The sequence below is a fragment of the Actinomyces oris genome (assembly GCF_001929375.1).
GTDB lineage: Bacteria > Actinomycetota > Actinomycetes > Actinomycetales > Actinomycetaceae > Actinomyces > Actinomyces oris_B.
This window is the reverse complement of record NZ_MSGO01000001.1, coordinates 1-57671: the sequence shown is the minus strand read 5'-3', so window position 1 is coordinate 57671 and position 57671 is coordinate 1. Positions and strand designations below refer to the sequence as shown.

43 protein-coding genes and 3 tRNA genes (1 of these 46 running past the window's edge) are annotated in these 57671 nt (G+C 70.3%); 19 read left to right on the top strand and 27 right to left on the bottom strand.

All coding sequences use genetic code 11. The annotated features are described in order from the left end of the window. Together BKH32_RS00220 and BKH32_RS00215 are read right to left on the bottom strand one after the other, a co-directional pair. Nucleotides 1-850, bottom strand: partial view of an amino acid permease gene (locus BKH32_RS00220; protein ID WP_143222634.1) — the 5' portion only. Its footprint begins 782 nt before the window's first position; the window shows 850 of its 1632 coding nt (coding positions 1-850); its start codon is at nt 848-850; its stop codon lies beyond the left edge, outside the window. Nucleotides 851-976: 126 nt separating this feature from the next. After that, entirely contained in the window at nt 977-2035 is a 1059-nt protein-coding gene (locus tag BKH32_RS00215; protein WP_430383776.1) for a 4-hydroxy-3-methylbut-2-enyl diphosphate reductase, read from the bottom strand. 53 nt (nt 2036-2088) lie between these two features. Here BKH32_RS00215 and xseA point away from each other — a divergent pair, with 53 nt between their 5' ends. From xseA to BKH32_RS00195, 4 genes are all read left to right on the top strand, one after another. Next, nucleotides 2089-3459 (top strand): exodeoxyribonuclease VII large subunit, encoded by a 1371-nt coding sequence (gene xseA, locus BKH32_RS00210; RefSeq protein WP_075248078.1) that lies wholly within the window; start codon nt 2089-2091, stop codon nt 3457-3459. A gap of 196 nt (nt 3460-3655) precedes the next feature. Continuing rightward, nucleotides 3656-3937, top strand: coding sequence for a hypothetical protein (locus BKH32_RS14150; RefSeq protein ID WP_256690141.1), 282 nt, complete (start codon nt 3656-3658; stop codon nt 3935-3937). A 268-nt stretch (nt 3938-4205) separates the two neighbouring features. Further along, on the top strand, nt 4206-4556 hold the full coding sequence (locus tag BKH32_RS00200; protein ID WP_430383775.1) for an exodeoxyribonuclease VII small subunit: 351 nt from the start codon (nt 4206-4208) through the stop codon (nt 4554-4556). 662 nt (nt 4557-5218) lie between these two features. Then, nucleotides 5219-6160 carry a carbohydrate kinase family protein gene (locus tag BKH32_RS00195; RefSeq protein ID WP_075248076.1) on the top strand — a complete coding sequence of 314 codons (942 nt, stop codon included), beginning with the start codon at nt 5219-5221 and terminating at the stop codon, nt 6158-6160. Between the two features lie 140 nt (nt 6161-6300). Here BKH32_RS00195 and BKH32_RS00190 read toward each other — a convergent pair whose 3' ends face one another. From BKH32_RS00190 to BKH32_RS00175, 4 genes are all read right to left on the bottom strand, one after another. After that, complete coding sequence (locus BKH32_RS00190) at nt 6301-7437, bottom strand: AEC family transporter (RefSeq protein WP_075248075.1); 1137 nt, start codon at nt 7435-7437, stop codon at nt 6301-6303. 124 nt (nt 7438-7561) lie between these two features. Next, the gene (locus tag BKH32_RS00185) at nt 7562-8533 is read right to left on the bottom strand and encodes an endonuclease/exonuclease/phosphatase family protein (protein WP_075248074.1); all 972 of its coding nucleotides are present in this window, start codon (nt 8531-8533) and stop codon (nt 7562-7564) included. Further along, nucleotides 8530-9000, bottom strand: a complete 471-nt coding sequence (msrB, locus tag BKH32_RS00180) for a peptide-methionine (R)-S-oxide reductase MsrB (RefSeq protein ID WP_075248073.1) — start codon at nt 8998-9000, stop codon at nt 8530-8532. Before msrB ends, BKH32_RS00185 begins: the two co-directional genes overlap by 4 nt. Nucleotides 9001-9100: 100 nt before the next feature. Beyond that, on the bottom strand, nt 9101-10543 hold the full coding sequence (locus BKH32_RS00175; protein ID WP_075248072.1) for a mechanosensitive ion channel family protein: 1443 nt from the start codon (nt 10541-10543) through the stop codon (nt 9101-9103). Nucleotides 10544-10709: 166 nt separating this feature from the next. Between BKH32_RS00175 and BKH32_RS00170 the strand changes: the two genes are divergently transcribed. After that, entirely contained in the window at nt 10710-11039 is a 330-nt protein-coding gene (locus BKH32_RS00170; protein ID WP_075248071.1) for a PadR family transcriptional regulator, read from the top strand. After that, on the top strand, nt 11039-12097 hold the full coding sequence (locus BKH32_RS00165; RefSeq protein WP_081376627.1) for a permease prefix domain 1-containing protein: 1059 nt from the start codon (nt 11039-11041) through the stop codon (nt 12095-12097). Before BKH32_RS00170 ends, BKH32_RS00165 begins: the two co-directional genes overlap by 1 nt. Nucleotides 12098-12172: 75 nt before the next feature. Here the strand turns inward: BKH32_RS00165 and BKH32_RS00160 are convergent. From BKH32_RS00160 to BKH32_RS00150, 3 genes are all read right to left on the bottom strand, one after another. Next, a tRNA-Phe gene (locus BKH32_RS00160) sits at nt 12173-12245 on the bottom strand. A gap of 47 nt (nt 12246-12292) precedes the next feature. After that, nucleotides 12293-12366: transfer RNA gene (locus tag BKH32_RS00155), tRNA-Asp, on the bottom strand. 38 nt (nt 12367-12404) lie between these two features. Beyond that, nucleotides 12405-12477, bottom strand: a tRNA-Glu gene (locus BKH32_RS00150). A 224-nt stretch (nt 12478-12701) separates the two neighbouring features. Here BKH32_RS00150 and BKH32_RS00145 point away from each other — a divergent pair. After that, on the top strand, nt 12702-13076 hold the full coding sequence (locus tag BKH32_RS00145; protein WP_178384515.1) for a metallopeptidase family protein: 375 nt from the start codon (nt 12702-12704) through the stop codon (nt 13074-13076). A gap of 69 nt (nt 13077-13145) precedes the next feature. Further along, nucleotides 13146-14474, top strand: a complete 1329-nt coding sequence (locus tag BKH32_RS00140) for a glycoside hydrolase family 3 N-terminal domain-containing protein (protein ID WP_075248069.1) — start codon at nt 13146-13148, stop codon at nt 14472-14474. Between the two features lie 84 nt (nt 14475-14558). Here the strand turns inward: BKH32_RS00140 and BKH32_RS00135 are convergent, their stop codons facing one another. Continuing rightward, nucleotides 14559-17558: a hypothetical protein gene (locus BKH32_RS00135; RefSeq protein WP_075248068.1), complete on the bottom strand. Its 3000-nt coding sequence runs from the start codon at nt 17556-17558 to the stop codon at nt 14559-14561. Between the two features lie 292 nt (nt 17559-17850). On the opposite strand from BKH32_RS00135, the gene BKH32_RS00130 reads away from it, so the two are divergent. From BKH32_RS00130 to BKH32_RS00095, 8 genes are all read left to right on the top strand, one after another. Further along, entirely contained in the window at nt 17851-18690 is an 840-nt protein-coding gene (locus BKH32_RS00130; protein ID WP_256690106.1) for an ABC transporter ATP-binding protein, read from the top strand. A gap of 3 nt (nt 18691-18693) precedes the next feature. Continuing rightward, nucleotides 18694-21276 carry an ABC transporter permease gene (locus tag BKH32_RS00125; RefSeq protein ID WP_075248067.1) on the top strand — a complete coding sequence of 861 codons (2583 nt, stop codon included), beginning with the start codon at nt 18694-18696 and terminating at the stop codon, nt 21274-21276. A 401-nt stretch (nt 21277-21677) separates the two neighbouring features. Continuing rightward, nucleotides 21678-23546: an ABC transporter ATP-binding protein gene (locus tag BKH32_RS00120; RefSeq protein ID WP_075248103.1), complete on the top strand. Its 1869-nt coding sequence runs from the start codon at nt 21678-21680 to the stop codon at nt 23544-23546. Beyond that, the gene (locus BKH32_RS00115) at nt 23546-25282 is read left to right on the top strand and encodes an ABC transporter ATP-binding protein (protein ID WP_075248066.1); all 1737 of its coding nucleotides are present in this window, start codon (nt 23546-23548) and stop codon (nt 25280-25282) included. The genes BKH32_RS00120 and BKH32_RS00115 overlap by 1 nt, the downstream gene beginning before the upstream one ends. A 464-nt stretch (nt 25283-25746) precedes the next feature. Next, nucleotides 25747-26232, top strand: coding sequence for a phage holin family protein (locus BKH32_RS00110; RefSeq protein ID WP_075248065.1), 486 nt, complete (start codon nt 25747-25749; stop codon nt 26230-26232). After that, on the top strand, nt 26229-26720 hold the full coding sequence (locus BKH32_RS00105) for a hypothetical protein (RefSeq protein ID WP_075248064.1): 492 nt from the start codon (nt 26229-26231) through the stop codon (nt 26718-26720). Before BKH32_RS00110 ends, BKH32_RS00105 begins: the two co-directional genes overlap by 4 nt. After that, nucleotides 26717-27175, top strand: coding sequence for a DUF3618 domain-containing protein (locus tag BKH32_RS00100; protein ID WP_075248063.1), 459 nt, complete (start codon nt 26717-26719; stop codon nt 27173-27175). The genes BKH32_RS00105 and BKH32_RS00100 overlap by 4 nt, the downstream gene beginning before the upstream one ends. Before the next feature lie 975 nt (nt 27176-28150). Continuing rightward, nucleotides 28151-28354, top strand: a complete 204-nt coding sequence (locus tag BKH32_RS00095) for a DUF3073 domain-containing protein (protein ID WP_075248062.1) — start codon at nt 28151-28153, stop codon at nt 28352-28354. A 269-nt stretch (nt 28355-28623) separates the two neighbouring features. Here the strand turns inward: BKH32_RS00095 and purM are convergent, their stop codons facing one another. From purM to gdhA, 10 genes are all read right to left on the bottom strand, one after another. Next, entirely contained in the window at nt 28624-29766 is a 1143-nt protein-coding gene (gene purM, locus BKH32_RS00090) for a phosphoribosylformylglycinamidine cyclo-ligase (RefSeq protein WP_075248061.1), read from the bottom strand. A gap of 133 nt (nt 29767-29899) precedes the next feature. Beyond that, complete coding sequence (purF, locus tag BKH32_RS00085) at nt 29900-31756, bottom strand: amidophosphoribosyltransferase (RefSeq protein WP_075248060.1); 1857 nt, start codon at nt 31754-31756, stop codon at nt 29900-29902. A gap of 61 nt (nt 31757-31817) precedes the next feature. After that, nucleotides 31818-33464 carry an RNB domain-containing ribonuclease gene (locus BKH32_RS00080; RefSeq protein ID WP_075248059.1) on the bottom strand — a complete coding sequence of 549 codons (1647 nt, stop codon included), beginning with the start codon at nt 33462-33464 and terminating at the stop codon, nt 31818-31820. 371 nt (nt 33465-33835) lie between these two features. Continuing rightward, a complete protein-coding gene (locus BKH32_RS00075; protein WP_075248058.1) occupies nt 33836-34297 on the bottom strand; it encodes a sterol carrier family protein in 462 nt (153 codons plus the stop codon). A 626-nt stretch (nt 34298-34923) separates the two neighbouring features. Then, nucleotides 34924-37065: a PTS fructose transporter subunit IIABC gene (locus tag BKH32_RS00070; protein WP_075248057.1), complete on the bottom strand. Its 2142-nt coding sequence runs from the start codon at nt 37063-37065 to the stop codon at nt 34924-34926. Between the two features lie 224 nt (nt 37066-37289). Continuing rightward, entirely contained in the window at nt 37290-38300 is a 1011-nt protein-coding gene (locus BKH32_RS00065; protein ID WP_075248056.1) for a 1-phosphofructokinase family hexose kinase, read from the bottom strand. Continuing rightward, nucleotides 38297-39061, bottom strand: coding sequence for a DeoR/GlpR family DNA-binding transcription regulator (locus BKH32_RS00060; RefSeq protein ID WP_075248102.1), 765 nt, complete (start codon nt 39059-39061; stop codon nt 38297-38299). Before BKH32_RS00060 ends, BKH32_RS00065 begins: the two co-directional genes overlap by 4 nt. Nucleotides 39062-39542: 481 nt before the next feature. Then, nucleotides 39543-41525, bottom strand: a complete 1983-nt coding sequence (locus tag BKH32_RS00055) for a bifunctional metallophosphatase/5'-nucleotidase (RefSeq protein WP_256690101.1) — start codon at nt 41523-41525, stop codon at nt 39543-39545. Between the two features lie 591 nt (nt 41526-42116). Next, a complete protein-coding gene (locus BKH32_RS00050) occupies nt 42117-44534 on the bottom strand; it encodes a 5'-nucleotidase C-terminal domain-containing protein (RefSeq protein ID WP_256690099.1) in 2418 nt (805 codons plus the stop codon). Between the two features lie 424 nt (nt 44535-44958). Beyond that, nucleotides 44959-46296, bottom strand: a complete 1338-nt coding sequence (gene gdhA / locus BKH32_RS00045; RefSeq protein ID WP_075248053.1) for an NADP-specific glutamate dehydrogenase — start codon at nt 46294-46296, stop codon at nt 44959-44961. Nucleotides 46297-46482: 186 nt separating this feature from the next. On the opposite strand from gdhA, the gene BKH32_RS00040 reads away from it, so the two are divergent. Both BKH32_RS00040 and BKH32_RS00035 read left to right on the top strand, forming a co-directional pair. Next, nucleotides 46483-47316 (top strand): class I SAM-dependent methyltransferase, encoded by an 834-nt coding sequence (locus BKH32_RS00040; protein ID WP_075248052.1) that lies wholly within the window; start codon nt 46483-46485, stop codon nt 47314-47316. 116 nt (nt 47317-47432) lie between these two features. After that, nucleotides 47433-48437: a hypothetical protein gene (locus BKH32_RS00035; protein ID WP_075248051.1), complete on the top strand. Its 1005-nt coding sequence runs from the start codon at nt 47433-47435 to the stop codon at nt 48435-48437. Between the two features lie 5 nt (nt 48438-48442). On the opposite strand, the gene BKH32_RS00030 is transcribed toward BKH32_RS00035, so the two are convergent. Both BKH32_RS00030 and BKH32_RS00025 read right to left on the bottom strand, forming a co-directional pair. Then, entirely contained in the window at nt 48443-49180 is a 738-nt protein-coding gene (locus BKH32_RS00030) for a CDP-alcohol phosphatidyltransferase family protein (RefSeq protein WP_075248050.1), read from the bottom strand. A gap of 195 nt (nt 49181-49375) precedes the next feature. Further along, nucleotides 49376-53260 (bottom strand): eIF2A-related protein, encoded by a 3885-nt coding sequence (locus tag BKH32_RS00025; protein WP_075248049.1) that lies wholly within the window; start codon nt 53258-53260, stop codon nt 49376-49378. Between the two features lie 652 nt (nt 53261-53912). On the opposite strand from BKH32_RS00025, the gene BKH32_RS00020 reads away from it, so the two are divergent. Then, on the top strand, nt 53913-54101 hold the full coding sequence (locus BKH32_RS00020) for a hypothetical protein (protein ID WP_075248048.1): 189 nt from the start codon (nt 53913-53915) through the stop codon (nt 54099-54101). Between the two features lie 144 nt (nt 54102-54245). Here BKH32_RS00020 and BKH32_RS00015 read toward each other — a convergent pair whose 3' ends face one another. The 5 genes from BKH32_RS00015 to BKH32_RS00005 all read right to left on the bottom strand — a co-directional run. Then, nucleotides 54246-54638 carry a VOC family protein gene (locus tag BKH32_RS00015; protein WP_075248047.1) on the bottom strand — a complete coding sequence of 131 codons (393 nt, stop codon included), beginning with the start codon at nt 54636-54638 and terminating at the stop codon, nt 54246-54248. A 540-nt stretch (nt 54639-55178) separates the two neighbouring features. Continuing rightward, complete coding sequence (locus BKH32_RS13835) at nt 55179-55343, bottom strand: hypothetical protein (RefSeq protein ID WP_178384513.1); 165 nt, start codon at nt 55341-55343, stop codon at nt 55179-55181. Nucleotides 55344-55397: 54 nt separating this feature from the next. Next, on the bottom strand, nt 55398-55643 hold the full coding sequence (locus tag BKH32_RS00010) for a hypothetical protein (RefSeq protein ID WP_075248046.1): 246 nt from the start codon (nt 55641-55643) through the stop codon (nt 55398-55400). Between the two features lie 432 nt (nt 55644-56075). Continuing rightward, nucleotides 56076-56384, bottom strand: a complete 309-nt coding sequence (locus tag BKH32_RS13385; RefSeq protein ID WP_143222632.1) for a hypothetical protein — start codon at nt 56382-56384, stop codon at nt 56076-56078. A gap of 276 nt (nt 56385-56660) precedes the next feature. Next, a partial coding sequence (locus BKH32_RS00005) for a C2 family cysteine protease (protein ID WP_143222631.1) occupies nt 56661-57671 on the bottom strand: 1011 nt, incomplete at its 5' end.

Below are 57671 nucleotides of genomic sequence, written 5' to 3'. Positions count from 1 at the left end.
CCTCACCGGCCGCCACGCCCACCAGCTCGGTGCCCTGGAAGGAGAACCCGGCCACCATGAACACCGACACGATCGCCAGCATCCCGCCGTGGAAGGGCGCGTCGTCGACGACCCAGTTGCTGAAGCCCGGGGACCTCCCACCGATGATGCCGACGATCATCGCCAGCCCCGCCACGAGGAAGACGACGACCGTCACCACCTTGATGGCCGACAGCCAGAACTCCCCCTCCCCGAAGGCGTGGGCCGACAGGGCGTTGAGCGTCGTCAACAGGGTCAGGAACAGTGCCGCCCAGATCCACGAGGGCACCCCCGGCAACCAGTAGCCCATGACGATTCCGGCGGCCACCAGCTCGGCCGCCACCGTGATCGCCCAGTTGAACCAGTAGTTCCAGCCCATGGCGAAGCCGAAGGAGGGGCTGACGAACCGGGTGGCGTAGGTCTGGAAGGAGCCGGCCACCGGCATGTGCGCCGTCATCTCACCCAGGGACTGCATGAGCAGCAGCACCATGAGGCCGATGGCCGCATAGGCCACCAGGGCTCCGCCCGGGCCGGCCGTGGAGACCGTGGCGCCCGAGGCCACGAACAGCCCCGTGCCGATGGCGCCGCCGATGGCGATCATCTGCATGTGCCTGCTGGTCAGGCTCCGGTGCAGCCCGCCGTCCTCCTCCAGGGCCTCGTTGGAGACCTGACCGGAGGCGCCGGAGACCACCGCGCCGACAGGATCTGGCGAGGTTACGGGGTCGGAACTGTCAGCACTGTCGGAGCTGCCGGCGCCGTCGGCGGCGGACCGCCCGCCCGACGCGGCAGGGGGAGGGTCACTGGGGGCCGACTCGTCATGGGAGTGTGTCACCCGACCGAGGGTAATGGTCAAACATGCAACCCGACGTTCACCTTCGACCTGTCTCACGCACCCGGGCGTGTGCTGACGCTCACGGCCGGCCCTGCGACTGGCCCCGCAACCGGCGGCGGCGCGCTCTCAGCAGGTGTGGTCGGCGGCCGGCTCACGGCGCGTGTGGGGGGACGCGGCGCCCCGGGCCGCCATGAGGTCGGCGCGCAGGTTCTTGGGCAGGGAGAAGGAGATCTTCTCCGTGGTGGTGCGCACCTCCTCGACGTCGTCGAACCCGAACTCGGCCAGGCGCTCCACCACCTCGCGCACCAGGATCTCCGGCACCGAGGCGCCCGAGGTCAGGCCGACCGTCTCGACGCCGTCGAACCAGGACGGGTCGATCTCGCTGGCGAAGTCCACCCGGTGGGCGGCGCCCGCACCGGCCTCCAGGGCCACCTCCTTGAGGCGCACCGAGTTCGAGGAGTTGCCGGAGCCGACCACGATCATGAGGTCCACCTTCGGGGCGATCTGCTTGACCGCGGCCTGACGGTTCTGGGTGGCGTAGCAGATGTCCTCGCCGGGCGGGTCGATCATCTCCGGGAAGCGCTCGCGCAGCAGGCGCACCGTCTCCAAGGTCTCGTCGACACTCAGGGTGGTCTGGCTGATCCACACCACCTTGGAGGGGTCGCGCACCTCGACCCGGTCCACCTCGTGGGGGCCGTTGACGACCTGGATGTGGTCGGGGGCCTCGCCCTGGGTGCCCTCGACCTCCTCGTGGCCGGTGTGGCCCACGAGGATGATGTCGTAGTCCTTGTCCGCGAAACGCACCGCCTGCTTGTGCACCTTGGTCACCAGCGGGCAGGTCGCGTCAATCGTGTCCAGCCGGCGCTCGGCGGCCTCGGCGTGGACGGCCGGGGAGACGCCGTGGGCGGAAAAGACGACGCGGGCGCCCATCGGCACCTCGTCGGTCTCGGAGACGAAGATGGCGCCGCGCTTGGAGAGGGTCTCCACGACGTACTTGTTGTGGACGATCTCCTTGCGCACGTAGATCGGCGCCCCGTAGTGGGCCAGGGCCTGCTCAACGGCGTCGACGGCGCGGTCCACGCCGGCGCAGTAGCCGCGCGGGGCGGCCATGAGGATCCGCCTGCCACCCTTGGGAGAGGGGGCCGCGGCGTCGGTGTGCTCGCTGGCGAGCTCGATGGTCGTCACGGTCACCACTGTGCCACAGTGGGACCCAGGTCCCCAGTGGCGGACGTGGCACAGTGGTGCATGTGACAGGCCAGAGTCCCTCCCAGCCCAGCCCGCAGCTCTCCCCCGGTACCGGCCGCGCGTCCGGCCCCGACGCGGGCGGCAACCCCGGCGGCCCCCGGGAGCTGGCACCGAGAGCGAACCTCACCACCGCGGAGAACCCGTGGCCGCTGCGGCTGCTGTCCTCCAAGATCGACCAGTACGTCGCCCGCATGAGCCAGGTGTGGGTGGAGGGGCAGGTCATCCAGCTCAACCGCCGCCCCGGCGCCGGCATGGCCTTCCTCACCCTGCGGGACACGGACGCCGACATCTCCATGTCGGTGTCCATCTACGCCCGGGTCCTCGACGCCGTCCTGGCCCGCGCCGGCGCCGCGCTGAGCGAGGGCGCCCGCGTGGTGGTGCGCGCCAAGCCCACCTTCTGGGCCAAGCGGGGCTCGCTCCAGCTGCAGGCCGACGACATCCGGCCCGTCGGCGTCGGCGACCTGCTGGCCCGCATCGAGCAGCTGCGCCGCATCCTGGCCGCCGAGGGCCTGTTCGACGCTGAACGCAAGCGGCCCCTCCCCTTCCTGCCGCGCAAGGTGGGCCTCGTGTGCGGGCGCCAGGCCAGGGCCAAGGACGACGTGCTGGTCAACGCCCGATTGCGCTGGCCCGGCCTGCCCTTCGATGTGCGGGAGGTCGCCGTCCAGGGGACGCGCGCCGTCGGCGAGGTCACCCGGGCGATCCAGGAGCTCGACGCCGATGCGCGGATCGACGTCATCGTCGTGGCCCGCGGCGGCGGCGCCATCGAGGACTTGCTGCCCTTCTCCGATGAGGGGCTCGTGCGCGCCGCGGCCGCCTGCCGCACGCCGCTGGTCTCGGCCATCGGCCACGAGACCGACTGCCCCCTGCTGGACCTGGTGGCCGACTACCGGGCCTCCACCCCCACCGACGCCGCCCGCCGGATCGTCCCCGACCTCGCTCAGGAGACCGTGGGCCTGGACTCGGCCCGCGAGCGCCTGCGCACCGTGCTCTCCTCGCGGCTGGACGCCGAGCAGGCGGCCCTGGACCAGCTGCGGGCCCGGCCGGTCATGGCCGACCCCACCTCAATCGTGCGCGACCGGGTGATCGAGCTGGGTCAGGCCCGCGACAGGATGCGCCGGGCGGTCAGCCACCGCCTGTCGCTGGCGGCCGCGGACCTGCGCGCCGACCACGCCCGGCTGACGGCCCTGTCGCCGCAGGGGGTCCTGGATCGCGGCTACACGATTCTGCGCACCCCCGGCGGCAAGGTCATCACCAGCGCCGAGGACGTCAAGAAGGGCGACCTCATCGAGGGGGTTCTGGCCCGGGGGAGGCTCGTCGCCCAGGTCGTCGGCGCCACCAAGCCCCGACCCGCCGATATCGACTGAAGAGCAACTGCACGCCGCCAATACCTCGGGAACCGTGCCCGCTCGTGGCCTGCTGGAGACCCGAGGACGCACCGTAGGGCGTGCGGACGGGCCCCTGGGGCTCAGTCGTCGAGGCCTATGGTGCGTCCGCGCGCTCCGGGCACCCAGGTCCCCACCGATCCGCTCCAGCGCCACGTTGACGACCGTCGTGTCGAGCATGACGATGAAGAAGCCGAGCAGTGCCGCGAAGAGGGCGCCGCGCCGCCGGTATCCGTTCATGAGCGTCTCCTTGCCCCTCCTAACCCGTCCACCGGCTGCTGGCGGCCCGCTGGGGACCGCACTGACGCAGGCGCTGTTCGATCGCACCTGGATCGCACGCATCGAGCGGACCCGCGCCGTCAAGGTCACGGCGGCCGGCCGCGAGGCACTGGCGCAGGCAGGTTTGGCGGAAGTGCTGACACACCTCGATGAAACGGCCTCCAACGACGCAGCAGGGTAGAAGTGCGGGCTGACGTATCGGTGCACTTCGGCCGGAACCAGCAAAAGTCAGGGAGGCTCTCAGGCCCGGATTTTGTCCATATGGGACGACTTTGGAGCCTTTGCAACCAGTCGGTACCGCACTAAAACGCTCTGACCAGCACAGATGCGAACGCCACTGAGACGGAGCACCATCAAAGTCGTCCCTCTTGGACACTTTTACCCTGCGGACACCGCCTCAGACCGTCCGGCCCGCCCTGCCCCGGACCGGCCCGTGCGAGAATCGGGGCGTGAGCTCCGAGATGAACCCCGGCCCGTACTCCGACCAGTACCCAGACGAGTACTCGCCCCAGAACAGTGCCTATTCGGCGTCCTCAGCATCGTCAGGGTCTTCAGCGTCGTCGGCTCCCTCCGCAGGCGGGGCCTCCGGTGCCAACGAGGATGTCGCCTCGCTCAGCTATGAGCGGGCCCGTGAGGAGCTGGTGGCCGTCGTGCAGCGCCTTGAGGCGGGCTCGGTCCCCCTGGAGGATTCCCTGGCGCTGTGGGAGCGCGGCGAGGCCCTGGCCCAGCGCTGCCAGACCTGGCTCGATGAGGCCCGAGCCCGCCTGGCCGCGGTCACCCAGGAGGATCCTGAGGACTGACACGACCTGGGACTGACAGGGCGTGACCCGCCCGGGGCAGCAGCTCCAAGGCCGCGCGCGCCCGCCTGCGCGACGAATCGACCGTCTTGGCGACGTTGCCATTGACCCGGGAGCTGCGCTTGTGCCCGCCTGCGCGGCGAACTGACCGAATTGACCGGGGCTCCGGCTGGCGGTAGCGCACTGATCGAGCGCCACCGGGCACCACAGCAGAAGCCCGAAGGGAGCCGTAGATGTCCAGCATCGGAGACAAAGAGGCTTATTCATAGGGCTAGCCGACGCCAGCATCTGCGCAGGTCACAGCACCTTCAACGGATGCTGTGAATAAGCCTCAAAGGCTCGGCCCGCTCTCATCCGGACGGAACACAACCGCATGATTCCAAGGTTCTCGTTCATGCGGCCTGGGCGTTGGAAGGCCTTTGTCACCGATGTGGACATTCTTGGGCGAGACGGGCCCTGAGAGCGGCGTTGGATCGGTAGTCTGTGGGCAGTCGTCCTCCGGCCCCGCGCATCGACCAGCGCGCCAACCACTCTCGGGCAGTGTTGCACCGCCGCGTTCCTCATCCGTCCGAGTCCTCTCACTGCCCCGTTCCGTCTCACGTCCCTCCCACATCTCGTCTCAGCTCACCACCACCGGACCCCGGTCCTGCACGAAGGAGTCACCCATGACCGCACCCGGCCGCCCAGGATTCGCCCTCGTCATCGGCGAGGCCCTGGTTGACGTCGTCATCCACCCCGGGCAGGAGCCCGTGGACATCCCCGGCGGCTCACCCGCCAACGTGGCCCTGGGGCTGGCGCGTCTGGGCCGCGACGCTGAGCTGCACTGCTGGATCGGCACCGATGAGCGAGGTCAGGCGGTGCGCGCCCACTTGGAGGCCTCCGGGGTCCGTCTGGCTCCGGGTGCCGACGGTGCGGCGCGCACCTCGACGGCACAGGCCACTATCGGTGAGGACCGCGCTGCCACCTACGTCTTCGACCTGGACTGGAACCCGCCACGCCCGGCCCTGGCTGACGGGCAGGCGCCGCTGCTGGTGCACACCGGTTCGATCGCCGCGATCCTGGCTCCCGGCGCCGCCACCGTGGAGCAGGTACTGCGCGAGACCCGCGCCACCTCCACTATCGCCTACGACCCCAATGCCCGCCCTCAGCTCATGGGTGAGCCCGAGGACGCCCGCGAGGTCGTCGAGCGCCTGGTGGGCCTGTCGGACCTGGTCAAGTGCTCCGATGAGGACATCGCCTGGCTCTACGGCCAGGACGCGGACGTGGAGACGGTGCTGCGCTCCTGGCTGAAGAAGGGCGCGGCCGTCGTGGTGGTCACGCGCGGCAAGGAGGGGGCCCTGGCCCTGTCCGCCTCGGGGGTGCGTCTGGAGGTGCCCGCCGACCCGAGCGTCGTGGTGGCGGACACGGTGGGCGCCGGCGACTCCTTCATGGGCGGTCTGGAGGACGCCCTGTGGAGCGAGGACCTCGTGGGCGCGGACCGGCGCGAGGCACTGCGCGCGGTGGACGCCGCGACCCTGGAGCGGATCGTGCGCCACGCCGCGGCCATCGCCGACATCACGGTCTCACGGGCCGGCGCCAATCCTCCCACCCGCGACGAGCTGCCCTGAGAGGCCCGGCGCGACGAGGTCGTAGGGTAGCCCGCGCGATCGTAGCCTTAACCCACGACCTCGAGGCATAAGGTACGACCGCGCCGGTAAGAGGCGGCGACAACGACGGAGCCGGAGCCGGGCAGTGCGACCGCATGGGCTCAGCGCAGGATCGCGGCGGCCAGCAGGACCACGGGCACGAATCCGGCCGTCGTCAACAGGACGGCGTCGCGGGCCAGGTCCTTGGCCGCCCCGTAGCGCGAGGCGTACATGAAGACGTTCTGCGCCGTGGGCAGGGCGGCGGTGACGACCGGGGCGAGCAGCTGCGCTCCGCTGAGTCCCGCCGCCAGTCCGACGGCGGCGGCCAGCCCCGGCATGACGGCGAGCTTCCAGCCCACCGCCAGCCACAGGCCGCTGCGCCGTCCCTCACCATGATGAGTCGTCGACGTCGCCCCGAGCGCCGGCACCGCCTCCACACCGGGCAGTCGGTCTCCCGCGGTGCTGGTCGCGTGCACCTCCGATCCCGCCTCCGCCACCTGGGGCTCCTGATCCTGACGGGCTGACTGGGCCGACTGCACCGACCGGGTCAACGAGCCCTGCGGGGACGGGTCAGCCTCGTCCGGCGCGGGCTTCTGCAGGGGGCGGGGCGCCCCGGCCAGGCTCATGCCCAGGGCCAGCATCATGAGCGGCACGGCGACGCGCCCGAGCATCTCCAGGCCCTGGGCCGGGTAGCCTCCGCCCCACTCCTTGAGGTTCACCCCGCCCAGGTTCGCCGCGGTCCCGGCCACAACACCCCACAGCAGCGGGTTGCGCAGCGGGACGGTCAGGGTCGCCAGACGGGACGGGTTGCCGCGACGGGTGACGGCGTCGAGCACGGTGAAGGTGACCGGGGTGAGCACGAGGAGCTGGAGCAGGAGGATCGGGGCGATGGTGGCCGCGTCCCCCAGGACGAGGACGGCCACCGGGATCCCCAGGTTCGCGGCGTTGACATAGCCGGAGGCGAGCGCGCCGATGGTGGCCTCGGCGGTGGGGCGGCGCAGCACGAGTCGGTGGAGGCACCAGGCCGAGACGATGGCCGCGAGCTCGGCGGCCACGGCCACGGCGGTGGAACGGGAGAGGACCGCCGTCAGGTCGGCGCGGCTCAGCGTGGTCACGAGCAGGGCCGGGGTGGCGGCGAAGAAGCAGACGCGGGTGAGGACCCCGTCGGCATCGGCCGGCACGGCACGGGTGCGTACCAGTAGCCAGCCGATGGCGATGACGGCGCCGAAGACGGCCAGTCCCGCCACCACATCGGTCATGGGCTCCCCCTCTCATAGGCCCCGGCGCGACGAGTTCGTAGGGTAGCCCTCGCGGTCGTACCCTGAACCCTCGATCAGGCGGCCTAAGGTACGACCGCGCGGGCAGAGGGCTTGGCGGCGCCCGTTAGCCGACCGGCTCGAGGTCCACCCAGGTGCCGACGTGGTCGGAGATGATGAAGGACGTCGTGCCCCAGTCCACGGCGCGCAGCAGCGGGCTCCCGCCTGCCGCGGCTGCCTCATCGGTCAGGGGCAGGCCGTCGGGGCCGGTGGGCCACAGGTCGGTCAGCACGTGGTCGATGCGCCGCTTGGGGCCGGCCGCCGGGAAGGTGAGCCCCTCCCCCACGGTCCTCCCCAGCCCCAGGACCTCGACCTGCTCGGCGGAGAGGTTGTAGTCGCCCACGAGCAGGTGCGGCCCGGGCAGCCCGGCGAGCGCCCCCCAGGCGGCGGCGAGCTGGCGCGCCGCCATGGACTCGCGGGTCGCCAGGTGGGTGGAGGCGACCGACAGCTGGCGGATCGGCCCGCCAGCGCCTTCGGGCACCTCGAGGGTGGCGGCCACCATGATGCGCTGGGAGGCGGTGGACACGTGGTAGGAGCGCGGGTCCCAGGCCCGCTCACCGCGCTTCTCCACGCTGGAGGCCCCGCGCCCCAGACGCTTGACGTGCCAGCCGGAGACCGGGAAGCGGGACAGGAGGGCGTTGCCGTAGCCGATCGGCCCGGACCCGACGGCGGCGCGCAGCAGCCCCAGGACATCATCGGTCGGCGAGCTCAGCGCGGTGCGCAGGGGCCGACGGCGCAGCCCCACCACCGGCCCGGCGTAGCTGGCGCAGAAGCGGCAGGTCGGCATGCCCAGCTCCTCGGCCAGGAAGGCCGCCTGGTGGAGGCGCCCGGAGCGGGCCTGACCCAGGTCCACCTCCTGGAGGGCAACGATGTCGGGGGCCAGCTCGGCGATCTGCTCGGCCGTGGCCCGCATGACGGCGCGGGCGGTGGCGGGGTCGGAGATGTCGGCGCCGGCCAGCGAGCCGGTGGAGGCGCTGCCGTCCCCGGCCCCGGCGCCGGGCAGCCCGTGCTGGAGGTTGAGGCTCAGGACCCGGATCATGCTTGCTCCTCCTCGAAGGTCAGGCTCACGGAGTTCATGCAGTAGCGCTGGCCGGTGGGGGTCTGGGGGGCGTCGTCGAAGACGTGTCCCAGGTGGCTGTGGCAGGTGGCGCAGCGGACCTCGGTGCGCACCATGCCGTGGGAGGTGTCGGTGCTCAGGGTGACCGCCTCGGACTCGGAGGGGTCGTAGAAGGAGGGCCAGCCGCAGTGGGAGTCGAACTTGGTGGTGGAGCGGAACAGCTCGGCGCCGCAGCCGCGGCAGCGGTAGACGCCCTCGCGGTGCTCGTCGAGCAGGGCCCCGGTGAAGGGTCGCTCGGTTCCGGCCTCGCGCAGCACGTGGTACTCCATGGGGCTCAGGGCGGCGCGCCACTGGGCGTCGGTGCGCGCGGCGGCCTCCAGGTCGATGGCCGGGTCGCGGGGCTCGGCGGCGGGCGTCACAGAGGGGTCGTTGCTCGCGTTGGTACTCATGGGCTCATCGTCGCCCGCCCGACGGCGCCGGGCGACCTGCGTTCACGCAGCGAAAACTCACCCATCCGCTCGGGCGTCGGCCACGTAGCGGCAGCCCGGCTCACCTGGGTCCCAGTCCCCCGCGCCGGGCGCGGTGCAGCAGGGAGCGGCCCATGGCCCGTCCCAGGGTGACGGCCCGCCGGGCTCCCAGACCGTGGGCCGCGCTCTCCCCCTCGGCCTCCGTGGTCACGGCGGCATCGGCCCCGTTTTCCGTAGCGGCCGTGGTGGTGCCGGCGGTCTCGTTCTTCTGCTTGGTGATGATCTCCTCGGCGGCGCGGGCCACCTTCTCGGGGTCGAGGTCATGGGTGACCTCGACCTGCTCGACCTCCACTCGCGTGCGCGGCAGGGCGTAGGGGGCCTCCCGCTGGAGCCAGGTGACCAGCTCCTCGCGCACGTAGGACTTGAGGGCGCCGACATCACCGGGGTTGTCCCCGGTCAGGACGATGCGCACGGTGACGTGACCGCCGACGGCGTCGAAGACCTCGAGGGAGGCCTGGCGCCCGTCCCAGACCGGCGAGGCGGCCACGAGGCGGGCCAGCTCGGCGCGCAGCGAGGCGATGGGCACGCGCCAGTCCAGGTCGAGGGTGAAGAAGCCGGTGGCCTGAGAGCCTCCGCGCGTCCAGTTGGCGAAGGGGTTCTCGGTGAAGTGGGTCGAGGGCAGGATGAGGCGCCGGTCGTCCCAGGTGCGCATGACCACGTAGGTCAGGGTGATCTCCTCGATGGTGCCCTGCTGATCATCGACGACGACGACGTCGTCCACGCGGATGGCGTCGGTGGTGGCCAGCTGGAGGCCGGCGAAGACGTTGCCGAGCATGGAGCGGGCGGCCATACCGGCGATGACGGAGGCCAGACCGGCCGAGGCGAGCAGCGAGCCCATGGCGAACTGGACGCTGGGGAAGGTCATGATGGCGCTGACGAGCCCGGCGATGACGATGATGACCTGGGCGACGCGCCGGATGATCTGGCTCTGAGTGGTCACCCGGTTGGCGCGCCCCTGGTTCCCGCCGGCCTGCGCCCCCTTGACGACGGTGGACTCGATGGCCTTGGCGAAGGCGACGACGAGCCAGGTCACCGAGAAGATGAGGGCGATGGTGACCCCGCGTTCGATGACGACCATCGTCGTGGAGTCGCTCTTGTCGTGCCGCAGCCCGGTCAGGGCGAGCTGGGAGCCCAGGAAGGCCCCGGTCATGGCGCCGACGGCGAAGATGGGCCGGCGCCCGAGCTCCACGATCTCGTGGTACAGGAGGCGGCGCCTGCCCATGAACCTGAGGATCGTCACCACCACGAAAGCGATGACGAGGCCGATGACGGCGCCCAGCCCGGCGTGCCAGGCGATGGTGACCAGGTCGTTCGTCGTCTTGGTCACCGCTTTGACGGTCTCGTCCACGTTGACCTGGGGTATGCCCGTGGGAGTGCTGGTGGGTGCAGGGGTGGGGGTGATGGAGGGACTCGCGCTGGGATCTGCGCTGGGGGTCGCGGGAGGGGTGGTGGCTGCGACGAGCATAGGGCCACCTTAAGCAGCCGGGCTGTACCTGGGCTGTGACGCATGGCCGGCTGTGAGAACCGCACCCCTCCAACACTCGCTTGACGTACTACGTGTGACGTAGTACGTTAGATGCACACAAGGACTTCAGGGACCCGCCACCACGAACCAAGGAAGGAGGGCTCGCATGATCAGCGCAGATGCCATTCGCGGCTACATCGACCTCATCGTCCTGTCCCTGCTCAAGCGGCAGCCGTCCTACGCCTACGACCTGGCCAAGACCATCACCGAGGTCTCCGACGGCGAGTACACCATCAAGCAGACCACCCTCTACACGGCCCTCAAGCGCCTGGAGTCCAGCGGCCTGGCGGTCTCCTACTCGGGAGTCTCCGACTCCGGCAAGTCCCGCACCTACTACCGCCTCACCTCCGAAGGCACCACCCACCTGGCGGCCAAGGTGTCCGAGTGGGAGGACACCAAGACCCTTATCGACCGTTTCGCGAAAGGAGTCCCCTGATGGACGCCATCGAGACCTTCCTCGACGCCATGTTCGCCCCCTACCCGGCCACGCCGCGCCTGACCGAGGCCCGCGCCGAGCTGCACGCCATGATGGAGGACGCCTACAACGACGCCATTGCTCACGGCAAGACCCACAACGAGGCGGTCGGGCAGGTCATCACCGACTTCGGCAACCTTCACGAGCTGGCCCCGGTCCTGGGCATCGCCGCGGATATCCGGCCCGACGCCGAGCCTCAGGCCGCTCCCGCCGCCGGCACCCCGACCGGGCCCAGCCGGCCCGCCTACCCGGTGGTGACGCTGCCCGAGGCCCAGGCCCTGGCCCAGGCCAAGCGGAGCACCGCCTCGACCCTCGCCCATGCGGTCAGCCTCTTCGTCTGCGCCCCGACCGCGCTCATCGTCCTGACAAGCCTGACCGAAGCCGGGCGGCTAGCCATCAGCGACAACACGGCCTCCTTCATCGGCATCGCCTTCGCCCTGCTGCTCGTGGGCCTGGGCGTGGGCATGCTGGTGCAGCGCCGGGCGGCCTTCTCCTCCGTCCATCACCTCATCGAGGGCAAGTTCACCCCGGACCCGGTGGTGACCGCCTGGGCGGTCCGCGAACGCCTCAACCATGAGACGGTTCGCACCCGCCGGCTGACGATCGCGGTCTTCCTGTGGATCGTCTCCGCGCTGCCGATCCTGGCCACCAGCATGCTCGCCCCCGATCATGGACCCCAGTCGGAGCTCTCCAGTATCGGCGTCGCGATCTCGCTGGTCATCATCGCGACGGGCCTGAGCATCTACCTGCCCGCCGCATGGGCGTCCTCCACCTACACGACTCTCACCCACCCCGGCGGCTCCGGCGAGTACTCCTCCCGCAGGTCCGACGGCGAGGAGGACGAGGATCCGTTCGTCGGCTTCGTGGCGAGCATCTACTGGCCGGCCATGGTGGTCATCTACCTGCTGTGGAGCTTCGTCTTCGACGCCTGGGGCATCTCCTGGATCATCTGGCCGGTCTCCGGCCTCCTGTTCGGGATCTTCGCCAGCGCCCGTGCCGCCTGGCGCAGGATGCACTGACCTCCCGCTCCGGGCGGTAACCCGCCCAGCAATGAGCGAAGGCCCGGAACCTTGTGGGTTCCGGGCCTTTCGCAGTGGCTCCGACCGGCGTCGATCCGGTGACCTTTCGATTTTCAGTCGAACGCTCTACCAACTGAGCTACAGAGCCTTGGGATGGAATCGGCCCGACCATTTCTGATCGGACCGACCTTTCCGCGACCTCGACGGGACTTGAACCCGCGACCTCCGCCGTGACAGGGCGGCGCGCTAACCAACTGCGCCACGAGGCCAGTGTGAATTCACTGTGTTATTCACTTGTGCGAATCCGTACCCCCAACGGGATTCGAACCCGTGCTACCGCCGTGAAAGGGCGGGGTCCTGGGCCGCTAGACGATGGGGGCCAGGGGCCTCGACGTCGTCGCGCCTCGAACCGGGATGAACACTAAGGGGACAGTCTTCCGCAGCGCAAATCCCAGGAGCGTGACCCTCCTCACCGCTCGGTCTTCGGCGGGATTCCGGCCCGCGAGGCCTACCGAGCCGGAGCCTGGCGGTCTGGCAGGCTGAGCTCGTGAGCCACGAGCACCACCGGGAGCCGGACCGCGCCCGGCAACCGCAGCCGGCGAGGATGTCGCAGCAGGAGTTCGAGGACGTCGTCGGCGACGCCCTCGACCGGATCCCCGTCGACCTGGCCGAGGTGATGGAAAACGTCGTCGTCCTCGTCCAGGACGAGCCCGACCCGGAGATGCTCACCGAGGAGGACTATGACGACTCCGGCCTGCCCACACTTCTGGGGCTGTACGACGGCGTCCCCCTGACCGAGCGCGACGAGGGCTGGTCCATGGTGCTGCCCGACCGCATCCTCATCTTCCGTGGGCCCTTGGAGCGCTGGTGCCCCAGCCGCGAGGAGCTGGAGGAGGAGATCATCGTGACCGTCATCCACGAGGTGGCCCACCACTTCGGCATCCCCGACGAGCGCCTCCACGAGCTGGGCTGGGAGTAGCACCGGGAGCAGTGCGACAACAGGCCGTCAGAGTCCTGACCTCGCACGCACCCAGGGACCTGCCTTAGTGTGGCCGGCATGAACGACCGTCATCGGCCTGACACTCCGAGCGCAGGGAAGCCTTCCGCCCCCGCTGTTCCCAGCCGGCTCCCGCCGCATCACGTGAGCCGGCGACCAGTGCTCCTGGCGGCCCTCCTGGGCGCCGGCTCCCTGGCGGGATGCTCCCTGATCCCCGGCTCCTCGTCGACCGGCGGCTCCTCGCCCAGCGCGCAGCCCAAGACCCCGGAACCGGCTCCGTCGAGCGCCTCCCCCTCGCCCACCGCGGCCGCGAGCGCGGCGCCGTCGACCACCGCGACGGCCACCGACGGAGCGCTGGCGGGTTGGAGCCTGGAGGAGAAGGTCGGCCAGCTCATCATGGTCGGGGTGGACGCCGCCGCCCCCAAGCAGTCCTCCAGCCAGGCCGTCGACACCCACCACGTCGGCAACATCTTCATCGCCGGCCGCACCACGGCGGGCAGCCAGGCGACCCAGAAGGTCATCGCCTCCTTCACCGGCAAGGTCGGCCCGGGCACGACCCACGCCGCCCCGATGCTCGTGGCCACTGACCAGGAGGGCGGTGAGGTCCAGGTCCTGTCCGGCGCGGGCTTCTCCGACATCCCCTCGGCGATGGATCAGTCGGCCCAGCCGCGCGAGCAGCTGGTGGCCGCGGCACGCACCTGGGGCAAGGAGCTGGCCGACGTCGGCGTCAACATGAACCTGGCCCCGGTGGCCGACCTGGTCGACATCTCCCGGCCGGCCTCCAACGACCCCATCGGCCGCTGGGGGCGGGAGTACGGCCACGACGCCGCCACCGTCTCCTCCCAGGCCGGCGCCTTCGCCGAGGGGATGCAGGCATCGAAGGTCATCCCCACCTACAAGCACTTCCCGGGACTGGGGCGGGTGAAGGACAACACGGACACCTCCGCGGGTGTCGTCGACGCCACCACGAGCCGCCTGCCCGACGCCGCCGTCGGCGTCTTCGCCAACGCCATCGCCGCCGGCGCGCAGGTCATCATGGTCTCCTCGGCGACGTACTCGCTCATCGATCCTTCGGCGCCGGCGGTCTTCTCCTCGACGATCGTCACCGACATGCTGCGCACGGAGATGGGCTTCTCCGGGGTGGTCATCACCGACGACGTCTCCGCCGCCGTCCAGGTCCAGGACGTGGGCGCGGGCGATCGGGCCGTGCGGGCGATCCGGGCCGGTTGCGACCTCGTGCTGGCCTCGGCGGACCCGACGGTGGCCGCGGACATGGTCAAGGCCCTGATCGCCGCCGCCCAGGCCGACCCGGCCTTCGCGGCGCGGGTGGACGAGTCGGCCACGCGGGTGCTGAACCTGAAGAAGAACCTGCAGTCCTGAAGCGCGCCGAGATGCGCATCGGCCCGCCTTGAGCCAGTGGCTCAAGGCGGGCCGATCAGGTTCTCAGGCGATCCGGCTCACGTCTCAGCGGAGCTTGGTGGTGCCCTGCGATGTTCCGTTGGACTCGATGCGCTTGGCCAGGCAGTGTTCGGAGTCGTAGCCCTGGGCGTCGCACCAGGCGTTGGCCTGGTCGGCTTCATTGAAGCGCTCACCCTGCAGGGTCACCCACCAGCCGCTGACGTCGTAGACCGGCCATTGACTGGTGTCGATGATGACGGCATTGGGGTTGGACTGCCGTGTCCTGAGGTACTCGGCGAGGATTGAGCGATTGGTCCAGGTCTGCCCGTCGGCCACCAGGCCGACCTTCTTGGAGGACAGCTGCGGGGTCCACTTGCCCCGCATGTTGTTCATGACGATGGGGTAGTCGTGCTTGATCTGCCACTGGATGGCGTCCCCGGCGGCCTGCTCGTCCTGCGCCTCCTGGTTGGCGTTGGAGCTCGTTGAGGAGGCGATGGTCATCGGGGAGTTCGTCGAGCTCTTCGCGGTGGCGCTGGTTGAGGTGCCGCGGTCGAAGGTGGGCCTGACCGACAGTCCATTGAGGTCGAGGTCCTTGGCGGTGCGGAAGTAGTGCTCCTCGCCGAAGCGCAGCGTCACGGTCCGTCCGCCGTTGGGGATGATGAGCGGGTCGCTGGAGAGGTCGAAGGTTCCCGAGGCCACGAGGTGGTCGATGTCGGCTCCGCCGGTGGGGCTGGTGGAGCTGTAGACGAGGACCTGGCTGGATGATCCGGCCAGGAAGTCGCCCTCGGCGCAGGAGGTCGTCATGGTGCCCTGGACCTTGAGCTCGCCCTGGCCGTCCTCCACCGAGGTGATTGTGAAGGTCGGCATGCTGGAGCAGGCCTTGACCGAGCCCGAGGGTAGGGCTGACGCGGTCGACGTGGCCGCGGCGTCGACCTGGCCGTTCTGCTTGCCATCCTTGTCGCTGTTGCTGTCGGCCTTGTCCTGGGAGGTGTCGGAGGAGTCGTCGCCCTTGCCCTTGTGGGCGAAGTAGTTGCCGGCCCACAGACCGCCTCCGCCGACGATGACCAGCAGGAGGACCACGATGATCGCGACCAGGCGCCCGGTGCTGGATGTCGACGGCTGATTCCGCTGAGGAGGTGGCATCTGGGCCATCATCTGGGGGCCGAACATGTCCAGCTCCACGGCCGGTTGAGCGGCGGAGAAGCCCGACGGCGCTCCGCTGGGGGTCTCGGCCCAGGCGGCGATGTCCTCGGCCGACGGGGGCGGGGGCACGGGGAGGGCCACTGACTCGGCCGAGCCCGCGGCGGGAGCTGCCGAGCCCGCTGCCCAGCCGGTGGCCGCAGCCACGGACTGGGCTGCGGCCTGAGCTGCGGCCGTGAAGTCAGTCGTGTCAGCCGAGTCGACCTCGTGCCACTGCGATGCGGGGGCGAGGACGGCCGGGGCGTTGTCGACGGCTTCCTCAGCCGACTCGTCGGCGGCGTCCTCAGCGGCTTCCGGCTCTGCGTCGGGATCGGTGACAGCCGCCGACTCCGTGACCTGCGCGTCCTCGGCCGCGTCAGCGCCCTCGGCACTCCCCTCACCGTCAGACTCGCCAGAGTCGTCATCGGCGCCCACGGCCTCGTCGGCCGCGGCGTCCTCGACGCTATCCGAGGCTTCATCATCAGGCTCATCAGTCCCCGACTCCTGAGCCTCGTCGGCAGCGGTCTCCGCATCGGGCTCAGTGGCAGCCTCAGCTGAGGAGTCCGCAGACTCCGGGCCTCGCACCCCCTCAACCGCTTCGGTGTCCTCGGAGTCCTCAATGGGCTCCTCCGTCCCCGACTCACCACCGGCCTCGCCAGAGTCGTCATCGGTGCCCTCGGCGTGCTGGTCCTCCGAGGTCTGGTTCTCAGCCTCGTCGTCCTCAGCGCCCCCGGCTTCCTCAACGCCATCCTCAGCCTTGTCATCAGGCTCATCGGTCCCCGACTCCTGGGCCTCGTCGGCGGCGTCCTGCGCATCGGGATCGGTGGCAGCCTCAGCCGAGGAGTCCGCAGACTCCGGGCCTCGCACCCCCTCAACCGCTTCGGTGACCTCGGAGTCCTCAAGGGGCTCCTCCGTCCCCGACTCACCACCGGCCTCGCCAGAGTCGTCGGCATCCACGCCCTCATCGGCGGCGGCGTCCTCAGCCGCATCAGCGGACTCAACGCCACGCTCATCGGCCGCGGCGTCCTCGGCGTGCTGGTCCTCCGAAGCCTGGCTCTCAGCCTCGTCGTCCTCAGCGCCCCCGGCTTCCTCGGTGGACTCCTCTGTCTCCTGCTCGTCACCGGCCTCGCCAGAGTCGTCGGCATCCACGCCCTCATCGGCGGCGGCGTCCTCGTCGGCGGCGGCGTCCTCGACACCACCCTCGGCTTCATCATCAGGCTCATCGGTCCCCGACTCCTGAGCCTCGTCGGCTGCGGTCTCCGCATCGGGATCGGTGGCAGCCTCAGCTGAGGAGTCCGCAGACTCCGGGCCTCGCACCCCCTCAACCGCTTCGGTGTCCTCGGAGTCCTCAATGGGCTCCTCCGTCCCCGACTCACCATCGGCCTCGCCAGAGTCATCGGCATCCACGGCCTCATCGGCGGCATCCTCAGCCGCATCAGCGGGCTCAGCACTCCCCTCACCGGCGGCATCCGAGGGCTCCGAGCCACTCTTCTCGGCCGGCTCGGACTCATCAGCGGCCTCGTCCTCCTCCGCCAGCGTGCCGCCGTCTTCAGCCGGCTCAGCCGGCTCCGGGCTCTCCTGAGCGAGAGCGGGAACCACGGTGGGCTCGCCGCCCGCAGCCCCCACCGTGCCCACAGCGTCAGCGGCATCGGGCGCCGCGTCGTCGGTCAGGTAGCCGCGCGCCCGAAGGTTGGCCAGAACCTCGGCGTTCTCGGTACTGGCCAGCCAGCCGAGCAGGTCGGGATAGGTCGCGGGGTTGGTCGACAGCGGCCCCCACAGGTCTGGCCGGCTCTGCGCGATCGCGGCCTGCAGGGCCTGGTCCGGAGTCTGAGCGGCGACCGCCGCATCGGCCTGGTGCGCCGCCATCATGAGCTGAACCGGGTCCATTCAGAGCCTTTCCGGGAGAACGTATGGGTGACCTCGACTGATCGGACTCGTCGCCAACCCATCCTGGGTCCTTCACCAGGCTCCGATCATCCCCGATGGTAGTCACGAATCGCTTGAAAAGTATGAAAACGGATTCAGCCGCGTCCAACACCCGAATCCTCCATGCGCCCCCGTCCACCCTCGTCTCAGGGATGTCCCCGACCTTGGGTCAGGGTCGGGCCTCCACACGCTCAGGGGACCTGTCCTCCGCCAGGAGGATTCGCGTGCCCCATACCACTGTCAGACTGAACCTATGAGTAGCTCCGCCCCCGTCGCCGCATCCTCCGTCCTCACACCTCACCATCCGGTGGATGACCCCGTGGTCTCCGCACGCAACCTCTCCAAGATCTACGGCCGTGGATCGGGAGCCGTCATAGCACTCGACTCCGTCAACGTCGACATCGCCCGAGCCCGTTTCACCGCCATCATGGGGCCGTCCGGCTCCGGCAAGTCCACACTCATGCACTGCCTGGCCGGCCTGGACTCGATCACCTCCGGGGAGATCATGCTCGACGGCGACATGGTCTCCTCCATGAGTCAGCGTCGCCTCACCCGCCTGCGCCGCGAGCGCATCGGCTTCATCTTCCAGTCCTTCAACCTGGTCCCCACCCTCACGGCGGCGGAGAACATCACCCTGCCCCTGGATATCGCCCGTAAGAAGGTCAACCCGCAGCGCTTCGACCAGGTGATCGACGCCGTCGGTCTCAGGGAACGCCTGTCCCACCGGCCTGCCGAGCTCTCCGGCGGCCAGGTCCAGCGCGTGGCCTGCGCCCGGGCGCTCGTGGGCGAGCCGGCGGTCGTCTTCGCCGATGAGCCCACCGGGAACCTGGACTCCGTCTCCACCGACCAGGTCCTGGAGATCCTGCGCCGCAGCGTCGACGACCTGGGGCAGTCGGTGGTCATGGTGACTCACGAGCCGGAGGCGGCCGCCTGGGCCGACACCATTGTCTTCCTGCGCGACGGCCGCGTCGTCGCCCAGCTGGACGAGCCCGACCGCGACCGGGTCCTGGACGCCCTGCGCGAGCTGAGCGAGACCGAGCCAGCCCCCGCAGCCAGTGCCCCACACCCCGACCAGGCCGCCGAGGGGGCCTGAGCCGTGAGACGAGTCGCCTGGCGCTCCGTACGCGCCCACGCCAAACAGTTCTTCCTGACCACCTTCGCCGTCATGCTCGGGGTGGCGTTCCTGTCGGGCACGCTCGCCCTGCGAGCCTCCATGTCGGAGACCTTCTCCAAGCTGCTGTCCTCCACCGTCACCTCCGACCTGTACGTCCAGGGCCCCAAGATCGCCGGCAACGGCAACAACGGCTCGTCGAAGTCCCTGCCGACCCAGCCCATCGACAGCGCCCTGACCGAGAAGATCAAGCGGATCGACGGCGTCGAGGCAGCCAACCCCGGCGCCCAGATGGTCGGGGTCCTCGTGGGCGCCAACGACGCCCCGGTGACCACCACCGGCGCCCCCACGCTCTTCATACCGCTGTATGACAACGAGAAGGGCCTGACCTGGGTCCAGGGCCGCAAGCCTCAAGGCGCCGGTGAGATCACCCTGGAGTCCGGGGCCCTGAAGACCTCCGGCCTCAAGGTCGGGGACAAGACGCACATCGTGGTGCAGGGATCGCCCAGCGAGGTCACCGTGGTCGGCGAGTTCCACTACGAGTCGTCCATGGCCAGCGCGACGGTCGTGGGGGTGGATCCGAACTGGCTCATGCCCATCGCCGCCCCGGACGGGAAGGTGACGATCATCTCCGTCGATGTCGCTCAGGGCGCCTCGGTGGAGACGGTCAAGTCCGAGATCGCCAAGGTCCTTCCCGACGGCGCGCGGGTCCAGACCCGGGCCGAGGTCATCAAGGAGCAGAACAAGACCATTGAGGAGCAGCTGGGCTTCGTCCAGGTCTTCCTGCTGGTCTTCGTCGTCGTCGCCATGTTCGTGGGCTCCTTCATCATCATGAACTCCTTCGCGATGAGCGTGCGTCAGCGGGTCAAGGAGTTCGCCCTCCTGCGGGCGGTCGGGGCCTCGCCCGCCTCGGTGTTCGGCGTGGTGTTCCTGCAGGCGGTCGTCATCGGCGTCGTCGGCTCCGCCCTGGGCGTGGCCGCGGGCGCGGGGCTGCTGGCCGGACTGTCCGCGATGCTCGACGCCGCAGGCATGCCACTGCTGGAGGGCACAGGCCTGAGCGGGCGGATCATCGCGGTATCACTGACGGTGGGGCTGGCCGTCACCGTCGTCGGCGCCCTGCTGCCGGCGCGGGAGGCCGCCCTGACCCACCCGGTCGAGGCCATGCGCGGTGTGTCGGGCTCCCGGGAGAAGTCCCTGGTGCTGCGCACGATCCTGGGCGGGCTGCTGCTGGCGGCCGGAGCGGCCGCGATCGCCGCCGCGTGGGTGAACGCGGACCTGGCGCAGCGCGGCCTCATCATGGGGCTGGGCGCGGGCGGCACGGTCCTGGGACTGCTCATCGTCTCCCCGACCCTGGCCCGCCCGGTGGTGGCCGTGCTGGGTCTGCCCTTCCGGCTGCTGCGGCCCGCCGGGCGCCTGGCGGTGCGCAACATCGTCCACAACCCGCGCCGCACGGCCAACACCTCCGGCGCCCTCATGGTGGGCATGGCCCTGGTGTGCGCCGGCGCCACGCTGGCCGCCTCCTTCCAGGCCTCGACCGCCGACGAGATCGACAAGTCCCTCAAGGCCGACCTCGTGGTCCAGCCCGCCACCGTCGGCAGCCTGAGCACCCGGCTGTCAGCCGACAAGGCCAAGAAGATCGCCGCGATCGACGGGGTCAAGGAGACCTCCTCCTACTCCCTCTACGCCGACGCCGTCACCAAGCCCGACGGCACCCAGAACCCCACCGCCACCGTCATCGTCGTCGAGCCCGGCACCTACTCCAAGGCCTACGACGTCTCCACGACCGCCGGGTCCATGAAGGACCTGGACGCCACCCACGTGGCCGCGAAGAAGGACGAGGGCCTCAAGCTGGGGGACAAGGTCTCCATCACCGGCCCCAACGGGTCGGTTGAGGCCACGGTCGGCGCCGTCGTCGACCCGAAGGGAACCAGCGGCAACTACTACGTCGCCCCCGAGGTGGCGGCGGCGGTGGGCTCCTGGAACTCACCGGGCACCAGCACGGACCCGACCCACGTCCTGGACTCGCCGATGGGCATGCTCCTGACCCTCGACGAGGGCACCGACCTCGACACGGTACGGAACAAGGCCCGCGACATCGTGGCCGACACCTACCAGTACGCGGTACGCGACGCCGACGAGATCTCCGACCAGGTCGGCCAGCAGATCAACCAGATGCTCGCCGTCCTCTACGGCCTGCTGGGTCTGAGTATCGCCATCGCCATCCTGGGCATCGTCAACACCCTGGTGCTCTCGGTCTCCGAGCGCACCCGGGAGATCGGGCTCATGCGCGCCGTCGGCCTGGGCAAGGCCCAGCTGTCCGGGGAGATCATCACCGAGTCGGTCCTCACCTCCCTGTACGGCACCGTGCTGGGCGGGGCGACCGGGGTGGTCCTGGCCTCCGCCCTCAAGGAGGTCCTGGAGGATCGGGGGCTGACGAGCCTGAGCATCCCCTGGGGCCAGATGGTGGGCATGCTCGTGCTCTCCGTGGTGGTCGGCGTCATCGCGGCCCTGTGGCCGGCGCTGCGCGCCTCCCGGATTCCCGTCCTGGACGCCATCGCCACCGAGTGAGCCGAGTGAGCCCGGCGCGGACGGCGAGGCAGCCGCGTCAGGCGGGCCCCGCCCAGTACCGTCCACTCAACCGCTGGCGCCTGACGGCGACAGTCGGCGGGGCCGACTCACCCAGCCGGCGCTGGAGGAGTCCCGGCCCCGCCACGCTCGGCGCCCCGGCCGACCCCCGCGACGGGGGCGGGCCGGGGCGCCGGTACGTCTGCGCGGCCCGCCCGACAGGCGCTCGGGCCGCGCCCGGCTGACATTCCCGCGCCCGGTATCTTCCTTGTCACCGCCTCTCCCCCCTGCCGCAGCCGTTTCAGCTCCGATAGCCTCGTTCGATCATGCCCGAACCGTCCTCCCGGTCGTTCCCGACCGTCCCGGCAGCGCTGTCCGCCCTGACCGCTCGGCCCCTGCAGTCCATGACCCCCGACGCCCCACTGCCCCACCCCCCGTCCCTCGGGGCCGGGGCGCTTCTGCGCTGGCTGCTGCGCCGCGCCGCCGTCCCGGTGGCCCTGGCGACCCTGGCGGCCTGCACCTCCAACACCATCCAGGCGATCGTGCCGGCCTTCCTGGGGCAGGCCCTGGACGCCGGGATCGAGAACGGCCTCAACGGCCGCGTCTGGGGCATCGGCGCCCTGCTGCTGGTGCTGTTCGTCGTCTACGCCGTCGGGGACACGATGCTGTCCTACTTCGGGGTGACGGCCTGGATGCGCACCGCCTTCGACGTCGACCGGCTCGTGGGCCGCCAGATCTCCGCCACGGGCAAGGACCTGTCCCGGCAGGTCTCCACCGGTGAGGTCGCCACCATCATCGCCTCCGACGCCGACTACCTGGGCAAGCTCATCGAGTACCTGCCGGCCCTGCTGGGGGCGGCGGCCAGCTTCATCGTCGTGGCCGTCCTCATGCTGCGCACCTCGGTGAGCCTGGGGCTCATCGTCATCCTGGGCATGCCGCTGGTGGCCGCGATCGTCACCCTGGTCATCCGCCCCCTGCAGAAGCGTCAGGCCGTCCAGCGCGAGGCCCAGTCCGCGGTCACCACGATCACCACGGACACGGTGGCGGGTCTGCGGATCCTGCGGGGCATCGGCGGGGAGGACGTCTTCGCCCGCCGCTACCGGGACGCCTCCCAGGAGCTGCGGCGCCGCGGCGTCGAGGTGGCCTCCTCCCAGGCCACCCTCATGACCCTCCAGGTGCTGCTGCCCGGGCTCTTCGCCGCCATCGTCGTGTGGGTGGCGGCGCGCATGGCCGTGGCCGGTAGCCTCACCCCCGGCGGGCTCATCACCTTCTACGGCTACACCGCCTACCTGTCCTGGCCGCTGTGGGTGTTCACCAGCTCCGTGCAGGACTACACCCGGGCCGTCGTCGGCGCCCGGCGCCTGAGCCGCCTGCTGGAGGTGGCGCCGGCCGCCGGCAGCCTCGTGGAGCGCCTCAGCCTCGACCCGGCCGCCGCCCACGCGATCAGCGGCGACCTGGTGGACACCGGCAGCGGCCTGCGCCTCAAGGAGGGGCGCATGACGGCCCTCGTGTGCCCCGACCCGCAGGTCTCCGCCGAGCTGGCCACGCGCCTGGGGCGTTTCATCGACGCCGGCCCCACCGTGACCCTGGCGGGTCGGCCGCTGACCACCATGCCCTTGGAGCAGGTGCGCTCCAGCATCGTCGTGTCCGGCGCCACCGCCCAGCTGTTCACCGGGACCCTGCGTGAGGCCCTCGACGTGCGCGGCGGCCCCGCCCCTCAGCCGGCGGGCCTTGAGGACCTCGTGCGCGCCGAGACCGAGCGCACCACCGGGGCCGACGTCGACCAGCAGGTCCGCGCCCAGGAGCGCGAGGCGCCCGGCGACGACCGGCTCATCGAGGCCATCGGGATCGCCGACGCCGGCGACGTCCTGACCTCGCTGAGCGAGGGCCTGGCCGGGATGATCACCGAGAAGGGCCGGTCCCTGTCCGGCGGGCAGCGTCAGCGCGTGGCCCTGGCCCGGGCGCTGCTGACCGAGGCGCCCACGCTCGTGCTCATCGAGCCGACCTCCGCCCTGGACTCCCACACCGAGGCCCGGGTGGCCGCCCAGGTGCACCAGGCCCGCGCCGGGCGCACGACCGTCGTCGTGACCGCCTCGCCGCTGGTCCTGGAGGCCTGCGACGAGGTCGTCCTCCTCGACTCCAGCGGGACCGAGCTCCTGCGCTCCACGCACCGCGAGCTCATGGCCATGGCCCGCGCCGGCCACGCGCAGGCGGCCGGCTACCGCGCCGTCGTCTCACGGGCCATGGGCGAGGACGCGGAGGCGAGCTGCTGATGGCGCTTCCCGTCGCGCCCGGGCCGATCGCCCTGCGCAAGACCTTCCGGATCATGGCCTCCTACCGGGGGCGCTTCGCCGTCGTCCTGGCCCTCCAGATCACGGCGGTCCTGTCCACGCTCGTGGCCCCCCAGCTGCTGGGGCGGCTGGTCGGACGGGTCTCGGCGGGGCGGGCCGACGCCGGCTACGTGGACCGGATCGTGCTGACCATCATCGCGGTCACGCTCGTGGGCGCGCTCATCAACCGCTTCGCCCAGAAGCACGCCCGCACCCTGGGCGAGTCGGTCTTCGCCGAGCTGCGCGAGCGCATGATGAACCGGGTGGTGCACCTGCCGCTGAGCGCCGTGGAGTCCGCCGGCACCGGCGACCTCGTGGGGCGCACCACCACCGACGTCTCCCGCATCGAGTTCCTGGTGCGAGTGGGGATCCCCCAGATCCTCGTGTGCGTGGTGACGATCGTCTTCACCCTCCTGGCCGCCGCCGTCGCCGACCCCCTCCTGGCGCTCGGGCTGCTCGTCATCGCCCCGCCCGTGTGGTCGATGATGCGCTGGTACCTGCCGATCTCCATCCCCGCCTACCGGGCCGAGTCGGCCGCCCAGGCCCGCCTCAACGGGGCAGTCTCCGAGACGGTCGAGCACGCCGAGACCGTGGACGCACTGGGCATCGGGGCGCGCCGCGAGCGGGCCATCATGGCCTCCATCAAGGAGGCCTGGTCCCTGGAGCGCTACACGGCCGCGCTGCGGGTGCGCCTGTTCATGGTGCTCGACGTCGCCTGGCGGGCGCCCGTCGTCGTCATCCTCCTGTGGGGCGGGTTCCTGGCCGGCCGCGGCTACGCGACCCTGGGGGCGATCACCACGGTGGCCCTCTACTCCATGGAGCTGCGCAAGCCGGTGGGCCAGCTCATGTTCTGGATCGACCAGGTCCAGATCGCCCAGGCCTCCCTGTCCCGCATCCTGGGGGTGGAGGAGGTCCCCGACGACCGCACCCCCACCGGCCAGGAGCCCGAGGGCACGCGGATCGTGCTTCACGACGTGCGCTTCTCCTACCGGGAGGGCGTCGAGGTGCTCCACGGGATCGACCTGGAGCTCGTGCCCGGGGAGCGGCTGGCCGTCGTCGGGCCCTCGGGGTCGGGCAAGTCCACGCTGGGGCGGATGCTGGCGGGCATCAACCCGCCCACCTCCGGGAGCGTCACCGTGGGCGGGGTGGCGCTGACGGACCTGACCGAGGACGAGCTGCGCCGCCACGTGGCCCTGGTGACCCAGGAGCACCACGTGTTCGTCGGCACCGTGGCGGACAACGTGCGCCTGGGGCGGCCGGGCGCCTCCGATGGCACGATCCGCGAGGCCGTTGAGGCCATCGGGGCCGATGCCTGGGTGGACGGGCTGCCCGAGGGGATGGACACGATGGTCGGCTCGGGGCACCTCGAGCTCAGCCCCGCCCAGGCCCAGGAGGTGGCGCTGGCCCGGCTGGTGCTGCTGGACCCGCACACGCTCATCCTGGACGAGGCCACCTCACTGCTGGACCCGCGCGCCGCCCGCACCCTGGAGCGGACCCTGTCCACGGCGCTGGCCGGGCGCACCGTCATCGAGGTGGCCCACCGCCTCTACACGGCCGCCGACGCCGACCGGGTCGCCGTCGTCATGGACGGGCGGATCGTGGAGCTCGGCAGCCACGACGAGCTCGTGGCCCTCGGCGGGGAGTACGCGAGCCTCTGGCAGGCCTGGAACCAGGAGTAGCCGGGCAGCGGGGCGGAACGTGCCGACGCCGTGCGCCGGCCCGGTCCGCGCCGTCGGCCCGGTCCGGGCGGCCCTGCCGGTCAGGGCGACTCTGTCGGTCCGAGCCCTCGGCACCCTCCAGGCCAACCTGCCAGTCCGCGCCGTCGGCCCGGTCCGAGCCCTCGACATTCTCCAGGCGGCTCTGTCGGTCAGGCCCTCCACACCCTCCAGCCGCCCTGCCGATCCGGGCCGCCCTGCCGATCCGGACGTCCCGCCTTATGCTGGCAGCTGCCCTCCGTAGATCGCCGGTGGCGAAAGCCGGTCCCCATATCCCAAACCTACAAACCCGCCCGGGCCTGCGTTGTTCCACGATGGCGCACGCTATGAGATTCTTGGGTCAGCGGGTCGTCCCACTGTCGCGATCCCGCCGCCTTGCAGTCAGTCGATTGCACTCGACGCCGCACCTCACACAAGAAGGTCCGTTCATGCCCAACAACCAGCCACCTCCCCCGCCGTCGCAGGCGACGCCGTCGGCCTCCGCCACGCCTCCTCGGGGAGCCGGCAGCGCCCAGCCCACGCTGGGCGAGCTCATCGCCCGTATCTTGGAGAACATCTCGGCGCTGGTGCGCGGCGAGATCGACCTGGCCAAGGTCAAGGGGCAGCGCATGGCCAAGGAGATGAAGCCGGCCGCAGTGCTGCTCGGTGGCGCGGGGGTCCTGGCCCTGTTCGCCTTCGGACTGATGCTCGGATCGCTCACGGTGGGGCTGTCCCACATCATGCCGCTATGGGCGGCCTTCCTCGTGATAGCCCTGATCCTCACGGTGGTAGCCGTGCCGATGGCCCTGGTCGGCGTCAAGCGGCTCAAGGCAGCCAAGGAGAACGCCCCCGCGCCGCAGGAGGGGCTGCTGGAGTCGGTCAAGGTCGTCAAGGACGCCATCGCATCGGGCAGGGAGAGGGGGAACGCCCAGTGAGCGCCAACACCGCCCCCGAAGCCAAGCCGTCCGCCGCTGCACCGGTTCAGGCCCCGGCACCGGCCGATGACGCGCTCCTCTCCGATATGGAGGCCCGCCGCAAGGCGCTGGCCGTCGACATCGACGAGCTCGCTGCGCGCCTGGTGCCGGACAACCTGACCAAGATGGTCAAGCTCAAGGCCAGGCAGAAGGTCGAGGACCTGCGCGGCCAGGCCCTCGGGAAGGCCGAGGACGCTGTCGGGCAGGTCAAGAACCGTCTGACATCGCTGGTCGGCGGCGGCACCGACCCCAACGGCGGTGTCGACTCCTACGAGCCCGGCACGCTGACCCTCGGTCAGCGCGTCTCCCGCCTGTTCGACGACGCCCGCGACGGCGACCCCGCCTCCTTGGGGATCGTCACGGTTGCGGGGATCGCCCTGGCCGGTTTGAGCGTGACGGCGACCGTCGCCGCGGTCAAGGCCTTCCGCGCCCGGGCGGGCAGGGCATGACCAGCGGGCAGCGGGCCGACGGCCCCGGCGGCGAGGCCGCCGGGGCCGGGTCACGGGCCGCAGGGGCTGGGCCGCTGAGCCCCGAGCAGATCGAGGAGCGGCTGCGCGCCCAACGCGCGGCCCTGGCGGCGAGCGTCGATGAGTTCGCCTCCCGGGCCGACCCGCGCACACAGGCGAGGGAGGCCGGGGAGCATCTGCGCGAGCAGGCGAGCGCCAAGGTCGACCACCTGCGTGAGCAGGCTGCGGCCGGGGCCGACCGGTTGCGCGAGGAGGCGGTGGCCGGCGCCGGCCGACTGCGCGAGGAGGCCCGCAGGCTGGCCGAGCAGGCGGAGGAGACCTGGGAGCGCGCCAAGCAGGGTGACTCCGAGGCGACCTCCGCGCTTGCCAAAGCGGCCGCCGTCGCCGGGGGCGTGGTGACTGCCGGCGTCGTCCTGGCCCGCCTCGCCCGCCGCTGACACAGAACCACCCGTCGAGGACGCACCATCGGGCTCGCGGACTGCGCCCCCGGGAGCAGTCCTCAGCCCCTAAGGTGCGTCCTCGCGTCACGCCGGCACCCCGGCATACTCCTGCACCGGGAGCCAGCCGGTCCGCATCGGAAACTGCGATTTCTGTCGGGGACGTACTTCTCCCCCAGATGACTGCGTTCAAACCCCAGTGATCTGCAGGAGAACGCAGTCCTCGATCGCAAAGTACGTCCCCAGCACAGAACATAGCCCCGCCCCAGGTGCCGAGCTCGCTCATCTCGTGATGACATCCGTAAGACCCCCGAGGACGCACACCTCCAAGCACGCCGAGCACCAAGGGCCCGGCCGTCTTGGAAGCCCTGCCCATCGACTGCACCAAGCACCGCAACACCATCTGCCGATGGATGCACCTCCCCCTGCAGCCACGCCGCCCACCCGCTGAGGACGCACCATCGGGCCTCGCGGGCTGCATCCCTGACATCAGTCCTCGGGCCCTAAGGTGCGTCCTCGCGGTTCAGTCGGTCAGGGCCGCCGCCCGTGCGCCCGTGCGCCCGTGCGCCCGCGCGTCCGTCAGGGCTGCCACCCTCGCACATGTCAGGCCCTCCACGTACGCCTCCGGCGAAGTGAGGGCCCCGATCACCAGGCAGCCCCCTCCCCACCCCTTCTCAGGACTCCTCGAGGCAGCAGCCCCTCACTCCTGAGAATCCCAGTCTCTCTAGAAGAACTTCGGGCCGACATTGGACAGAATCCGCAGGCTTACTGAGGGCTTGCCGAAGACCCTCTGAGCAATCCCTATGGGACTCTTGGACCCTCTGTCCAACATGTAGGGTGTGCGTCACCACGACTCTCGCCCGGTGTCCGAATGGTGTTCGTGACCATTGACGTTGTACGGTTGCCCCACGACATATTTGACCAGGAAGAGCGCGCCCACGTGCGCGCCGTGACACGTTGGAGGGGGTCGAGCCTATGGGGCGCGGCCGTCAGAAGGCCAAGGCAACCAAGGTTGCCCGTAAGCTCAAGTACTTCAGCCCGGAGACTGATTACAAGGCTCTGGAGCGGGAGCTCGTCTCAGCGTCCTCGGGATCTGAGCCTGACGACGAGATCGACTACGAGGAGCTGGCCGCCAAGTATGCCGTCGACGACGATGACTGGGACGAGGACAGCAAGTAGCCCACCCCAGTCGAGGAGGGCCGGAGGAACGCACCTGCCGGCCCTTCCGCACGCCTACGAACGCGCGCGTCGAGGCCCGTCGGGCAGCCATCCGTGTCACTCTCGGCGACTTTTCACTCCCGAACCGAACAACCTGTGTCGCATCGACCCAGGTCAGGGCGGTGCTGCCCGGGCCCGTTGCTCCAGAACCGGCCCGGTGGGGTTTGAATAGTCGCCATCCGTGACACAACACCGTATGAGGCCCGTTGGTCCAGCAGGGCATTCGCGGCTCAGGCGGTGTAGGTGCCGTGGATGTCGACCGCTCCCCCGTCGACGCCCTTCGTGCCGGAGACGACCCGACCCTGGGCCTCGTACTTCCCGGCCTCATGCACCTCGCCCAGCACCCAGGCGGGGATGTCGGAGCCCTCGGCGACCCGCAGGACGGCGTCGACCACGCTCGGGTCGACGACGGCGACCATTCCCACGCCCAGGTTGAGGGTGCCCTCAAGGTCCTCCCACGGCACCGAGCCGAGCTCGCGCACGGTGGTGAAGACCGGCGGCACCGTCCAGGAGGAGCGGTCGACGTCGGCGATGAGCCCGTCCGGCAGGACCCGGGCGACATTGGCGGCCAGCCCCCCGCCGGTGATGTGGGACAGGGCGTGGATCGGCCCCGGGGCGGCCGGCGAGGACAGGGTCTCCAGCATGGCCAGGCACACGCGGGTGTACAGGCGCGTGGGCTCGAGCAGCTCCTGGCCCAGGGTGCGGCCGAACTCGGGGACCTCGCGCTCCAGGCCCCAGCCGGCGTGCTCGATGACGCGGCGCACCAGGGAGTAGCCGTTGGAGTGCAGGCCGGAGGCGCCCAGGGCGACCAGGACGTCGCCGGCGCGTACCTTCTCGGCCCCGAGCATCCGGTCGGCCTCGACGACGCCGGTGGCGGCCCCGGCGACGTCGTACTCGTCGGGGGCCATGAGGCCGGGGTGCTCGGCGGTCTCCCCGCCCAGCAGCGGGGTGCCGATGGCGGCGCAGGCCTGGGCGATGCCGCGCACGATGTCGGCGATCCGCTCGGGGACGACGTGCCCGCAGGCGATGTAGTCGGTCATGAGCAGGGGGCGGGCGCCGACCACGACGATGTCGTCGACGACCATGCCCACCAGGTCCTGGCCGATGGTGTCGTGGATGTCGAGGGCCTGGGCGATGGCGACCTTGGTGCCCACGCCGTCGGTGGAGGTGGCCAGCAGGGGACGGCGGTAGTCGCGCAGGGCGGAGACGTCCACGAGCCCGGCGAAGCCCCCGACGCCGCCGACGACACCCGGGGTCATGGTGGAGGCCACGGCGTCCTTCATGAGCGCGACGGCCCGGTCCCCGGCGGCGGTGTCCACGCCGGCGTCGGCGTAGGTGATGGCGGAGGTGGGCTGCTCGGGCTGCTGGGTCATGGTGGGGCTCCTTGTGGACTCGGGTCGAAGGTGCGGTGGTGGGCGGAAAGGGGCGAGGGCGGAACAGGCGACCTGCGCGCATCGCCGCCGGCGGACCGGGGCCGGCCGGACGCGGCAGGAGCCGGGGCCCGGGCTAGGTCGTTGACCCCAGGGGGCTGCCGGAGGCCAGGTCCGGGCGGGTGATACTGCCCGGCGGCACGGTGCGGCCGACGTCGTCGGCCTCCTCGCGGCGCCGACCACGGTAGGCGGTCGGGACGCGGCACACCGGGATGGCGGCGGACTTCAGGCTGCGCACGGGCGGCGGGATCGGGTAGTCGCCGGTGAAGCAGGCCAGACACAGGTCGTCGGCCTTCTGCCCGCTGGCGGCCACCATGCCCTCGACGGACAGGAAGCCCAGGGAGTCGGCGCCGATGGACTGACAGATCTCCTCCACGCTCATGCCGGTGGCGATGAGCTCGGCGCGGGTGGCGAAGTCGATGCCGTAGAAGCAGGGCCACATGACCGGCGGGGAGGAGATGCGCACGTGGACCTCGGCGGCGCCGGCCTCGCGCAGCATCCGCACCAGGGCCCGTTGGGTGTTGCCGCGCACGATGGAGTCGTCGACGACCACGAGGCGCTTGCCCTCGATGACCTCGCGCAGGGGGTTGAGCTTGAGGCGGATCCCGAGCTGGCGCAGGGTCTGGGTGGGCTGGATGAAGGTGCGCCCCACATAGGCGTTCTTCACCAGACCCTGCCCGTAGGGGATGCCGGAGGCCTGGGCGTAGCCGATGGCGGCCGGGGTGCCCGACTCGGGCGTGGCGATGACGAGGTCGGCCTCCACCGGGTGCTCGCGGGCCAGGGCGGCGCCCATCTCGTTGCGCGAGGTGATGACGCTGCGTCCGGCGATGCGGGTGTCGGGGCGAGCCAGGTAGACGTACTCGAAGACGCAGCCGGCCCGCCGGGCGGTGGCGAAACGCGAGGAGCGCACGCCGTCCTCGTCGATCTCGATGAGCTCGCCGGGCTCGATCTCGCGCACGAAGGCGGCGCCGATGATGTCCAGGGCGGCCGTCTCGGAGGCCACGGCCCACCCGTTGCCCAGGCGCCCGAGAACCAGAGGGCGCACCCCGTGGGGGTCGCGGGCGGCGTAAAGGGTGCGCTCGTCCATGAAGACCAAGGAGAAGGCCCCGCGCAGCATGGGCAGGACCCGGCGGGCGGCCTGGTGGATGCTCAAGGGGGCCGGTGCGGAGTAGGCGGCGTCGAGCTCGGCGTCGTCGGTGATGCCGGAGGTGAGGACGTCAGCGGCCGAGTCCCAGCCCTCCAGGGCTCCGTGCTCGGAGACGAGGTTGAGCAGGGCGGCCAGGACGGCGGTGTCGGTGGAGGAGCCGCGGCCGAGCTCGCCACTGAGGTCCTCCCCGGAGGTGGCGCGCACGGCGTCCATGAGCTCACGGGTGTTGGTGAGATTGCCGTTGTGGACCAGGGCGAGGGTGGAGCCGGCCGCCGGGCCGAGCATCGGCTGGGCGTTCTCCCAGGTGGTGGCGCCCTGGGTGGCGTAGCGGACGTGGCCGACGGCGATGTGGCCGGTGAGGTTGGACAGGGCCTGGTCGTCGAAGACCTGAGAGACCAGGCCGAGGTCCTTGTAGACGAGGATCTGGGAGCCGTTGGAAGTGGCGATGCCGGCCGACTCCTGGCCGCGGTGCTGGAGGGCGTACAGCCCGAAGTAGCTCAGGCGGGAGACGTCCTCGCCGGGGGCCCACACGCCGAAGACGCCGCACTCCTCGCGCGGCGAGGGCTCGAGCTCGTCGCAGTGGTCGTCGGGCAGGGCGGTCAGGGTGGTGAGGCCGGGGGTGTCGGCGGGTACTGCGGGAGCCGCAGGAGCCTCGGGAGCCGCCGGATCGGCCGGGCTCGGCCGGCTGGACCGTCCCAGGGGCTCGGAGGATCCGGCCCGCGGTGTGGGGCGGGCGCCGTCGGGATGGTCGAAGGTGATCTGCGAGGGATTCTCACCGGTGCGCACACGCACAGTCTGTCACGGCCGGGCGCCGTCTGCCCATTACGGCCACCGGAGCCGGTCGATCTCAGGGGCGCTCCCGCCGCAGGAGCTGGAAACGGATACCGGAGGCGGGGTCGACGGACAGGAGGCGGACACGCACGCGCTCACCCACCGGGAGGCCGCCGTCGGAGGGCTTCTTGCCGGCGCGGATCTCGGTAACGACGGCGGGCTCGGCCAGGACGAGCTCGCCGCGGCCGTCGTGCTCGGAGGTGATGACGCCGTCGAAGACCTCGCCCTCGTGCCCACGCAGGACCAGGGCCTCCAGGGCGGTCAGTGCCCCGCGGTCGATAGCGCGGGCGCGCTTGCCTGCCTGCTCCATGACGCCGGGCAAGTCCGGCAGCGCCTGGAGGGCCCACTCGGGCACGGGAGCCTGGGCGCAGGCGGCGATGCAGACCTCCTCGCCGTAGCGGTCCACGAGTCGGCGCAGCGGCGCGGTGACGTGGGCGTAGCGGGCGGCGATCGCGGAGTGGACGGCCTCCTCGGAGTCGGAGGCCTCGTCGTCGGCCGGGACCCCGACGCCGCCCACCCCGAAGGCGAGGTAGCCCGATCCGCGGAAGAGGGACATGGCCTGCTCCATGAAGGCCGCGTGGGTGGGCACGGCGTGGTCCAGGCCGCGCACGAGCTCGGGGTAGGGTTGGGAGGTCGGCCAGTCGATGCCCAGGGCGGCGGCGACGCGCCGCAGGCGGGCGTAGTCCTCGGGGCGCGCCGGCGGCAGGGTCCGTAGGATGCCGACGCCGCACTCGACCATGATCCGGGCGGCGCACATGCCGGTGAGCAGGGAGATCTGGGCGTTGTACTGCTCGGCCGGCACGGGCACGCGGTAGGCGAGCCGGTAGCCGGCGTTCTCGGCGGGGTCCGTATCCTCTGCTGGCGCTGCCGGCTCAGTCGTCGCTTCTTCCTCTGCCGCCTCGGTCACCTCGACGACCTGCTCGGGCGTGGTCATGCTGATACCGCCGCGGGCAGCCTCGCGCTCCAGGCGCAGGCGGCCGATCTCGGCCAGGAACTCGGGCAGGTCAGCCGGCGCCTCCTGGGGTAGGGCTCCCTCCCCGTCGATGGCGGCCTGGACCTGGGCGTAGGTGAGGCGGGCGCGCGAGCGCACGAGGGCCCTCTCGACGCGGGCGGAGACGACCTCGCCGCGCTCATCGAGGTCGATGGTCCACAGGCAGGCCGGGCGCTCGGCGTCCTGCAGGAGGGAGGCTGCGCCGTGGGAGAGGACCTCGGGGTGGAGGGGCGTGGCGGCGTCGGGGGCGTAGATGGTCTCGCCGCGGCGGCGCAGCTCGGCGTCCAGAGCGCCGCCGGGGGTGACGAAGGTGGCCAGGGAGGCGATGGCGTAGTGGACTCGGTAGGTGGCCGCCGGCTCGAAGGCGTCCCCGGTCCTCGTACCGGCCTGGTCGGCCTGCGTGGGCAGGCGCTCCAGGAGGACCGCCTGGTCGAGGTCCATGGAGCCGGGCGGGTCGATGGTGACCAGCTCCAGGTCACGGGCGTCGCGGGCACCGTCGGCCAGGAGACGGGCGGGGCCGCCCTGGGCCCAGGCGCCGGCGGCGGCCTCCGCCTCGGCGAGGGCCTCGGGCGGGAAGGCGGTGGGGACCTCGTAGTGCGCGCGCAACGCATCCAAGGTCCGGGCGACCTCGGCGGGCGGGGCGGTGTAGGTGCTCAGGCGCGTGCGACTCATGGGATGAACCTACCGGCGCGGGCCCTTGGCGCAGCAACCAACAGACGGATGGGGCGGAATCGGCCCGATCTGTCACGGGCGGCGACTTTTAGGACCGAGTGCGCTCCGCAGACGACCAGTCAGAACGCGTTGGCGCTGGTCAGGACCTTGCACCCTGACGCCCGCCCCGACAGGGCGCGTGGAAAAGTCGCCATTTGTGACACTTTCGTCCTCTGCGCGGTTGGCCAACAGTCCGCGACGCCTCAGGACATGGGGGTGACGATCCCAACGAGCCCGCGGAGCAGCCCCGGCTCCCAAAGCGACAGTCAGAATCGGAGCGGCGGCACGGCGACGGCCATACCGGCGCCGGTCGGTCCAGACCGGACAGGCTTTCAGAGCTTGACCAGCGGCAGGTAGACGGACAGGTCGCAGCGCTCGCCGGAGGCGTGCAGGGTGCCGCCGGCCAGGGCGTCCTGCCAGGTGAGTCGGCCGGTGGCCAGGGCCAGCCAGGTGGGGGCGTCGGTCTCGACGACGCTGGGCGGGGTGCCCCGGCGGTGGACGGTGCCCGCAACGGCCTGGGTGACGCCGAAGGGCGGGACCCGCACCTCGACCGAGCGCCCGGGCGCGCAGGCGGCGAGCTCTTCGAGGGTGTAGCGCACGGCGGTGGCGGTTATTCGCCGTCGGGCGGCCCGGTCGGCAGGGCTGGCGGGGGCGGCACCATCGGCGGCTTTCTCAGCGCCAGCCGGCCCTTCAGTGGCTGTGGCCGGCCCAGCCCCGGATGTGCCCTGCTCCTGGGCCCACTGGCGCAGGGCCTGGGCGCCGGCGTCTGGGTCGATACGTCGTCTTGCAGCCATGGCGCGAAGCCTATGCCGGAACTACCCGGGGCGAGCGCGAGAGCCCATCGCGGGCGGCGAGCACCCGTCCCCGCGGTGAAGACCACCACGAGGTTGTACCGGCCGGCCCTGACCGGCCCGGATAACGACGCCGCGCGGCCGCCCCGACACATCGAGGACTGCGTTCTTCATCCAGGACGTACTTCTCCCCCAAACGACTGCGCCCGGGCCGTCGCCTTCTGTGGGAGAACGCAGTCCCCGATCGAAAGGTACGTCCTCGATCAGGGGCGGCCCAGTCCACAGGGACCTTCTGCGCCGACAGGAACATATCCTTGCGGCCGGGTGCGTCCTGCACCGACGGGGACATTTCCGCGCGGCCGGGGCCTTCTGCGCGTGCGGGGACAGGATTCCTGTCCCCGCACGCGCGGACCGCACTGCTCGCCGGTCAACGGCGGCGCGCAAGACACGGGAGTGCCCCCGCACGCGCGGACCGGACCCATGGGCCAGAAAACGTCCCCGGCCGCGTGAAGCGTCCCCGCCGAAGGACGCAGAGCCTCTCAGGCTCGGCCTCTTCGCTCCTCACACACGTCGTGCGGGGCCCCGTACCTGGTGGGACCCCGCACGACGCGGTGATGAGGATCGCCCGCTCAGGCGGCGGCTGCGGCCTGCGCCTCAGCGCCCTTCCTGCCGTCCGCGTTGCGCCCCAGCCCCTTGAGGACGACGACCAGCACGGTGGACACCACCGTCCCAGCCAGGATCGCCAGAAGGAAGCCACCGAAGTTGGTGATGGCGAAGGCGACGAACACGCCGCCGTGGGGCGCACGCGAGCCGACGTGCATGGCCATGGTCATCGCACCCGTGACCGCCCCGCCGGCCATGGTGGCCGGGATGACGCGCAGCGGGTCGGCGGCGGCGAAGGGGATGGCACCCTCGGAGATGAAGGACAGCCCCAGCAGCCAGGCGCTGCGCCCGTTCTCGATCTCTGCCTTGGTGAACAGCCGCGAGCGCAGGAAGGTCGCAGCCGACATCGCCAGCGGCGGCACCATGCCGGCGGCCATGACGGTGGCCATGATCTCGTAGGGGGCAGTGTTGCTGGCGCTGGCCGCGGACAGGCCCGCGGTGCCGAACAGGTAGGCGGCCTTGTTGACCGGCCCGCCCAGGTCGAAGCACATCATGAGCCCGAGGATGATGCCCAGGAACACGGCGGAACCACCCTGGGACATGGAGCTCAGCCCGTCCTGCAGCGCGGTCATGAGGGAGGCCAGGGGCCGCCCCAGCAGCATGTACATGACGGAGCCGACCACCAGCGTGGTCCCCAGCGGGATGATGACCACGGGCATGAGCCCGCGCAGCCAGGCAGGCACGTTGAGCCCGGTGAGCCAGGCCGCGAAGTAGCCGGCGAGGATGCCGCCGATGAGGCCGCCGATGAATCCGGAGCCGACCGACACAGCGATGGCACCCATGGCGAAGCCGGGGGCGATGCCGGGCCTGCCGGCCAGACCGAAGGCGATGTAGCCGGCCAGCGCCGGGACGAGGAAGTTCATCGCCGCCTGCCCCAGTAGGAAGAACACCGACCCGAGGTAGAGCGTCAGCCCGGAGCCGGCGGCGCCCTCCACGGAGCCGGGCAGCCCCCACAGCGTGTAGTCGTGGGCGACCGCCTCGGCCACGGACTTGTCGGCCCCCTCGGGCGTCAGGGCGATGTCGTACCCGCCCAGGAGGAAGCCCAGGGCGATGAGCAGACCGCCGGCGGCCACGAAGGGGATCATGTAGGACACCCCGGTCATGACCGAGCGCTGCAGGCGCCGGGCCCAGTGCTCGGAGCCCTCCTCGCTCTCCTCGGCGGACCCACCGCCGGCCGGCACGCGGGCGGCGCCGGGGTCGTCGACCGCGGCCAGGGCCTTGTCCACCAGGGAGCCGGCGTCGTTGACGGCGGCCTTGACGCCGACGTCGATGACGGGTTTGCCGGCGAAGCGCTCACGTCCCTTGACGGGCAGGTCGTGGGCGAAGATGACGGCGCTGGCCCGCTTGATGAGCTCGGGGTCGAGGGCGTCGATCTTGCCCGATCCCTGGCCCTCGATGGCCACGGTGATGCCACGGTCCTTACCGGCCTGCTCCAGGGCCTCAGCGGCCATGAAGGTGTGGGCGATGCCGGTGGGGCAGGAGGAGACCCCCACGATGACAGTCTGACCCTCCGCCGGGGCCGACGACGCCGCAGCCTCCTTGGGCTCCGCGGCGCCGGACCCTTGGGCCGAGCCCACGGCGCTTCCGGCCTTACCGGCCCCACCGCCTGCGCCGCCCTCGGCCTGCGCCCCGTCGTCGAGCAGCTCGGGCTGGACCTGCTGCGTGACGATGCGGGTGATCTCCTCGGCGTCGGCGGCCTGGCGCAGGGCGTCGGTGAACTCGGTCTGCATGAGGCCGCGGGCGAGCTTGGCCAGGAGCTGAAGGTGGAAGTCGTCGGCGCCGTCGGGGGCGGCGATCATGAAGATGAGGTCGGCGGCCTGTCCGTCGGCGGCCCCGAAGTCGACCGGCTCGGCCAGCCGGGCGAAGCCGAGGCTGGGGGCCAGGACGTGAGAGCTGCGGCAGTGCGGGATGGCGATGCCGCCGGGGATCCCGGTGGGGGCGGTCGACTCGCGCTTCTTGGCGTCAGCGGCCAGGCCGTCGGGGCTGGAGGCCCGGCCCGCGCCGGCCACGGTGGTGGCCAGGAACTCGATGACGTCTTCCTTGCCCGGGCCGGCGTCGGCGTCGAGCGCGACCAGGTCGGGGATGATGAGGGGCTTGTTCTCGGTCATGGTCTTCCTTGGTGTCCGAGGTGCCGTCGCCCGGTGGGCTGCGGCGGGTCACAGGTGGTGGGCGGTGGTCATGCGGTCAGTGGTGGTCGTGTGGTGGATCGGTGGGTGGGTGGTGAGCAGTCGGTGGCGGAGCCGGCTGGGCGGTGGACGGCCGGCGGCCGCTGACAGTTGCGGGGAGGCGGGGATCGCGGGTCTGCGGCCCCAGCGCCCGCGGGCGCCCCGACTCAGGAGAGCCGGGTGACGACGGCCGGCTGCTCGGGAAGGTCGGCGGGCGTGGGCAGGGTGGTTCCGGGCAGGGAGGCGGCGGCCGAGCCGTAGGCCATGGCGGTGCGCAGGCGCTCGGCCTCGTCGCCGCCGTTGACGTCGGCCAGGATGTAGCCGGCCACTGAGGAGTCCCCGGCGCCGACGGTGGAGACCACCGGGACCTCGGGGGCGGTGGCGTGCCAGGCGCCGTCGGCGGTCACCAGGACGGCGCCGGCGGGGCCGAGGGTCACCATGACGGCGCCGAGCCCCAGGCCCACCAGGAGGCGGGCAGCGTCGACGACGGGGCCGTAGTCCCCCTGGACGGCGCCCTCCTCGAGGGCCATGGCGCGCTCGGCGGGCAGACCGGCGAGCTGGCCGAGCTCCTCACCGTTGGGCTTGATGAGGTCGGGGGCCGATCCGGGCAGCTCGGCAGCCAGGGCCGCCAAGGGCTCGTCGGAGGTGTCGACGGCGATGCGCAGCCCCGGGGCGACCTCCCGCAGGAGGCCCACCAGGCGGGCGTACCACCTGGCCGGCGCACCCGGCGGCAGGGAGCCGGACAGGACCGCCCAGTGGTGGGGGGAGGATCCGGCCGACACCCCTGTGAGCGTCAGGGTCTCCAGGAGGGCGTGCTCGACGGCGTCGACCTCCTCCTCGCTCAGGCCCGCGCCCGGCTCGTTGAGCTTGGTGGTGGTGCCGTCGGGCTCGGTGACGGCGGTGTTGATGCGGGCGGGTCCGGCCACGGGCACGGATCGCACGGTGAGGCCGGGCAGCTCGAGTCCGTTGAGGGCGGTGAGGATGGGGTCGTGCTCGGCGGCGGGAAGGACGGCGGTGGCGGCGCGCCCGGCGTTGGACAGGACGCGGGCGACGTTGACGCCCTTGCCTCCCGGTTCCATGACGACGCCGGTCAGGCGCTGGACGGCGCCGCGCTGGAGGGGTCCGGGCAGGGAGACGGTGCGGTCGAGGGACGGGTTGGGCGTGAGGGTCAGGATCATGCGACAAGTACCTCGGTTTCGGTGGTGGTGAGCTGGTCAATGAGTGCGGGCGGGAGCTCGACGTCGGTGACCAGGAGGTCGATGTCGTCGAGGGAGGCGAAGGAGACCAGGTGCTCCTGGCCGATCTTGGTGGAGTCGACCAGGGCCACCACCTGGCGGGCGCTGCGCACCATGGCGCGTTTGACGGTGGCCTCGTCGGGGTCGGGCGTGGACAGCCCGTGGGCTGCGCTCAGGCCGTTGGCCCCCAGGACGGCGACGTCGACCCTCAGGGTGGACAGGGCCTCGACGGCCTCGGGGCCGACGGCGGCCTGGGTGAGTCCGCGCAGCTGGCCTCCCAGGATCCGCACCCGGGTGCGTCCGGCGGCGGCCAGGGAGGCGGCGGTCAGGACGGAGTTGGTGATGACGGTCAGGTCGCTGTCGCCTGGCAGGAGGCGGGCGAGCGACCCGGTGGTGGTTCCGGCGTCGATGAGGAGGGTGGTACCGGGTTTCGGTGCGAGCCGTGCCAGGGCGGCGCGGGCGATGGCCTGCTTGGCGGCGGGGTTGACCTGCTCGCGCTGGGTCACGCCGGTCTCCGGCAGGGCGGGGGCGGGGATGGCGCCGCCGTGGACCTTGCGCAGGGCGCCGCTGCGGTCCAGGGCGGTCAGGTCGCGGCGGATCGTCTCAGGGGTGACGTCGAAGTGCTCGGCGAGCTCAGTGACGAGAACCCGCCCTGCACCGCGCACCTGCTCCACGATCTGGCGGTGCCTGTCCTCGATGCGCATGTTCACCCCCTGGAAAGTCGGTGCCATCAACCAGAGACGCCCGTTCGGGCATCTATTCGACTCTGAATGTCTGAACAGACGCAAGAGTATGTCCGCTCAGACATTCATGTCTACCCCTGAGTGACTTACGATACATTTTATAGGTTGTTTTGAGAACAGGGGCCGTCCAACGGGCGCGGTCGCACCGTCGAGGACGTACTTCTGCGCCCAGGACTGCGTTCTCCGACAAACGACTGCGGACGCAACCCAGTAGCCCGGAGGACAACGCAGTCCTCGAACGGGAAGTACGTCCTCGGCGCGAACCGCAGCCACCGCTGCCCCCGGACCACCTGAGCCGTCCTCGGTGGGGTCCCGCCATCGCCGGCCCCATCAGACAGGACTCGTGCCCGCCTCCCCCGGTGGGGGCGACGGGCACGAGCATCGGTTCGCGCATCGCTGCGTCAGGCTGCGTCAGGCAGTGTCAGCCGGCATCAAACAGGCGTCAGTCGACCTGCCGTCTGTGGCGCAGGATGAGGTAGCCGCCGGCTATGAGGGTCAGGGCGACGACGCCGGCACCCAGGGAGGTACCGGTGCGGGCCAGTGGCCAGCCGCCCGAGCCGCCGGCCGGCTTGGCGCCACCGGCTCCGCGAGCCTGTGGGGCCGCAGTACCCGCCCCACTCGTGGCGGCAGGCAGGCCACCAACACCAACCTGAGCCGCAGAGGCCGACGTCGTCGCCGTCGCACCCGCCGACGGCCCACCGCTGGGCGTCGAGGTCGCCACCCCCGTTGAAGGCGTGGGTGACGGCACGCTGGAGGGAGCCGGCTGCGCGCTGGGCGAGGCCGACGGCCCGGTACCGGCAGTGGCCGACGGCGTCGCCGCGGGCTTCGCATCGGCCGGGACCTCGACATAGAAGCTGTTGAGGATCCGGCCAACGCCGTCCATGGACTCCAGGGTCACCCAGCGGCAGGTCGCACCCGCCGTACTGCGGCAGGTACCAGTGGGCGCATCGGCCGGGATGGTGAGGTCGAAGCTCGCCTTACCGGTGGTGGGGCCGGCGCGGTCCACGCTCAGGTCGATGTTCCGACTGAAGAACTCCTTGTCCCCGGAGCGGGCGCGCACGCGGCGAGCCCCGAGAACCTGCTCGGTGGGGTGGGTGTAGGTCAGGGAGTCCATCGTCACTGCCACCGTGCCGGCTTGACCGGGCTTCGGGACCGCACTCATCCCCACCTGACGCTTGGCGTAGCTCGGTTTGAGTATCTGCTGGTTGAAGGAGGCCAGGTAGCTGGTGGTGATGTCGCGTCCGAGCGATCCGACTTTCACCACCCCGCTTCCCTGAGGCAGTGTGAAGCCGGCGCCTCCGGTGAGCAGCTCGGTGGTGGAGGCCACGACCACCGTGTCCGTGTCCTCCAGAACCTGCCCGTCCACCCTGACCTCGCGAATCGCGGGGGCGGTGCCGCCGTCGGTCTGGGCGGCGGCGTCCACGATGACGTCGACATTCGAGGACAGTCCCAGCTGTACAGAGGCCGGATCCGCTCCGGGGCGCCACTGCTGGGCGATGAGCCCCTTGAGCTCGGCTCCGGTCATGGAGAGGTAGCCCATGTCCTTGTCATCCGGGGAGACGTTACGGACCTCGTCGACCGTGAACAGGCCGTCGACCTGGTCCGCGGGCACCTCGCCGTGATAGTCCCCGGTGCCCTTGTACCGGAAATCGGCTTTGAGGTCGTCGGCCCGGACTACTCCCACATAGCGCGTGGAAGCCTGCGGCTGTCCCATGGGATCGATGTCGGCGAGCCAGTATCGGTAGGACTCGGCCACGAGGTCGGACGCTGTGGACTCGGTGCCGGTGTGGACTCCGGGAGTCACGCCATCCGATCCGCGCAAGTAGTCGGTGCCGAGCTGCGCCACCTGCCGGGCGGCCCCCAGATCCATCATCTTGTTGTATCGCTTGTATGAGAAGATGTCGACGCCATCGAAATCATCGTCGTAGCAGAACTCCTGCTTCAGATCCCGATTCTCCACGTTGGCCACAGAGACCTTCTTGGTGCCCCGGTCGTAGTTGAGCCGAATCATCCCGAGCTTCAGGCCGTAGTGGTCGGGCTGAACGACGGCGATCTCATTGCCATCGACCCCGGTCACCGTCTGCGCGTAGGAGACGTGGCTGCGTCCGGCGACGACGGCGTCGACGTTCCTGGAGAAGCTCGTGGCCGTGGAGGCCGCGTCCTCGTGGCTGAGGACGACGACGACGTCGGCCTCTCCATTGGCCGGGTCACCGTCCTTGAGCTCGGCGGCACGGGCGTTGGCCGTGGCCACCGCCGGGGCGACCGTGAGCCGGGCCCGAATGGAGGAGGAGACCAGCTTGGGCAGCTCATCGGTCACCACGCCGATGAAGCCGACCCGTACCCCGTCGACCTCCTTGATGAAGACCCCGTGACCGTTCCCCTCAGCGCTCAGGGCATCGGAGCCGGACACGTTCGCCGCCAGCACGGGGAATGTCGTATAGGGAAGAACCCTCCCTTCGAGGTCGCTGAGACCATGGTCGAGCTCGTGCACCCCTAGCGCGGAGACACCCATGCGGAGCCGATTCAGTACATCCAGCGTCCCCTCGTCATGATTCATATAGGACGACCGATAGTATGACGCTCCGATATTGTCTCCCGACGAGACGAAGAGCGCATTGGGATTCGCCCTGTACGCCCGGCTCATCTGGCACGCCAGCGACGTCACACCGGGATTCTCCACATTGTTGATGTCAACCTCACCAGTCTCCGGATTCTTATGGAACGTACTTTCGATGTATCCATGCAGATCGGAGATGCCAACGAGGTCGATGGCGACTCCCCCAGCCGGGGAATCCAGTGGCACAGCGGCCTTGGGCCCTCCGACGACTTGGGCGGGAGGCGTCCCGGAGGGCACGGCGGTGGAAAGAGGGCTGAGTGCAGTGAGGGCCAGCGCAGCGAATGCGGCGCAGACCCGCCCCCGCCTTCGCGATATGAGTCTCATGATATGTCCTTAGATCAGCGTGAAAAGAGTGCAGGGAGAACGTGGAGGGAGAAGGGCCGCAGCATCGCTGCCCCCTCATCCTTCCTGCCGTCTGTGGCGCAGGATGAGGTAGCCGCCGGCTATGAGAGTCAGGGCGACGACGCCGGCACCCAGGGAGGTACCGGTGCGGGCCAGCGGCCAGCCGCCCGAGCCGCCCGAGCCGCCGGCCGGCTTGGCGCCACCGGCTCCGCGAGCCTGTGGGGCCGCAGCACCCGCCCCACTCGTGGCGGCAGGCAGGCCACCCACACCGACCTGAGCCGCAGAGGCCGACGGAGCCGCCTTGGCACCGGGAGCGGCCGACGTCGTCGCGGTCGCACCCGTCGACGGGGCGCTGGAGGGAGCCGGCTGCGCGCCGGGAGTGGACGACGGAGCGCTAGGCGCGGCCGACGGCCCGGTACCGGCAGTGGCCGACGGCGTCGCCGCGGGCTTCGCATCGGCCGGGACCTCGACGTAGAAGCTGTTGAGTACCTTGCCGGCACCGTCGACGGACTCCACGGTCACCCAGCGGCAGGTCGCACCCGCCGCACTGCGGCAGGCACCAGTGGGCGCATCGGCCGGGATGGTGAGGTCAAAGACCGCCCTACCGGTCGTGGGGCCGATACGGTCCAGGCTCGAGTCGATCTCCTGGCTGAAGAACTCCTTGTCCCCGGAGCGGGCACGGACTCGTTGCGCACCGAGGACCCGCTCGGACTCGTTGGTGTAGGTCAGGGAGTCCATCGTCACTGCCACCGTGCCGGCCTGACCGGGCTTCGGAACCACTCTCATCCCCACCTGACGCTTGGAGTAGGACGGCGTCAAGGGCTTGTCCCCGAAGGACTGCAGGTAGGAGATGAAGACGCTGTGCTGGAGCGTGCCGACGTTGACGACGGCATCCTCGTCAGGACTGGGGAAGTCGTTGTTGTCATGGAGCAGCTCATAGGTGGAGGCCAGGACCACTGGGTCCGAATCCCCCAGAACCTGACCGTCGACCCGAATCTCACGCACTGTGGGAACCTTCCCGTTCTCCACCGTCGCGTCGGGATCCACAATGACGTCAACATTCGAGGACAGCCCCAGGTTGAGCACGGGGGGCTCGGCGTAGAACCTCCACTGGTGGGCGATGAGCTCCTTGAGCTTCGCACCATTCACAGTGACGTAGGCGAGCGGTTTGTTGTCGGGCTGGACGTCGAGCGCCTCCCCGTAGGACACCAGGCCGTCCTGGTCCGGGCGCGGGATGTCGTTGTGGCTGCCGGACTCGAGGTAGGTGAGGTCCTTCTTCATGTCCCGGGCACTGACGATGCCGACATAGTGGCTGGAGCCGGGAGGTTTGATGGAGGTGATCCAGCTGTGGTAGGACTCGGCGACCAGGTCGGCGGCCACGGACTCCGTCGCCGTATTGGTACCGGGGACGGTTCCGTCAGACCCCCGCAGGAAGTCCGCCCCAATATGCGCCAGCGGCTGCTTGGCGACCTCCCCGGCGGCCCCCTCGTACTCCCGGGTCCTGCTCCACACCTCAGGAGAGGATCCTCGGCATGGGTAATGTCCGATCCACATGTTCTCCGCGCTGTAGGAGACGATCTTCCGAGCCGTTCGGTCGTACTCCAGGAGAATGTCCCCGAAGCTCCGGCCGTAGATCTCGGGCTGGACGACGGCGATCGAGTTGCCCTCGAACCCGGTGACGACATGTCCGTACTCCCCTGCACCACGACCGGAGACGACGGCGTCGACGTTCCTGGAGAAGCTCGTCGCCGTGGAGGCCATGTCCTCATGGCTGAGCACGACGACGACGTCGGCCTCACCATTGGCCTGGTTGCCGTCCTTGAGCTCGGCGGCGCGGGCGTTGGCCGTGGCCACCGCAGGGGAGACGGTCAGAACCTCTCTGTTCGCTGCAAGGGTTCGGACGGGAAGCTCGTCGGTCACCACGCCGATGAAGCCGACCCGCACCCCGTCGACCTCCTTGATGAAGACCCCGCGACCGCTCCCCTCGGCACTGAGGGAAGTGGAGCCGGAGACGTTCGCCGCCAGGACGGGGAAGTCGGAGGCGGGCAGGATCCTGTCCTCGAGGTCCTTCACTCCGCCGTCGAGCGCGTGGACCCCCAGGGCTGAGGCATCCAGCTTCATCGTATTGAGGCCGTAGATGATGGGCTGGTCCTGCACGAAGGAGGACGTGTGGGGTGAGGCGCCGACATTGCCGCCGGGGGAGACGACGAGCGTGTTGGGAAAGTCCTCTCGAATCCCGCGGACGGCGCACTCGATACCGATCAGGCCGGGGTCCTTGGGGAGGTCGTACTCCTCGGTTTTCGGGTTGAACCCGCTCGTCTCCACGTAGTGGCCGCGAAGGTTGCCCAGGCCGACCAGCTTGATGCGCACCTTGTTACCCGGTTCGTCGGCCCCCTGCTGCCCGTCGGCGCCGTCGGGAGGTTTCTCCACAGCGGCGGCCGGCGGCATGAGGGATGCTGTCGGAACCGCGATCATGGGACTCAATGCAGCCACCACCAGAGCGCTCAACGCAGCGCAGACTCGTGCTCTCCGAGCTGGAAGTATTCTCATGTCAATCCTCGTAAGACGTAGGGGCGAAGATCGGGATCATGTGAGGTATGGAACATCACCACGGTACGCCCCTCCCGAGTATTTCGCAGCCTTTTTCACGATCTCGACCGGTCGGTAGGTTTCTCGGCCGTGACCGCCCCGGGGCAGTATCGGGGCGTGCGGGATCGACGTTCGCAGGCGTGGATGGGACTGGCGGGAGCGCGGCGAGGAACGAGCCACGCGGATGGTTGCCAAGAGCGCCGATCCCGCACGCCCCTCCCCCTCCCACGGCACAGCGACGGCGTCCGCCGCCTCGGAGAAGAGGCGACGGACGCCGTCGCTGTGGGCGCGAGCCCGGATCAGCCAGGTATCAGACGATGCCGTGGGCGATCATGACGTCGGCAACGCGGGTGAAACCGGCCGCGTTGGCGCCGAGCACGTAGTCGCCGGGACGGCCGTACTCCTCGGCCGCAGCGACGCAGGAGTCGTGGATGTCGGCCATGATCCCAGTCAGCTTGGCCTCGGCGGTGGCGAAGTCCCAGCGGGTGCGGCCGGCGTTCTGCTCCATCTCGAGGGCGGAGGTCGCCACGCCACCGGCGTTGGCGGCCTTACCGGGGCCGAAGAGGATGCCGGCCTTCTGGAAGGCCTCGACGGCCTCGGGGGTGGAGGGCATGTTGGCCCCCTCGGAGACCACGCCGCAGCCGCCCCGCAGCAGGGTGTTCGCGGCGTCGCCGTCGAGCTCGTTCTGGGTGGCGCAGGGCAGGGCGACGTCGCCGGGGACGTCCCACACGGAGCCGCCGGCCACGAGGCGGGCACCGGGGCGGCGCTCGACGTAGTCGGCCACACGACCTCGCTCGACCTCCTTGACCTGCTTGAGCAGCTCGAGGTCCACCCCGGCCTCGTCGACGACGTAGCCGGAGGAGTCGGAGAAGGTGATGGGGGTGGCTCCGAGCTGCTGGGCCTTCTCGATGGCGTAGATCGCCACGTTTCCGGCACCGGAGACGAGGACCTTCTTGCCCTCGAGGGACTCGCCCTTGGTGGCGAGCATGGACTGGGCGAAGAGCACGGTGCCGTAACCGGTGGCCTCGGTGCGCACGAGGGAGCCGCCCCAGGCCAGGCCCTTACCGGTGAGGACACCGGCGTCGTAGGAGTTCCGCAGCCGCTTGTACTGTCCGAACATGTAGCCGATCTCGCGGCCGCCCACGCCGATGTCGCCGGCGGGCACGTCGGTGGAGGGGCCGATGTGGCGGGCCAGCTCGGTCATGAAGGACTGGCAGAAGCGCATGACCTCGGCGTCGGAGCGGCCGTGCGGGTCGAAGTCGGAACCGCCCTTGCCGCCGCCGATTCCCTGCGCGGTCAGGGCGTTCTTGAAGATCTGCTCGAAGCCGAGGAACTTGATGATGCCGGCGTTGACCGAGGGGTGGAAGCGCAGACCGCCCTTATAGGGGCCCAGCGCCGAGTTGAACTCGATGCGGAAGCCGCGGTTGACGTGGACCTGGCCGGCGTCGTCGACCCACGGGACCCGGAACATGATCTGGCGCTCGGGCTCGACGATGCGCTCCAGGAGGGCGCCCTCGGCGTAGTGGGGGTGCTTGGCGATGACCGGACCGAGGGACTCGAGCACCTCGTGGACGGCCTGGTGGAACTCGACCTCTCCACGGTTGCGAGCCACAACCTGCTCATAGACCTTTTCGACAACGTCCTGCATGGGGGGACTCCTTCGCCTAGCGGAATATGCTCAGCACCTGGCTGGTCGCCGCGGCACCGCGAGAAGACTTCCACCGAGACGTTCACTGAGACGAAACATCTCGCGATCCGGAGGGCAATTGCCGTTGCGGAGGCCACATTCTGGGCGCTCACGCAACACAGATCACATTCCTGGATGATCTAAGGCATGACTGGTGAACAGCTTTCCGACGGTTCAGTCAGGACGCCCCGCTACACCCACGGCCACAGTCCTGCGGTGCTCAGCGCGCACTCGCGGCGCGGTGCGGCGGACTCGGCCGCCTACCTGCTTCCCCACCTGAGTGCGGGAATGGATCTGCTCGACGTCGGCTGCGGGCCGGCGTCCATCACCGCGGATCTCGCTGAGCTCGTCGCCCCGGGGCGGGTTGTCGCTCTGGATGCCTCGGCCGATGCCCTGGAGGCGGCTCGGGCTACGCTGCGCGAACGGGGCCTGTCCGAGCAGGTGGAGCTGACCCGCGGGGACGTCATGGCCCTGCCCTTCGAGGACGGCTCCTTCGACGTCGTCCACGCCCACCAGGTTCTCCAGCACCTCGCGGACCCGGTGGGTGCCCTGGCCGAGATGCGACGTCTCACCCGCCCCGGCGGGATCGTGGCCGTGCGCGACGCCGTGTACTCCGCCATGACCTGGTTCCCCGAGCCTGCGGGCATGGAGCGGTGGCGCTCGGTCTACATGGCCACCGCCCGGGCCAACGGCGGCGAGCCCGACGCCGGGAGCCGGCTGCTGTCCTGGGCCCGGGCGGCGGGCTTCACCGACATCACCGCCTCGGCCTCCACCTGGTGCTACGCCACGCCCGCCGACCGGGCCTGGCAGTCGGAGACCTGGGCGCAGCGGTGCCTGACCTCCTTCGGGCCGCGGGCCGTCGAGCTGGGGCTGGCGGACGGGGCCGACCTGGAGGCGATGGCTCAGGCGTGGCGGCAGTGGGGCGCCAGCGAGGACGCCTGGTTCGTCGTCGTGCACGGCGAGGTCATGGCCCGCGCCTGACGGCGGACGCACGGGATCGCCCGGCGACGTGAGCCGTCGCGCCGGCCGGTGAGGAGTGACCCGTATTGACTCACAGGTTGCACACAACCGGCACCCACTCCTCTAGGCTCATCCCAATGCCCGAACACACCCCCGCTCCCCGATCCTCCGTGATGGACATGATGGCTCTGCGATCCGTCACGGAGCTTCCCGTCACCCGGCGTCATGTCCTGGACCCCGAGATTCTGCGAACGGTGGCGGCCGTCGACCGGGTCGGCGATCTGACGCGCTTCAACGTCGCCGAGGTGCCCGAGCTGGCTCATCTCTCCGCCCCCGAGGAGCTTCTGGCGCCTGACGAGCGCGGTTGGGCCCTGGGGCACGCCATGTCCCTGGCCGTCGAGCACGGGCAGCGCCTGTGGCTGAGCGAGGTTCCCAAAGAGCGGCTGGGGCTGCTGCGGACCGTCCTGGGTGAGCACCTCGTCCACATCGCCTCCCCGGAGGCGCCCGAGGGCGTCAAGCCCCCTCAGTCCAACGGCGGCGAGGGAACCGATGAGGGCCGCGTCGTCGTGGCCGTGAGCCCGCGCCGTCTCCTGGACGAGTGGGCCACCGGGACACCTGAGCAGATCAGCTACCTGCGCACCGTCCTGGAGGGGACGGACCCGCTGCGCGTCTCCCGGCGCACCCTGGCCGCCCTGCAGGAGGCGAAGGTCGATCTCGTGCCGCGCGCCGGTATCGTCCGGCTGTTGCACAATCCCCGTTTCCTGGCCTACGCGACGGTGTTCATCTACTCCTCACTGCGGGCGCTTCCGGCCGTCTACGCCCCTGGCTTCCGCGGCAACCCCTGGGTGCTGTGGAGCATCGATATCGTCACCGCGGTGCCCTACACCTGGGGGATCATCGCCATGGTGGCGGGCAAGCGACGCCGCATCCGCTTCGCCGGGTTCCTCGTCACCCTCATCACCTTCGTGGCGCCCTACGTGTACTTCTTCCTGTCGGGCAGTCACCGGGACGGCCCCGGCTACCCGCAGTGGGTCATCATGGTGGTCATCGGCCTGGTGCTGGCCACCTTCCTGCTGGAGGGCGGCCGCTGGCTGCGTGACGTGATCGTCGCCCGGGGACTGCGCGCCCCGGGGGACGGCTAGTCGGTCTACGCCGCTGACGCCGCCGATTCCGCCCCGCGGATCGAGCGCAGCACCCCGGCGAGCAGGAACCACCCGCCGGAGACGGCAAGGACGGCGACCAGGCTGAGCGGGCGGTGGGGGTAGATCGCCACCAGCCAGCAGGTGGCCAGGAACCACACGGCCACCGCACCGATGTTGAGGGCGCGGAAGCGCTTGACGCGGGCCGGGTGCGCGTAGTGCGTGGGCACCAGGGTCAGCACCACGAAGATGAGGGTGACGATGATGTTGAAGGCCGCCGGGGTCTGGAGCACGTAGAACATGAGGGCCACGATGTTCCAGGCGGCCGGGAAGCCCACGAAGTAGTAGTCGGTGGACTTCCACTGCTTGTTGGCGTAGCAGAACATCGACGAGCTCAGGACGAGGGCCATGAGCAGTCCCGCCACCGGCCTGGGGCCCATCGGCAGGGCAACGTACATGAAGACCGCCGGGATGAAGGTCCAGGTGAGGTAGTCGACGACGATGTCCACGATACCGCCGTCGAACCAGGGGATGATCTCAGAGACCCGGGCGCGCCGGGCCAGGGTGCCGTCGACGCCGTCGACGACGAGGGCGACGAGCAGCCAGACCCACATCCACGTGAACTCCCGGTGGGGGTTGATGGTGGCGAGCATGGCCAGGCTGGCCCACACCAGTCCCGACATGGTGAAGATGTGCACTGCCCAGGCGGCGACACGGGCCCGTGCCGGGTACTGCGCCGTCGACACAGACGTCCCCTCTCGGTGGATAACACTGACGGCGGGAAGTCTATGCGGTTCACAGCCCCAGCACATATCCGCCGGCGTCGCTCCTAAGCGATCCCCGTCTCCTCTTGTCCCACCGAGAACCGAGTGCGCCCCCGTACCTGCCGGTCTGGGGCGCACTCGAGCTGCCGGGCGTCGGGGAGGCGCGCGGGAGATGACTCACATACTCACGTTGCGGAAGTCGAAGGGGTAGATCCCCATGGGGTTCCAGTGGGCGATGAGGCGCGCGCCGCAGGCCGCGTCGTGAGCCCACAGCTCGGAGCTGATGACGACGCCGCCGCCCTCCAGCTCACTGAGGTCCAGGCGGTGGTGTCCGTCGACGTACTCATCGGCCTGCTCCATGGGGAAGAGGGTCAGGTCCGAAGCGGGGCTCGACAGGCCCGCCAGCTGCTCATCGAGGCCGGCCAGGTCGTTGCCGGCGATGCCGTAGCGGCTCGCCAGCTCGTTGACGTCACGGCGCGCGATGGCGGCGACGAACTCCTGCACCTCGGCGTAGATCCGCTGGCGCAGGTCCTCGCTCCCCCAGGGCGCCGGGGTCGGCTCGGCGGGCTCAGCGGGCTCCTCCTCGGCGCTCGGCTGGGCCTCAGCGTCCGTCTCAGCCTCCGTGGTCTGCGCGACCTCGGCCTCCTCGGGCGCGATCGACCTCTCCAGGTCCTCCTGTGCCTCCGGGCGCTCGACGGGGGTCTGCTCGGTTTGGGCCTCCTGGGCCGCGTGGTCCTCGGGCTCGCCCTCGGGTGTTGAGACGGTCGGCGCGGAGACGGCCTCGGCACCGGAGGTCAGCGGCGCCTCAGGCGCCGTCGCATCGGCGGCATCGGCGGCGTCGGCGGCGTCAGTGACGTCGGCCGGGGCGACGGCGCGCGCCGTCTCAGCGGTGTCCGCGACGGGCGGTGCCGTCGCCTCGACGGAGGCCTCGACCTCGGGGGTCTCCTCCTGCGTCGGCCCATCGGCCTCCTCGGAGAGGTCGAGGGTGACCTCATCGCCCTTGTGGCCGACGGCGTCGGCCGGGGTCAGGGCGAGCTCGAGCTGGTCGGGGGCGACGGTCTCACCAGTGGGTGCGGCCACGGGCTCACCACCGGCATGCTCGACGGCGGGGATCGCCACCGGCTCATAAGCGGACTCGGCCGTCCCGGAGGACTCCGCCACCTGGGTCGGCGAAGCCAGCTCGGACTCGACGGGCACGGCCGCCTCAGCGCCGTCCTCAGCGACCTTCTCCGGGGCCGACTCGGCCGGGGTCTGAGCGGTGGCGGCGGCGTGCCGGGCCCGGCGCGCGTTGTCAGCCGCCTCCGTCTCAGGGGCCGGGACGGCGGGCGCGGTGGCACCGGCGTCGGTCTCCTCGGTGGTCTCAGCCGGACTCGGCTCGACCTGCGCCTCGGGCTGCTCCTGCCGGTCCCCCTCGGGGACGGACAGGGCCTGCGGCGCCTCAACCATCGCGGGCGACGTCACGGCCGGTGCACTCACCTCACCGTCCACAAGGCCCTGGTCCACGGGGAAGGGCTGGACGAGGAGGGTCTCCCCCGTCGGTGCGGCGACCGGCTCGGTCTCGGCCTGCGTGACCGGCTGCCCGAGAGCGTCGGGAACCTCAGCGGCCTCGGCCGGCGTGTGGGCGGTCACCGCCGCGTGCCGGGCCTGGTGAGCAGCGGCCGCCTCCTCCACCTCGGGGGCGAGGATCTCCTCGATGGGGGACTCGTCGGCAGGGGCCGACGACTCCTGCGCCTGAGCAGGGGCGTCCTCAGGGGACTGGGAGCCGACGGTCTGCTCGGCGTCAGCGGCGGGCCCAGCCTGTGCGGGCCCAGCCGCCTGCTGTGCGGGCACGGCGAAGACGGAGGGGGCTTCGGCGTAGTCGCCGAGCGCGTCGGACTCCGGCGCCTCCGCAGTCTCGGAGGGCTCGGTGACCTCAGGAGGTTGAGGCTCCTGAGGCGCCTCGGCCGGGTCCTGCGTCGTCGGGCCCTCGTCAGTCGCATCGGCCGGAGCGGGTTCCGCGACGACCTCGGGCAGCGGGTCAGGATTGATGTACTGGCGCCGTTCCACGCCCACGCGGGTGAGCTGGCCGGCGAGGATCTCAGGGCGGCCGAGGTAGTCCCAGACCTCCCCGGGGCCCGAGCGCAGGCTCAGGGAGGGGGCGTCGAGGATGGCGACCCCGCCGTCGGGCAGGAAGCACAGGAACAGCCCGGTCATCTCGCCGGTGGCGGCGTTCCACAGGCGCACGGTGCCGTCCTCGGAGCCGGTGAGGATCCGGGTGCCGTCTGGGCTCCACTGCGCGTCGGTGACGCCGAAGCGGTGGCCGGCCAGGGACAGGATGATCTTGCCGGAGACCTCGTCCCACACTCGCACGACGCCGTCGTCGAAGCCGGCCAGCACCTTGGCGCCGTCGGGGCTCCAGGCGTAGGAGCGGACCATGGCGGCGTCGTCGCGCAGCGTCACGAGCTCACCGGAGGTGATGACGTCCCAGACGTGGGCGGCGCCGTCGGCGCTGCCGGTGACGACGCGAGGGCCTCCCTGCGTCCACACGACGTCGCGCACCCAGTTGCCGGTGTAGGTGTGGATGACCTCGCCGGTGGCGGCGTCCCAGATGCGGGCCGTCCCGTCCTGGGAGCCGGTCAGGGCGCGCTGACCGTTGGGGCTCCAGGCGACCGAGGTGATCATGTCGCTGTGGCCCTCGAGGGTGAGGAGGCGCTCGCCGCGGGCGGCGTCCCAGATCGCGGCGCGGTCGTCCCCCAGGCCGGTGAGGAGGCGCTCGCTGTCCGGGCTCCAGGCGATGTCGTTGACGTCGTCCTCCCCGGCGGTCAGGGCCTGGACGACGTCGCCGGTGGAGGCGTCCAGGATGAGGACGCGCGGCGAGAGGTAGGAGGAGGTGGCCAGGCGGGTGCCGTCCGGGCTCCAGACGACCTCGCTCAGCTCCCGGGCGCCGTTGTCCACGGTGAGGCGCGGCTCGCCAGTGGTGGCGTCCCAGACGCGGTTGCCACCGATCTTGGCGCCGACGCTGAGCTTGGTGCCGTCGGGGCTCCAAGAGACGGTCTCGACGGAGTTGCCGGCCCCCAGGACGAGCTGGGTCTGGCCGGTGGCGGCGTCCCAGACGCGCACGGTGTCATCGTGGGAGCCGGTGGCCACGCGGCTCGAGTCCGGGCTCCAGGCCAGGGCACAGGCCCACTGGTTGTGACCGCGCAGGCTGAGCAGCTCCTCGCCGGTGGAGGCGTCCCAGATGTGAGCGGTGGTGCCGGAGATGTCGTCGGTGATGATGCGGCTGCCGTCGGGACTCCAGGAGACGACACTGACCCAGCGGCGTTCGCGGCCGTGGAGGCTGAGAACCTCCTCGCCGGTGGCGGCGTCCCAGACCCGGGGCTCGGCCGAGTCGAAGGCGGTGATGATGCGGCGCGAGTCCGGGCTCCATGACAGGCCGGTCATCGGCTCGATCGGGCCGACGTGGGTCGGCCTGCCGTCGGGCCCCATGGTGGCGCCGCGCCCCACGAAGGCCATGGGGCCCACGCGCAGCAGCTCGGTGCCGGTGGTGACGTCCCAGACCCGGGCGGTGCCGTCGTCGGAGGCGGTGGCCACGCGGGTCCCGTCCGGGCTCCACGACACCGCGGTGAGGTGCTCGGTGTGCCCCGACAGCGTGCGCACCACCTGACCGCTGGAGGCGTCCCAGATGCGGGCCGAGGCGTCGTCGAAGCTGGTGAGGATGCGAGTGGAGTCGGGGCTCCAGGCCACCGCCCCGCCGACACCGGATCCGCCGACTCCCAGGGTCAGCAGGTCGGCGCCGGTGGTCGCGTCCCAGACGCGGACGCTGTGGTCCTCCGCCGCAGTGAGCAGCCGTGTGCCATCAGGACTCCAGGCCACTGCACTGATGGACAGGCTGGGGCCGGCCAGCGCGAACAGCTCGGTACCGCGGTTCGCGTCCCAGACCCGGGCCGTGCCGTCGTGCGATCCGGACAGGAGCCGCGTGCCATCCGGGCTCCAGGCCACACCCCACAGCGCGTCGAAGTGGCCGGCATACAGTGACACCTCACGAGGGTCGATCGTCCCCGAGGTCTCTGAAGGCACAGTCATGGTTGAAGTCTAGAGATCTCTGCGAGGTATCTGCGGCATCTTGAGCCGATTGCGAGCAGTTACCTGAGTGATATCTGGCAAATCCGGGGCTGAGAGGGCGCCACGCCGGGCGTGCGACACGCTGAGGCGCCCCCTTCCGCGCCACCGCGCCCCGTTCGGGCGGGCACGGGAGGGCGCTGCGCCGGCGGCGGCGACCGGCTCGCCCGCCGCTTCGATATCTTCCCGAGACCCCTGGAGGGTGGTCGGGCGCTGCCACCCGAGCGGTGTTGATGGCGGCGCAGGCGCCGCGTGGGCCCGCCACCGCTACCTCACCGCAGCGTCGTCGTCTCCCCGTCTCCCCACCAAGCCCCGGACCGCCACCATCTCCTCCCCACCGAGGCCCGTCACCTCCCTACCGAACCGCCGCCATCTCTCCACCGCGCCTCAGACCGTCGTCCCCTCGCCGCCATCTCCGGGCCCGCCACCAAGGCTGACGGGATAGAGACGCCAGGACATGCTCACGTTTCCAGCCGGAACCGCTGCCGACGGGCACACCCTCCAACTGGGGTAGGAAGCTCACTGCACTCCGCCCTCCTTTGGGGGGAATAGTGGGTGGCGCAGAATCATTCGGCGGCCCGATGTCTCACGGACAACCATCACGCAGGCTGGAGTCATGACTGCGATCACGACCTCCCGTCCCACAAGTCAAGCCCTCACCCCCAGCGGCGAGAGTCTCGGACGTCGCTGGCTCAAGACCGTTCTGGCCACCGCCCTTGCCGGTATTCTCTGTCTGGTGCTCATCGGCGTCACACGCACCGTCTCCGCACTGATCACCGGCGGGAGCACCGGGGCCGGGCGGTAGGCGAGTCTCTTCGGTTCGCCTCACTACGGCGCCCCTCGTCGTCTCCTCATCGAGCCCCGCCGTGTAGGGATGTCCCCGACGACGGCGGGCTCACGCAGCGGAGGAGCGGCGCACAATCCGCAATCAGAGGCACACAGTCGGCGGTCAGTTGCCGGTTCCGTGGAGGACGGCCTCGAGGTTGTTGCCGTCGGGGTCGAGGACGAAGGCCCCGTAGTAGCCGGGGTGGTAGTGCGGGCGCTCGCCGGGACCGCCGTTGTCGGTACCGCCCGCCGCCAGGGCCGCCTTATGGAAGGCGTCCACCTGCGCCGTCGACGACGCCGCCAGCGCGATATGGCAGGGCGTCGGGTTCTCCGCCGGGGCCAGCCACAGGTCCGCGTGGACCGGGGAGTCCTCCGGCGCGCCGGGCGCAGGGGCTCCCAGCCCGGTGACGGGCCCGAACTCCATGACCACGCGGTAGCCCAGCGGTGCGAGGGCCGCCTCATAGAAGGCTTTCGAGGCCGCCGGATCACTGACGCTCACAGAGGCATGATCGATCATGCCCCCAGGCTAACCACTGGTTGATACACGGTGGGCACGTTGACAGGTGCCAGCCATGACATCGTCCGCAGCCCCTTCCGATCTCACATGAGTTCGTGAGGGCGAGATACCTTCACCGGTTCAGCATGAGTCTGACGGCCTGCACCATTGGATTCCGGGGTCAAGGTTGACGTTGACGTGAACTCTTCCTCTTGCTCCGCCGGCCTTGTTCTTATCGGGTGGGGATGTGGACGGTGGAGTGACGGCAACAAGTGTGACGGCGCCCAGGCCGTCGATGTGGACGCTCTCACCCAGATGCATCTCATAGACAGTTGGTTCACCCCCTTTGGGCCTCCATCGCACTGAGCCGACCCACTGATTCTGCTCGACATGCATGCCAGCCGATTCCAGCGTCCCCTTGTCCGTCCATTTAGGCGGGACGGACCCACCAAGAGATACTAGGTCGCCCTTCTCAACACCAGACGGAAGAGAGGTGCTCGTGAGCGGCGGAGGCACGCTTGCGGTCGACTGAGAAGCGCCTGCCATGCTCGAACGAAACCATCACAGCCAGCCGCCCGCCCCCAGCAGGAACGCGAGCACGACGACGACTCCGACGGCGCCCCAGCGTGCGCGCCTCCTTCGGTGCCCCACCCGGTCAACATCTTGAGGGGAGGCCGCCACGGCCGGGTCCACGGGTCCCTCAGGGGCGGGCTGTATCTCGACCATGACCGGCATCCTTCCAGGAGGTGAGTTCAGTGAGGACCAGCAGTCTTTACGGGTTCAGCAGGGATCCCACTTTCGACACCAGTGCAGCCCAGGATCGAGATTGACGTGAACCTCGGTCGCCCATCCACCTGCCTCGCCTTTGTCAGGGGTGTGCAATCGCGGGTTAACAGCGAGGAGGGTGACGGTGCCCAGGCCGTCGATGTGGACGCTCTCACCCAGGTGCAGCTCATACTTGGTCGACTTCCCTCCCGTGGGCGTCCAGTACACCGAACCGATCCACTGGTTCTGCTCGACGCGCATACCGCCAGCCTCCAGCCTCCCGGCCTTGGTCTCAGGAGCCCGAGTCGCTCCCCCGAGAGACACGATATCGCCCTCTCCGATCCCAGTCGGCAGCAGAACGCGCGTGATTGATGGAGAAGCGCTTGCGGCCGATCGAGAGGTAGTGCTGGGACGAGTCCACCACAGCCAGCCGCCCGCCCCCAGTAGGAGCGCGAGCACGACGACGACTCCGACGGCGCCCCAGAGCACACGTCTCCTTCGGAGCCCCTCCCGGTCAGCGTCTTTCGGGGAGGGGCAGGGCGCCATGGCAGGGTCCACAGGCCCCTCAGGGGCGGGCTGCATCTCGACCATGACCGTATTCTTTCCTGGAGGTGAGCTCTCAAGAGGCACAGTGGTAGACAGAACCGTCCCTCAATGAGGTGAGTGCAGTGACGGCCAGACATCTTCACGGGCTCAGCAGGGGTCCCAGGGTTCACACCAGTGCAGTCCGGGGTCGAGTGCAACGTGAACTCGCGTCGTCCACCCACCTCCCCTCGTTCTATCAGGGATAAGGGGTGGTGGGTTGACGGCGAGGAGGGTGACGGTGCCCAGGCCGTCGATGTGGACGCTCTCACCCAGGTGCAGCTCGTACCTGGTCGGCTTCCCTCCCTTGGGGGTCCAGCGCACCGAGCCGATCCACTGATGACGCTCGGAACGCATATCACCGGTCTCCAGTCTCCCGGCCTTGGTCTCAGGAGCAGGAATCGATCCGTCAAGAGACATGACGCTGCCCCTTCCCACCCCCGCCGGTAGAGGAACACTGGTGGTGCTCGGCCGGGTCCACCACAGCCATCCCCCCAATCCGGCCACAATCGCAACGACCACAACGATAGTGGAAATAGCCGCCCACAGCATGCGTTTCCTATTTCCCACCCTTTTTGGTTGACTGCCAACATATTGTGGGACGACGTTTCCCGGGGCGCCGGTTGCTTCTATGCCACGAAGGTGTTTCATGTTCACCATTATCCACTCCCTTAAGAGTACCTGACGTGTAAGCGCCTAGCCGATGGAGGTATGGGCGAAGTGCTTCTCGTAATCTTCTCGAGTGATTCGAATCAAGCCGCCACCCTTCCTGCCATCATTGGGAGTGTCATTCCAGCCCCAGGGGTTGCGCAGGGTAACGTACTCGTCGTCAATGTCGACAACCGTGTACGCATGGGATGATTTCTTCGTCTTAGGGTCATGATCATAGTCGCCTCCAACGAGGCGGTACTTGCCTTCCTCGTCCGGCGCCTCGCCGTTACTTCCGGGATTCTTGGTGTCAATCTTGCCGTCACCATTGGTGTCCGAGGCCGCATTAACTGTGCCGTCATCACTGAAGTCTCCGTTGGTCAGTCCGACAACGGGCTTTCCGTTCTCGACAGAGTCCTTAATGTCTTTCCACTCACTGTCATCGTACTTGTGGTCCTCTATTGGTGAGGTCCAGCCGAACCAGCCAGGTTCTGAGCCCCACGTGTCGACGTGGTGGGCGTCGGCGTTCGAGACAACCTCCATGCCATCCTTCTCAGGGTTCCCACCATCGTCAAGATCACTGAATCCGAAGTGCTTGCCGTAGGCGCGTTCGTAGAGGCTCATGAGGGTGGGCCTTCTCTGGGCGTCTTTGGTGCCGTCAGAGTAGTAGTCGTCCACGTCGACGTAGACGGGTTTGCCGTTGTCGTAGAGGGTGACGACGAAGCAGTTCTTCTTCTCGTCCCACCTGACCTGGTCCCGCAGGAACTGCTGGCCGTCCTCAGTCCGGGAGTAGCCCTGCAGCGTGGCAAGCAAGTAGCAGTCACCAATACCCCTCTGATTGGCATCGGGGTCCCAGTCGCCGTTGCCGTCGGCCTGCTCCTGCAACCGAGCAATATCCTCCTCCGAAAACGGAGCAAGCCCAAATGGAGCCATCATCATTTTCCGAGCAAGATGCAGCAGCCGCTTCTTTTCCTTTTCTCGACTATCTGCCGCAGCCGCCGCTCCGCCATTCTTCCCACCTCCCGGACCGGCACTGGCCGCGGTGCCGAGTGAGGCGGC

Excerpts from the sequence above, each read along its gene's own strand:
- BKH32_RS14150 (WP_256690141.1), top strand. The coding sequence starts at position 3,656 with ATGACGATGAAGAAGCCGAGCAGTGCCGCGAAGAGGGCGCCGCGCCGC.
- BKH32_RS00195 (WP_075248076.1), top strand. The coding sequence starts at position 5,219 with ATGACCGCACCCGGCCGCCCAGGATTCGCCCTCGTCATCGGCGAGGCC.
- BKH32_RS00190 (WP_075248075.1), bottom strand. The coding sequence starts at position 7,437 with ATGACCGATGTGGTGGCGGGACTGGCCGTCTTCGGCGCCGTCATCGCC.
- BKH32_RS00185 (WP_075248074.1), bottom strand. The coding sequence starts at position 8,533 with ATGATCCGGGTCCTGAGCCTCAACCTCCAGCACGGGCTGCCCGGCGCC.
- msrB (WP_075248073.1), bottom strand. The coding sequence starts at position 9,000 with ATGAGTACCAACGCGAGCAACGACCCCTCTGTGACGCCCGCCGCCGAG.
- BKH32_RS00175 (WP_075248072.1), bottom strand. The coding sequence starts at position 10,543 with ATGCTCGTCGCAGCCACCACCCCTCCCGCGACCCCCAGCGCAGATCCC.
- BKH32_RS00170 (WP_075248071.1), top strand. The coding sequence starts at position 10,710 with ATGATCAGCGCAGATGCCATTCGCGGCTACATCGACCTCATCGTCCTG.
- BKH32_RS00165 (WP_081376627.1), top strand. The coding sequence starts at position 11,039 with ATGGACGCCATCGAGACCTTCCTCGACGCCATGTTCGCCCCCTACCCG.
- BKH32_RS00145 (WP_178384515.1), top strand. The coding sequence starts at position 12,702 with ATGTCGCAGCAGGAGTTCGAGGACGTCGTCGGCGACGCCCTCGACCGG.
- BKH32_RS00135 (WP_075248068.1), bottom strand. The coding sequence starts at position 17,558 with ATGGACCCGGTTCAGCTCATGATGGCGGCGCACCAGGCCGATGCGGCG.
- BKH32_RS00130 (WP_256690106.1), top strand. The coding sequence starts at position 17,851 with ATGAGTAGCTCCGCCCCCGTCGCCGCATCCTCCGTCCTCACACCTCAC.
- BKH32_RS00120 (WP_075248103.1), top strand. The coding sequence starts at position 21,678 with ATGACCCCCGACGCCCCACTGCCCCACCCCCCGTCCCTCGGGGCCGGG.
- BKH32_RS00115 (WP_075248066.1), top strand. The coding sequence starts at position 23,546 with ATGGCGCTTCCCGTCGCGCCCGGGCCGATCGCCCTGCGCAAGACCTTC.
- BKH32_RS00110 (WP_075248065.1), top strand. The coding sequence starts at position 25,747 with ATGCCCAACAACCAGCCACCTCCCCCGCCGTCGCAGGCGACGCCGTCG.
- BKH32_RS00100 (WP_075248063.1), top strand. The coding sequence starts at position 26,717 with ATGACCAGCGGGCAGCGGGCCGACGGCCCCGGCGGCGAGGCCGCCGGG.
- BKH32_RS00095 (WP_075248062.1), top strand. The coding sequence starts at position 28,151 with ATGGGGCGCGGCCGTCAGAAGGCCAAGGCAACCAAGGTTGCCCGTAAG.
- purM (WP_075248061.1), bottom strand. The coding sequence starts at position 29,766 with ATGACCCAGCAGCCCGAGCAGCCCACCTCCGCCATCACCTACGCCGAC.
- BKH32_RS00080 (WP_075248059.1), bottom strand. The coding sequence starts at position 33,464 with ATGAGTCGCACGCGCCTGAGCACCTACACCGCCCCGCCCGCCGAGGTC.
- BKH32_RS00075 (WP_075248058.1), bottom strand. The coding sequence starts at position 34,297 with ATGGCTGCAAGACGACGTATCGACCCAGACGCCGGCGCCCAGGCCCTG.
- BKH32_RS00070 (WP_075248057.1), bottom strand. The coding sequence starts at position 37,065 with ATGACCGAGAACAAGCCCCTCATCATCCCCGACCTGGTCGCGCTCGAC.
- BKH32_RS00065 (WP_075248056.1), bottom strand. The coding sequence starts at position 38,300 with ATGATCCTGACCCTCACGCCCAACCCGTCCCTCGACCGCACCGTCTCC.
- BKH32_RS00060 (WP_075248102.1), bottom strand. The coding sequence starts at position 39,061 with ATGCGCATCGAGGACAGGCACCGCCAGATCGTGGAGCAGGTGCGCGGT.
- BKH32_RS00050 (WP_256690099.1), bottom strand. The coding sequence starts at position 44,534 with ATGATCGCGGTTCCGACAGCATCCCTCATGCCGCCGGCCGCCGCTGTG.
- gdhA (WP_075248053.1), bottom strand. The coding sequence starts at position 46,296 with ATGCAGGACGTTGTCGAAAAGGTCTATGAGCAGGTTGTGGCTCGCAAC.
- BKH32_RS00040 (WP_075248052.1), top strand. The coding sequence starts at position 46,483 with ATGACTGGTGAACAGCTTTCCGACGGTTCAGTCAGGACGCCCCGCTAC.
- BKH32_RS00035 (WP_075248051.1), top strand. The coding sequence starts at position 47,433 with ATGCCCGAACACACCCCCGCTCCCCGATCCTCCGTGATGGACATGATG.
- BKH32_RS00025 (WP_075248049.1), bottom strand. The coding sequence starts at position 53,260 with ATGACTGTGCCTTCAGAGACCTCGGGGACGATCGACCCTCGTGAGGTG.
- BKH32_RS00020 (WP_075248048.1), top strand. The coding sequence starts at position 53,913 with ATGACTGCGATCACGACCTCCCGTCCCACAAGTCAAGCCCTCACCCCC.
- BKH32_RS00015 (WP_075248047.1), bottom strand. The coding sequence starts at position 54,638 with ATGATCGATCATGCCTCTGTGAGCGTCAGTGATCCGGCGGCCTCGAAA.
- BKH32_RS13835 (WP_178384513.1), bottom strand. The coding sequence starts at position 55,343 with ATGGTCGAGATACAGCCCGCCCCTGAGGGACCCGTGGACCCGGCCGTG.
- BKH32_RS00010 (WP_075248046.1), bottom strand. The coding sequence starts at position 55,643 with ATGCGCGTCGAGCAGAACCAGTGGATCGGTTCGGTGTACTGGACGCCC.
- BKH32_RS13385 (WP_143222632.1), bottom strand. The coding sequence starts at position 56,384 with ATGTCTCTTGACGGATCGATTCCTGCTCCTGAGACCAAGGCCGGGAGA.